The 56,275-nt window shown below is 62.9% G+C and carries 40 protein-coding genes and 1 rRNA gene; 24 read left to right on the top strand and 17 right to left on the bottom strand.

The window, feature by feature from the left end; translation table 11 throughout:
* Positions 1-151 precede the first annotated feature (151 nt).
* Positions 152-1,297 carry an acyl-CoA dehydrogenase family protein gene (locus tag QMK17_RS23825; protein WP_283511766.1) on the bottom strand — a complete coding sequence of 382 codons (1,146 nt, stop codon included), beginning with the start codon at positions 1,295-1,297 and terminating at the stop codon, positions 152-154.
* Between the two features lie 90 nt (positions 1,298-1,387).
* Here QMK17_RS23825 and QMK17_RS23820 point away from each other — a divergent pair, with 90 nt between their 5' ends.
* Both QMK17_RS23820 and QMK17_RS23815 read left to right on the top strand, forming a co-directional pair.
* Complete coding sequence (locus QMK17_RS23820) at positions 1,388-2,179, top strand: enoyl-CoA hydratase/isomerase family protein (protein WP_283511765.1); 792 nt, start codon at positions 1,388-1,390, stop codon at positions 2,177-2,179.
* A 10-nt stretch (positions 2,180-2,189) separates the two neighbouring features.
* Positions 2,190-3,122, top strand: coding sequence for an adenosine deaminase (locus tag QMK17_RS23815; protein WP_283511764.1), 933 nt, complete (start codon positions 2,190-2,192; stop codon positions 3,120-3,122).
* Here QMK17_RS23815 and QMK17_RS23810 read toward each other — a convergent pair.
* The gene (locus tag QMK17_RS23810) at positions 3,115-4,617 is read right to left on the bottom strand and encodes a molybdopterin-dependent oxidoreductase (protein ID WP_283511763.1); all 1,503 of its coding nucleotides are present in this window, start codon (positions 4,615-4,617) and stop codon (positions 3,115-3,117) included. The two genes, QMK17_RS23815 and QMK17_RS23810, sit on opposite strands and share 8 nt — an antisense overlap.
* Positions 4,618-4,677: 60 nt before the next feature.
* Positions 4,678-6,006: a D-arabinono-1,4-lactone oxidase gene (locus QMK17_RS23805; protein WP_283511762.1), complete on the bottom strand. Its 1,329-nt coding sequence runs from the start codon at positions 6,004-6,006 to the stop codon at positions 4,678-4,680.
* A gap of 78 nt (positions 6,007-6,084) precedes the next feature.
* On the opposite strand from QMK17_RS23805, the gene QMK17_RS23800 reads away from it, so the two are divergent.
* Positions 6,085-6,717, top strand: a complete 633-nt coding sequence (locus tag QMK17_RS23800; RefSeq protein WP_283511761.1) for a TetR/AcrR family transcriptional regulator — start codon at positions 6,085-6,087, stop codon at positions 6,715-6,717.
* Between the two features lie 93 nt (positions 6,718-6,810).
* Positions 6,811-8,034 carry an alanine racemase gene (locus QMK17_RS23795; protein WP_442972822.1) on the top strand — a complete coding sequence of 408 codons (1,224 nt, stop codon included), beginning with the start codon at positions 6,811-6,813 and terminating at the stop codon, positions 8,032-8,034.
* On the opposite strand, the gene QMK17_RS23790 is transcribed toward QMK17_RS23795, so the two are convergent.
* On the bottom strand, positions 8,004-11,450 hold the full coding sequence (locus QMK17_RS23790; protein WP_283511759.1) for a TM0106 family RecB-like putative nuclease: 3,447 nt from the start codon (positions 11,448-11,450) through the stop codon (positions 8,004-8,006). The genes QMK17_RS23795 and QMK17_RS23790 overlap by 31 nt on opposite strands.
* Before the next feature lie 55 nt (positions 11,451-11,505).
* On the opposite strand from QMK17_RS23790, the gene QMK17_RS23785 reads away from it, so the two are divergent.
* Positions 11,506-12,120 (top strand): alpha/beta hydrolase, encoded by a 615-nt coding sequence (locus QMK17_RS23785; RefSeq protein ID WP_283511758.1) that lies wholly within the window; start codon positions 11,506-11,508, stop codon positions 12,118-12,120.
* A 96-nt stretch (positions 12,121-12,216) separates the two neighbouring features.
* On the opposite strand, the gene QMK17_RS23780 is transcribed toward QMK17_RS23785, so the two are convergent.
* Positions 12,217-14,004: an AMP-dependent synthetase/ligase gene (locus QMK17_RS23780; protein ID WP_283511757.1), complete on the bottom strand. Its 1,788-nt coding sequence runs from the start codon at positions 14,002-14,004 to the stop codon at positions 12,217-12,219.
* Positions 14,005-14,331: 327 nt separating this feature from the next.
* Between QMK17_RS23780 and QMK17_RS23775 the strand changes: the two genes are divergently transcribed.
* The 5 genes from QMK17_RS23775 to QMK17_RS23755 all read left to right on the top strand — a co-directional run bounded on the left by QMK17_RS23775 (position 14,332) and on the right by QMK17_RS23755 (position 21,473).
* Complete coding sequence (locus QMK17_RS23775; protein ID WP_283511756.1) at positions 14,332-16,230, top strand: DEAD/DEAH box helicase; 1,899 nt, start codon at positions 14,332-14,334, stop codon at positions 16,228-16,230.
* A gap of 94 nt (positions 16,231-16,324) precedes the next feature.
* Entirely contained in the window at positions 16,325-17,803 is a 1,479-nt protein-coding gene (locus tag QMK17_RS23770; protein WP_283511755.1) for a carboxylesterase/lipase family protein, read from the top strand.
* 114 nt (positions 17,804-17,917) lie between these two features.
* On the top strand, positions 17,918-18,412 hold the full coding sequence (locus QMK17_RS23765; protein WP_283511754.1) for a 2Fe-2S iron-sulfur cluster-binding protein: 495 nt from the start codon (positions 17,918-17,920) through the stop codon (positions 18,410-18,412).
* The gene (locus QMK17_RS23760) at positions 18,409-19,404 is read left to right on the top strand and encodes an FAD binding domain-containing protein (RefSeq protein WP_283511753.1); all 996 of its coding nucleotides are present in this window, start codon (positions 18,409-18,411) and stop codon (positions 19,402-19,404) included. The genes QMK17_RS23765 and QMK17_RS23760 overlap by 4 nt, the downstream gene beginning before the upstream one ends.
* The gene (locus QMK17_RS23755) at positions 19,401-21,473 is read left to right on the top strand and encodes a xanthine dehydrogenase family protein molybdopterin-binding subunit (protein ID WP_283511752.1); all 2,073 of its coding nucleotides are present in this window, start codon (positions 19,401-19,403) and stop codon (positions 21,471-21,473) included. Before QMK17_RS23760 ends, QMK17_RS23755 begins: the two co-directional genes overlap by 4 nt.
* A 43-nt stretch (positions 21,474-21,516) precedes the next feature.
* On the opposite strand, the gene QMK17_RS23750 is transcribed toward QMK17_RS23755, so the two are convergent.
* Genes QMK17_RS23750 through QMK17_RS23735 form a run of 4 tightly spaced genes read right to left on the bottom strand, consistent with a single transcriptional unit; the run spans position 21,517 to position 24,825 of the window.
* Complete coding sequence (locus QMK17_RS23750; RefSeq protein WP_283511751.1) at positions 21,517-22,263, bottom strand: amino acid ABC transporter ATP-binding protein; 747 nt, start codon at positions 22,261-22,263, stop codon at positions 21,517-21,519.
* Complete coding sequence (locus QMK17_RS23745) at positions 22,260-23,747, bottom strand: ABC transporter permease subunit (protein WP_283511750.1); 1,488 nt, start codon at positions 23,745-23,747, stop codon at positions 22,260-22,262. Before QMK17_RS23745 ends, QMK17_RS23750 begins: the two co-directional genes overlap by 4 nt.
* 27 nt (positions 23,748-23,774) lie before the next feature.
* The gene (locus QMK17_RS23740) at positions 23,775-24,257 is read right to left on the bottom strand and encodes a RidA family protein (protein WP_283511749.1); all 483 of its coding nucleotides are present in this window, start codon (positions 24,255-24,257) and stop codon (positions 23,775-23,777) included.
* Position 24,258: 1 nt separating this feature from the next.
* On the bottom strand, positions 24,259-24,825 hold the full coding sequence (locus QMK17_RS23735) for a histidine phosphatase family protein (protein WP_283511748.1): 567 nt from the start codon (positions 24,823-24,825) through the stop codon (positions 24,259-24,261).
* 76 nt (positions 24,826-24,901) lie between these two features.
* Between QMK17_RS23735 and QMK17_RS23730 the strand changes: the two genes are divergently transcribed.
* The 3 genes from QMK17_RS23730 (at position 24,902) to QMK17_RS23720 (ending at position 28,327) form a co-directional block, all read left to right on the top strand.
* The gene (locus tag QMK17_RS23730) at positions 24,902-26,077 is read left to right on the top strand and encodes an acyl-CoA dehydrogenase family protein (RefSeq protein WP_283511747.1); all 1,176 of its coding nucleotides are present in this window, start codon (positions 24,902-24,904) and stop codon (positions 26,075-26,077) included.
* 10 nt (positions 26,078-26,087) lie between these two features.
* Positions 26,088-27,185 (top strand): acyl-CoA dehydrogenase family protein, encoded by a 1,098-nt coding sequence (locus QMK17_RS23725; RefSeq protein ID WP_283511746.1) that lies wholly within the window; start codon positions 26,088-26,090, stop codon positions 27,183-27,185.
* A 236-nt stretch (positions 27,186-27,421) separates the two neighbouring features.
* Complete coding sequence (locus QMK17_RS23720; RefSeq protein ID WP_283511745.1) at positions 27,422-28,327, top strand: phosphodiesterase; 906 nt, start codon at positions 27,422-27,424, stop codon at positions 28,325-28,327.
* 42 nt (positions 28,328-28,369) lie between these two features.
* Here QMK17_RS23720 and QMK17_RS23715 read toward each other — a convergent pair whose 3' ends face one another.
* From QMK17_RS23715 to QMK17_RS23700, 4 genes are all read right to left on the bottom strand, one after another.
* A complete protein-coding gene (locus QMK17_RS23715; protein ID WP_283511768.1) occupies positions 28,370-29,842 on the bottom strand; it encodes a stealth family protein in 1,473 nt (490 codons plus the stop codon).
* A 169-nt stretch (positions 29,843-30,011) separates the two neighbouring features.
* On the bottom strand, positions 30,012-30,362 hold the full coding sequence (locus tag QMK17_RS23710) for a VanZ family protein (protein ID WP_283511744.1): 351 nt from the start codon (positions 30,360-30,362) through the stop codon (positions 30,012-30,014).
* A gap of 35 nt (positions 30,363-30,397) precedes the next feature.
* Entirely contained in the window at positions 30,398-31,018 is a 621-nt protein-coding gene (locus QMK17_RS23705; RefSeq protein ID WP_283511743.1) for a class I SAM-dependent methyltransferase, read from the bottom strand.
* A gap of 132 nt (positions 31,019-31,150) precedes the next feature.
* Entirely contained in the window at positions 31,151-32,167 is a 1,017-nt protein-coding gene (locus QMK17_RS23700; RefSeq protein WP_283511742.1) for an NADPH:quinone reductase, read from the bottom strand.
* A 73-nt stretch (positions 32,168-32,240) separates the two neighbouring features.
* On the opposite strand from QMK17_RS23700, the gene QMK17_RS23695 reads away from it, so the two are divergent.
* Complete coding sequence (locus tag QMK17_RS23695; RefSeq protein WP_283511741.1) at positions 32,241-32,747, top strand: mycothiol transferase; 507 nt, start codon at positions 32,241-32,243, stop codon at positions 32,745-32,747.
* 24 nt (positions 32,748-32,771) lie between these two features.
* Here the strand turns inward: QMK17_RS23695 and QMK17_RS23690 are convergent, their stop codons facing one another.
* Together QMK17_RS23690 and QMK17_RS23685 are read right to left on the bottom strand one after the other, a co-directional pair.
* On the bottom strand, positions 32,772-33,266 hold the full coding sequence (locus tag QMK17_RS23690; RefSeq protein ID WP_283511740.1) for an SRPBCC family protein: 495 nt from the start codon (positions 33,264-33,266) through the stop codon (positions 32,772-32,774).
* 16 nt (positions 33,267-33,282) lie between these two features.
* Positions 33,283-34,095, bottom strand: coding sequence for an SDR family NAD(P)-dependent oxidoreductase (locus QMK17_RS23685; RefSeq protein WP_283511739.1), 813 nt, complete (start codon positions 34,093-34,095; stop codon positions 33,283-33,285).
* A gap of 95 nt (positions 34,096-34,190) precedes the next feature.
* Here QMK17_RS23685 and QMK17_RS23680 point away from each other — a divergent pair, with 95 nt between their 5' ends.
* The gene (locus QMK17_RS23680) at positions 34,191-35,213 is read left to right on the top strand and encodes an iron-siderophore ABC transporter substrate-binding protein (RefSeq protein ID WP_283511738.1); all 1,023 of its coding nucleotides are present in this window, start codon (positions 34,191-34,193) and stop codon (positions 35,211-35,213) included.
* A gap of 129 nt (positions 35,214-35,342) precedes the next feature.
* Here the strand turns inward: QMK17_RS23680 and QMK17_RS23675 are convergent, their stop codons facing one another.
* Positions 35,343-36,821: a cryptochrome/photolyase family protein gene (locus QMK17_RS23675; RefSeq protein ID WP_283511737.1), complete on the bottom strand. Its 1,479-nt coding sequence runs from the start codon at positions 36,819-36,821 to the stop codon at positions 35,343-35,345.
* 216 nt (positions 36,822-37,037) lie between these two features.
* Here QMK17_RS23675 and QMK17_RS23670 point away from each other — a divergent pair, with 216 nt between their 5' ends.
* From QMK17_RS23670 to QMK17_RS23660, 3 genes are read left to right on the top strand one after another with little or no spacing between them, the layout of a single operon-like run.
* Complete coding sequence (locus QMK17_RS23670; RefSeq protein ID WP_283511736.1) at positions 37,038-38,708, top strand: alkaline phosphatase D family protein; 1,671 nt, start codon at positions 37,038-37,040, stop codon at positions 38,706-38,708.
* A 53-nt stretch (positions 38,709-38,761) separates the two neighbouring features.
* On the top strand, positions 38,762-39,604 hold the full coding sequence (gene trhO / locus QMK17_RS23665; protein ID WP_283511735.1) for an oxygen-dependent tRNA uridine(34) hydroxylase TrhO: 843 nt from the start codon (positions 38,762-38,764) through the stop codon (positions 39,602-39,604).
* Positions 39,597-40,481, top strand: a complete 885-nt coding sequence (locus tag QMK17_RS23660) for a pseudouridine synthase (RefSeq protein ID WP_283511734.1) — start codon at positions 39,597-39,599, stop codon at positions 40,479-40,481. Before trhO ends, QMK17_RS23660 begins: the two co-directional genes overlap by 8 nt.
* 70 nt (positions 40,482-40,551) lie before the next feature.
* Here the strand turns inward: QMK17_RS23660 and QMK17_RS23655 are convergent, their stop codons facing one another.
* Positions 40,552-46,038, bottom strand: a complete 5,487-nt coding sequence (locus QMK17_RS23655; RefSeq protein WP_283511733.1) for an ATP-binding protein — start codon at positions 46,036-46,038, stop codon at positions 40,552-40,554.
* A gap of 738 nt (positions 46,039-46,776) precedes the next feature.
* Between QMK17_RS23655 and QMK17_RS23650 the strand changes: the two genes are divergently transcribed.
* The 6 genes from QMK17_RS23650 to QMK17_RS23625 all read left to right on the top strand — a co-directional run.
* Positions 46,777-51,462 (top strand): AAA domain-containing protein, encoded by a 4,686-nt coding sequence (locus tag QMK17_RS23650; protein ID WP_442972821.1) that lies wholly within the window; start codon positions 46,777-46,779, stop codon positions 51,460-51,462.
* A gap of 158 nt (positions 51,463-51,620) precedes the next feature.
* Complete coding sequence (locus tag QMK17_RS23645; RefSeq protein ID WP_283511732.1) at positions 51,621-52,811, top strand: metallophosphoesterase; 1,191 nt, start codon at positions 51,621-51,623, stop codon at positions 52,809-52,811.
* 124 nt (positions 52,812-52,935) lie between these two features.
* A complete protein-coding gene (locus QMK17_RS23640; RefSeq protein ID WP_283511731.1) occupies positions 52,936-53,778 on the top strand; it encodes a Cof-type HAD-IIB family hydrolase in 843 nt (280 codons plus the stop codon).
* A 39-nt stretch (positions 53,779-53,817) separates the two neighbouring features.
* Positions 53,818-54,363 carry an LpqN/LpqT family lipoprotein gene (locus QMK17_RS23635; RefSeq protein ID WP_283511730.1) on the top strand — a complete coding sequence of 182 codons (546 nt, stop codon included), beginning with the start codon at positions 53,818-53,820 and terminating at the stop codon, positions 54,361-54,363.
* 39 nt (positions 54,364-54,402) lie between these two features.
* On the top strand, positions 54,403-55,755 hold the full coding sequence (locus QMK17_RS23630; protein ID WP_283511729.1) for an IS1096 element passenger TnpR family protein: 1,353 nt from the start codon (positions 54,403-54,405) through the stop codon (positions 55,753-55,755).
* Between the two features lie 449 nt (positions 55,756-56,204).
* Positions 56,205-56,275: ribosomal RNA gene (locus tag QMK17_RS23625) — 16S ribosomal RNA — on the top strand; the annotation flags it as partial.

Raw genomic sequence — 56,275 nt, 5'->3', positions numbered from 1 at the left:
GATCAAAAACCCTTGATCCAGATTCGAAGGTCGGTAATCGCGCGCCACCACACGATTATCTCAAACCCGCACCCACCAGCACTCGAGCGAAACACCCTCAATTAAGCAACAGGCTCCAGGGGACGTATTTCCACTCACATGCGCGGAGCGCCTACAAACCCAAATCCCGGCCGATGAGTTCCTTCATGATCTCGTTCGAACCGGCCCAGATCTTGGTGACGCGTGCGTCTTTCCAGGCGCGGGCGGCGCGATATTCGTTCATGAATCCATAGCCGCCGTGCAGCTGCACGCAGTGGTCGAGGATTTCGTTCTGGACCTGTGAGCTCCACCATTTCGCCTTGGCCGCATCGATGGCGGTGAGCTCGCCCTTGCCGTGGGCGACGATGCAGCTGTCGATGTATGCCTGCGCGACATCGAGTTTCGTGACCTGTTCGGCGAGAAGGAATTTGTTCCACTGCAGCGATCCGATCTGCTGACCGAATGCCTTGCGGTCCTTCGCATACTGAATCGTGTCCTCGAGAATTGGCCGTACGTGTCCAAGGTTCGCGACCGAGCAGCTGATGCGTTCCTGCGGGAGGAGCTGCATCATATGGATGAAACCGCCGTCGAACTCGCCGATCATGTTGGCTGCGGGTACGCGCACGTTCTCGAAGAACAGTTCGGCCGTATCGGATTCGGGCTGCCCGACCTTGTCCAGCTTGCGTCCGCGAGAGAAACCTTCGGTTCCGTTCTCGACGGCGAAGAGCGTGATTCCCTTGGCCTTCTTCTCGGGCGTGGTGCGGGTGGCGACGATGATGAGATCGGCACTGTTGCCGTTGGTGATGAACGTCTTCGAGCCGTTGATGATGAAGTCGTCGCCGTCCTTCACTGCGGTGGTTTTCAGCGCCGCGAGGTCGGATCCACCGGACGGCTCCGTCATGGCGATCGCGGTGAGAAGTTCGCCGCTGCAGAAACCGGGGAGCCAGCGCTTCTTCTGCTCTTCGGTGGTGAGCTTGACGAGGTAGGGCGCGACGATGTCGTAGTGGATGCCGAAGCACGACGCCACAGCGGCGCTGGATCGGGACAGCTCCTCGCCCAGGACTGCGTTGAAGCGGTAGTCGTTGGCTCCGCTGCCGCCGTACTCCTCCGGCACCTCGAGGCCGAGGAACCCGTTACGGCCTGCTTCGAGCCAGATGTCCCGGTCGATGAAGCGCTGCTCGACGAGCTTTTCCTCGCGAGGGGTGATCGTGCGAGTGACGAACTCACGAACGGATTCGCGGAATGCGTCGTGGTCCGCGTCGAACAAGCTGCGCTTCATATACATGTTCCTTCAGGTAACGGGTAACTTTGCTGCGAACAATACTCGCCGGTAACCAGGCCTCGTGCAGCGTATGGCACGCTGGCACTCATGGCTGACCAACCCACATCCCTAGTCAGGTACAAGACGGAGGCCGGATCGGAGGTGGCCGTGCTCACCTTCGACCACGGACCGCTCAATTTGTTCGACCAGGCCATGTTCGATGCCGTGGTGGACAACGTCGCGGACCTGACTGCCAATCCTCCTCGCGCGGTCCTGCTGCGGTCCGAGGGGAAGGTGAACTCGGCCGGGGTCGACGTCCACGTGTTCGACGGGTTGAGCGCCCAGCAGGGTGCCGATCTGTGGCGACAGCTGTTCGAGGACATCGCCCATCCGATCGAAGCGTTGCCGTGCCCGGTGATCTATGCGGCGCATGGACTCACGCTGACGGCCGCGTTCGAGATCTCCCTCGCGTGCGACATCATCCTGGCGGGTCCGCGTGCGAAATTCGGCCTTGTCGAGATCGTCGTCGGCTTGACGCCGTCGATGGGCGGACCGCAGCGTCTCGCCGAGCGTGCGGGGTCGGGTCGGGCACGCGAGCTCGTCATGACCGGGGATCTCTACGACGCACTTACCCTGAAGGAATGGGGTGTGGTCAATGCAGTGCACGACGATGTCGACACCGCGGCGAAGGCGCTGACCGAGCGTCTCGCCGACGGCCCGACGGTTGCTCACGCAGCCACGAAAAAGATTGTCCAGGCGTGGCGCTCCGGCGGAATCGCGCATGCGGATGAAATCACCTCGGACGTCTCGGGCGCACTGTTCGAGACCGAGGATCTTCGCGGAGCGGTGCAGAGTTTCCTGACGAACGGGCCGGGAAAGGCGACGTACAGCGGCAAGTAGAATTCGTTCGATGAACTCCCCGCTCGCCGAATTGCACATGCACATCGAAGGTTCGCTCGAACCCCCGCAGATCTTCGAATTCGCCGAACGCAACGCAATTGTGTTGCCGTATGCCGATATCGACGAGTTGCGGGGGTTGTACGAGTTCACCGACCTGCAGTCGTTCCTGAACCTGTACTACGCCAATACCGACGTGTTGCGGACGGCGGAAGATTTCGCGGACCTGGCCCGTGCCTACTTCCGTCGGGCAGCGGCAGGCGGCGTCACGCACGCGGAGATCTTCTTCGATCCGCAGGCACATACGTCCAGGGGTGTGCCATTGGAGGCCGTTGTCGAAGGGTTGGCCGATGCAGCGGCGTCGAGCGAGCGCGAATTCGGAGTCACCAGCGGGTTGATCGCGTCGATCCTGCGCGACAAGCCCGTGCTGCATGCCAACAAACTGCTAGAAGATCTACTGGCGATGCAGGCGCCGATCATCGGTCTCGGCCTCGATTCCGCCGAGGCCGGCTTCCCGCCGTCGTTGTTCGTCGATGTCTTCGCGAAGGCCCGCGCCGAGGGGCTTCACGTCGTCGCGCATGCCGGTGAAGAAGGTCCGGCGGAGTACATCTGGGAAGCACTGGATCTGCTGGGGGCCGAGCGCATCGACCACGGAGTCCGCTGCCTCGAGGACGACGCTTTGGTGAATCGGCTTGTCGAGGAAGAGATTCCGTTGACGGTGTGCCCGTTCTCGAACGTCAGACTCAAGGTGATCGACGCTCTCACCGATCACCCCATTCGGCAGATGATCGAGCGAGGACTGGTCGTCACCGTCAACTCCGACGACCCGGCGTACTTCGGTGGTTACGTCGACGACAATTTCGCTGCATTGGAAGCGCAACTCGGCCTCACCGAGCGTGAACGAGAAATCCTGCACGACAATTCGATCAAAGCGTCCTTCAACTGACCGTCACGAAGGCTTTCGGATAGCCCGTAGCGCCGTCGGGGACGGTGTCCGCCGTCATTGACGTTTGGATATCGCCGTCGCCGTCGGCTGCGCGAGCTCGGATGGTGTGATCGCCGGGAGATGCGTCCCATTCCAGACTCCACTGCCGCCAGGTGTCCTTCGAGTACTCCTCCGACAGTGTCGCCGGAATCCACTTGCCCTCGTCGATCTGCACGTCGACGCCGGAGATCCCGGTGTGCTGCCTCCAGGCGACGCCGGCGATGACGACCTTTCCGGCTGCGATGTCGCCGCCCGATCGCGGTGTGTCGATGCGCGCGGCGGTCTTGATGGGTCCGAGTGCGCCCCAGCCGCGGTCGGTCCAATAGGCGGTGACTTTGTCGAACCGCGTGATTTCGATGTCGGTGATCCACTTGGTCGCCGAGACGTAGCCGTAGAGTCCCGGCACGACCAACCGCGCTGGATAGCCATGCTCCACCGGGAGTGGTTGGCCGTTCATCCCGACGGCAAGCAGGGCGTCGCGGCCGTCGAGCAGCACCTCGAGCGGGGTGCCCGCGGTGAAGGCGTCGTGACTCGACGACAACGCCATGTCTGCACCGTCTTGGATGCCTGCTTCTTCGAGAATGTCCTTGAGGGGGTAGCCGATCCACGTGGCGTTGCCGACGAGGTCGCCGCCGACAACGTTGGACACGCATGTCAGCGTCACCGTTTTTTCGACGGCTTCCCGCGATGCGAGGTCCTCGAAGGTGATCTCCAGTTCGCGGTCGACCATGCCGTGGATGCGCAGCGTCCAGTTCTCCGACGAGACCTGCGGCACTACCAGGGCGGTGTCGATGCGGTAGAACTCGTCGTTCGGTGTGATGTACGAAGACAACCCGTCGACCTGTAGATCGGCTCCTGTCGGAATCGGGGGCTGAGGCGTCGGGGTGGGGAGCATGAAGCCGAGACGATTGGCGGTGATGTCACGCGTCTGTGAGATCAGTCGACCGGCGGTCCCGGCGGCGACCGCTACGATTCCGGCCGTAGCGGCGAGACCGAGAAAGCTGCGCCTGCTCACGCCGGCGGCGTTGTCGGCCGGTTCGGTCGTGCGAATCAGTGCGTGCAGCACGACGATTCCGACCGCTACTGCGACGATCGTCGGGAGTGCGGCGAACGGTGTTGCGGTCGAGCGGGTGACGGCGGCGAGCACCCCGATCGCGCCGAGAATTCCGAACAATACGGCGCCGAGCGGTCGCCGTAGCATCCCGGCGCCAGCGGCGATCAGTGCGATGACGAGCGCCATTCCGACGAAGAGTGCGGTCTTGTCCGAGGTGCCGAAGGTGCCGATGGCCCATTCGCGGACGGTTTCCGGGGTGTTGTCGACCACCGCCGACCCGACGGCGTAGAACGGCGATGAATTCGCGCCGAATGGTACGGAGACGAGTTCACCGACTCCGAGGATCACTCCGGCAGCGATGATCCCGGCGAGTGCGCGTTTCCATCTAGTTCCAGCAAGCATCACTCCAAGATAGGCGGCTCCGCCGCCGGTGCGCGTTTCGTGACCCGGGGGTGTGCTTTTTCACGCACGGGCGGCGAAGCCCGCACCCCCGAGAACTGCGCCCAGATATTCGTTCCCGAACACCCTGCCGGGGTCGAGGGCGTCGCGCACCGCACAGAAATCGTCGAAGTGTTCGTAGACGTGGGCAAGGTCGTCCGAGGTCAGCGAGTGCAGCTTTCCCCAGTGCGGTCTGCCGCCCACGCTGCGTGCAATGGCCTCCACTGCGTCGAAGTACTCCCGATGATCACGACGGTGGTATTGGTGCACTGCGATGTAGGCACTCGCGCGACCGTAGGCCGTGGACAGCCAGATGTCGTCGGCCGCGGCGAATCTGACTTCGACGGGAAAGGCCACCGCGAAGCCGGACGACTCGAGCCATCGATCGATCTCGCGCAGCACATGGGTGATCGACTCCGCGGGCACCGCGTACTCCATCTCGCGGAACTTGACGGTGCGCGAGGACGCGAAGACACGGTAGCTTCGGTCGGTGAATTCGCGTGCGGACAGCGCTCTCGCCGAGAACGCGTTGACGCGAGGAATGGCCTTCGGATAGCGAGTGACGACGCGGTTCACAGCTTCGAAAGCGGTGTTCGAGAGCAGTTCGTCGTCGATGTACCCCCTGATGCGGCCGAGGGGTGCCAACGGGGTGTCGGCCGCGAGCCTGGTATTGCTTTTCGTCAGCACCCGGTCTGTGTGCGGAAACCAGTAGAACTCGAAGTGGTCCACCGCGGACACTGTTTCTTCCAGCTCCGCGAGTGTTCCCGTCAGCGAAGCCGGTGCCTCGACGGCATGCAGCGCGAACGCCGGTACGCAGTGCAGCGTCACCGCGGTGATGATCCCGAGTGCACCCAGACCGACGCGGGCGGCGTCGAACACATCCGGCATCTTCTCTCGAGAGCAGGTGATCGTTGTACCGTCGGCCGTGAGAATGGTCAGGGCATGGACCTGGGTGGAGATTCCGCCGAAGCGTGCTCCTGTTCCGTGGGTACCTGTGGAAATGGCGCCCGCGATCGATTGTTCGTCGATGTCGCCGAGGTTGGTCATCGCCAGCCCGTGAGCCCACAGCACGGCCGTCAAATCCCGAAGCCTGGTCCCAGCCCTGACGGTTACCAACGCCGAGCCGTCGTCACCGGGAACCACCGATTCGATGCCACTCAGCCGGTCGAGACTCACCTGGATACCTTCGGTGACGGCAATCGAGGTGAACGAATGTCCGGCGCCCACACATTTGATCGTGGTGTCGGCGCGTATCACCAGAGCTCGCAGCTCGTCGACGGAACCTGGCTCGGCGTACTGCACCGGGTGTGCGATCTGATTGCCTGCCCAATTACGCCACTCGTGCCCCGTCATCGTTCAACTATGGATGCGCTCGTCCGGCACGGTCAATTCTCGTTCCAACGCAGCCGCACGCGCCTAGTATCTATGCCCATGCAGACCCGGCTGCCCGTAGATGTGCGTCGCGCGCATCTGGTTACCGCCGCGTTGAATCGTGCGGAGCGTCTGGGTATCGACGCGTTGACGGTGGGCGGCGTGGCAGAAGAGGCTGGGGTGCACCGTGGTGCGGTGTATTACTGCTTCGAGTCGAAGGAAGCACTGGTCATCGCCATGGGAGAAGGTCTCGTCGCCGACGTCACCGCTGCCCTGCAGGCATCTTTTCAGGACGACCGGGTAGTTTCTGGAATTCGAGGACTCCGCACGTTGATTCACAGTGGTCTCACCGCACTCTGGCTGCTCGTCGAACGGACGGCGGACCGACAGTTGCTGTCCTACGAGATCAAGACGTATCTGCTTCGCCATCGCGCACTCGGGTCCGAGCACGCCGCCGCCATTGCCAGTGGGCAGTACCGAATCCGCGACTCCGCGTCGCGGGAGTACTTCGAGATGTGTGCCAGGGCGACCGGAACGCAATGGCTGGAACCGATCGATTCCGTCGCCCGATTCGGGATGGCAACGGTCGACGGACTCATTCTGCGCTGGCTCGTCGACCACGACGACATTGCGGTTATCGCTGCTTTGGACGATCTGTCCGGGCTGATCGCATTGAAAGCGGTCGAGATCTGACGAAAGCGGGTCCAGGTGATTGACTGGTGGGACCGGATCGTCCACGCAACGAGCTAAGGAAGTACAGCTGAAGTGACGTCACTACTCGGTCGCATCTCGCATGGCACGGCTGTACTCGACACCGCCGCTGCACTCGACCGCATCGCCGAGCAGACCGCGCACCTCGAGCCCCCGTTCGCAGCGGTCGATGCACCAGCTCTCGCGGCCAATGCGACCGACCTGGTGCGGCGCGGAAACGGGACGCCGGTACGGGTGGCGAGCAAGTCGGTGCGCTCCCGCAGCGTCCTCGAACGAGTGCTCGGCTCGGAACTCACTGCAGCGCAGGGTTTTCAGGGTCTGATGACGTACTCTCCGGCCGAGGCGATCTGGCTTGCAGGCTTGGGCGCGCAGGACGTCTTGATGGGCTACCCGACGGTCGACAAGGCTGCTCTCGCGGCCATCACCTCCGACCGAGTCCTGTCCGGACGCATCACCTTGATGGTCGACGACGTGGCTCATCTCGAGTTGATCCGGGATGCTGCCGGGTCGGATCTGGTCAAACCGCGTGTGTGCATCGACGTCGATGCGTCGTTGCAGATCGGGCCGGTACATCTGGGTGTGCGACGGTCGCCGCTGCGTGAACCGGCGCAGGTCGCCGAGTTCGCGCGCGTCGCCAAAGATCGAGGATTTCGAGTTGTCGGAGTCATGTTCTACGAGGCACAGATCGCGGGCCTACCGGACTCGAACATTGCGGTCGAATTGATCAAGAAGGCGTCGGCCTCGGAATTGAGCACGAGGAGGACGGCGGTGGTCGACGCCGTCCGCGCTGTGGTCGGCCCGCTGGAAATCGTCAACAGCGGTGGAACCGGATCGTTGGAAATCAGCGCGGCAGACCCGTCGGTCACCGAGGTCACCGCGGGGTCAGGACTGTTCATGCCCACCCTGTTCGACAGGTACAAGGCCTTCACACCAAAGCCTGCGCTGTACTTCGCATTGCCGGTGGTTCGTAAGCCGACGCCCATGGTCGCAACGGCGTTCGGCGGCGGCTACATTGCATCGGGTCCTACATCGAAGTCCCGTGCCCCGTCGCCGGTTGCGTTCTCGAATGCACTGCGCGGGGTGGTGCGTGGTGGTCTGAAGCTCCTGCGCAACGAAGGTGCCGGGGAGGTTCAGACTCCGGTGGCAGGCACCGGAATCGAGATCGGCGACCGCATCTGGTTCCGGCACGCGAAGGCAGGCGAGCTGTGTGAGCGGTTCGAGACCCTGCACATCGTGGAGGCAGACGGCAGCGTCACGACAGCTCCCACCTACCGCGGCGAAGGTAAGGCGTTCGGCTGATCAGTGCTTTCCCGATGCCCGGCACTCTCCTCGGTGAGCGCCATGAATGCGCCGAGAGTCTCCAAACCATCGGGAGTGGCGGGTAGGTAGTGGGTCAGTGTGCGTGCCTGCACGAGCAGTGCCGCCCACTGACCACGCGAGATGGCTACGTTCAGCCGATTTCGTGACAACAGGAAGCTTGCGCCGCGTGGCGAGTCACCGAGGTTCGACGCCGTCATCGAAACGATCGCGACGGGTGCTTGACGGCCCTGAAACTTGTCGACGGTTCCGACGAGCACATCTTCCAGGCCTTTCCGCCTCAAAAGGTCCTTGATGAGGTCGACCTGAGCGTTGTACGGGGCGACGACGAGGAAGTCGCTCGGCTCGAGCGGTCGCACGCCGTCGTGGGTATCGGGATTGGTCCAGGGCAAGCCGACGAGCCCCAAGATTCGGTGAAGGATCTCGTCGGCTTCCTCGGGCGAGACGGTGGTGTTGTCGTGGTGGTCGACGACGATCGAGTGCAGTCCCGCGTCAAGCCCTTCCAGCGAGCGACTCAGTGTGGCAGCCTCGTTGGAGAACAGCTTGCCCTCATACGACAGCGCGGACACCGGCGCACACAGATCGGGGTGCATCCGCCAGGTGCGACTCAGGAAGTACCCGCGGTCCGCCGGCAGCGCCCCGTGCCCCGCCGCCAGCCAGCCCAGTGCTGACTCGTCGACAGGTTCGGGGTGCGTGCCCTGGCTGACCTGAGGGAGTTGCTGTGGGTCGCCGAGAAGGAGAAGGTTTCGGGCCGAGCTTGCGACCGCGATGGTGTTTGCCAGCGAGAACTGTCCGGCCTCGTCGATGACCAACAGATCGAGAGAGCCAGGAACGACGCGGGTGGAATGTGAGAAGTCCCAGGCTGTCCCGCCGATGACGCATCCCGCCGACGCGCCCGCGACGAAACCTGGATATTCGGTATCGCGGAGCTCGGTCAGTTCGGTTGGCTTCTTCTTGCCGATCAGTGCTGCATCGACACCGGCTTTCGCGATGCCCTGCAGGAGGTTGTCGACTACCGAATGCGATTGTGCTACAACGCCGATGCGCCAATGGTGGTCGTGAACCAAACCCGCGATGACTCGCGCGGCAGTGTATGTCTTTCCGGTGCCGGGCGGTCCCTGCACCGCGAGGTAAGAGCTGTCGAGGTCCAGCAACGCGGCAGTGATAGCCGCCGCGTAGTTGTCCTCGGCCACGGCGGGAAGTGGTCCGCCGGAAATGGTTCTCGGCGCCGAGAGTGACGTCAGATCGGCGACCGAGGTGCGGGGTAGCTCGGGCAGCGTCGACCCAACCTCCTGTGCGGCATGGCCGATCGCCTCTTCCAAGCTGGCGGTGCGGATCGGTGCATCGGGGGCAAGCGCAATCGGAAGTGTCACATACTGCTCGGCGTCTGCTGCAAGCTTTTCCTCGACGATCACATAGTCGTCGCCGACCTCGGCGACGTCCCCTCGGCTGGACGCTCGGTAGCTGGGGTGAGGCTGGTCGAGGCCGTCGGGCGCGGGCACGTCGTAGAGCAGCCGCACTGATTTTCCGACGCCTCCGGTTCCGGTCAGCCGAAGTCGCCGACGCAGGAGCTTTTGCCGTGGAGTGGTTTTGGCCCACTCGGTTTCGATCAGACCCGAGTCCACCTTCCAGACGTCGCTCGCCTCGGCCCATTCGTCGACGGGGCTCTGCAGGCGATCGAAATGGGCCCACCAGAACGGCTTTCGCTCACGGCGGTGATATCCGATCGATCCCGCGTACAGCGCGACCGACTGCTGCACGTCAGTTCGTTCGGAGACCGGACCGATCCCGACGAATTCTCGGAGCGAATCCTCTAGCGGGCTTGTCTCGTCCTCGATGTCCGCTGCGATATCGGCGGGTGGTCTGAGCTCGACCCCATGCTCGGACGCCATGGCGTGCAACCAGTCTCGTAGGCGGAGGGTCGAGACGCAGTCGTAGCGGTTGTAGTCGGCGATTGCACCGAGCAGTGCATCCGCCTCCTCGGTGCGGCCTTGGTCGCGGAGGTCGCACCAGTTGGCGTATTCGACGATCGACGCAGCAGCATTGGTGACCTCCCCATCGCGGCCGGTGGGCATATAAAGAGGTTCGAGCTTCTTGATGCTGTAGGAGCGAGCTCCTATTCGGAGCGATCCCTTGACCACGGGATACAGGTCGACCAGAACGTTGTCGCGAAGTAGATTATCGACGATTTCCTCGCCGACGCCGTAGCGACCGGCGAGCCGTAGCAGAGCGGTCTTCTCGTAGGCGGCGTAGTGGTAGACGTGCATGCCGGGGAACTGTTTCCTACGTTCGACGATGTAGTCGAGAAATGCAGCGAGCGCGGCTCTTTCCTGTGCGCGGTCGTGTGCCCAGAAAGGCTTGAACGTGTTGTCGGTCTCGAGTACGCCGAACAGATACTCGATTCCCCATTCGGAGGAGCCGGGCTCGGCCCATAGCGGATCTCCCTCGAAGTCGAAGAAGATGTCGCCCGGATCGGGCACCGGAAGTGCGCCGAGGGCGTCGGCGTCGAAGATCTCGTATTCGGTTCGGCCGCTTGCCTTCTGCGCGATCTGCAGTGTGGCCTGCGATTGCAGATTTCCGAGAATCCGCGCAGAGATGTTCTCGACCGGGCCGCCTCCGGCTGCCAGTGCCGTGGTGGTGGTGATGCCTGCCTCGATCAGGTGACTACGGTGACCTCTGCTCAGACCGGCGACGAGGAGTAGATCGTCGTGGGCGAGAACCTGTTGCTCACAGTGCTCGCACCGACCGCAGGCGGTGAACCTGGAGTCGCCCCATCGCGCGGGTTCGACGTCCGTCATGTGTTCGTCGAGTAGATTTTCGAGGTGTGCTCGCCGCCTGCGATAGACCGGCAGCAGGTTCTTGGTTGCGTGGTCGGTGGTGCTGCCGTCGCCGAGCATGAGGTGGAGATGGTCGGCTACCTCGATGCCGCTTCGCTCGAGCGCGTCGGCATAGGCGGCGAGTTGAAGCAGCGCGGGCACTCGTGCGTGCCTCGACAGCTTTGTGTCGTACACCGAATAACCGTGGCCTTCTTTCACCAGAAAATCGCAGTATCCGAGGAACCGGCCGTCGAAGAACGTTGCTTGGTAGAGAACGTCGTAGCCCCAGAGCGCAGTCTCGATTGTGGCCGCGTTGGCATCGGTGAGTCCCTGAAGCGTCCGCTCCGGACGCTCCATGACCGACACTCCTTGACCGAACGTCGATTGGAACGCCTCCAGCTGGCGCCGCTCGTGAGCCAAACCCAGCGCGGACGTCCGCTCGAGCATTGGATCCGGTTCCTCGCGAACCCTCTCGATTCTGCCGAGTTTCGCGTCGAGTGTGCGCAGCAGCGCGTACTCGCAGGACGCGGCGGCCGACAGATCGCTGGCGCTGTAGACGACTCGCTCGTTCGACAAGAACACGCGCCAACTGTAGGTGAATGCAGCGACATCTCCGCGGAGCAGGCAAAATAATCCAATGCCGTTTTTCGAGGGAGTCACGGGTGCCGTCCACTACCGGTCATGGACGACGCCACATCCATCACTTGTACTGCTGTTTCTGCACGGATTGGGGCAGAACAGCGGTCACTACCATCGGTTCGCGCGGATGATGAACAACGAGAACATCGATGTCTGGGCAGTCGATCACGTAGGTCACGGACTGACCGAGGGCGACCTGTCGGATGCGTCGCAGATCAGCGGACTGGCCGACAACGCGCTGCAACTCGCGGAGATCGCCGGGTCCGAGCGCGCTGGCGTCCCGATGGCTCTGATGGGGCATTCCCTCGGAGCGGCGACGGCCATCGCGGCGCTCGTCAAGGACCCGAGCAGCTTCACCTCGGCTGTCCTGTGCGGGACACCGAAATCGACGACGGGTAAGCCGACGGATCTCAGCGATTCGGCTTTGCCATTGCTTGCACTTCACGGCGTCGACGACCGTTTGGCTCCGATCGACGCCGTTCGCTCATGGATTCCGAACGTGCCAGGAGCCGTGCTGCACGAGTTCGAGAATGCGGGTCACGACCTGCTGCACGAAAAGGTGCACCGCACCGTCTCTCTCGAAGCCGCAGAGTTCATGCTCTCGCACGTGTGACGTGCTGTGTTCATGCTCTCGCACGTGTGACGTGCTGTGTCATGCTCTCGCACGTGTGACGTGCAGGGGCGAGGCCCCGCACGTCACACGAGAGGATCAGCCGTAGATGGAGGCGATCTCGGCGCCGCGCTCCTGATGGATGATGTTGCGCTTGAGCTTCATCGTTGGAGTGAGTTCGCCGGTCTCGACGGTGAAGTCGTGCTCGAGGATCTTGTACTTCTTGATCTGCTCGGCGTTGGACACCTTCTTGTTGGCGTCTGCCACTGCGTGGTCGATCTCGGCGATGAGATCGGCGTTCTTCTTCAGGTCCCCGAAAGCGATGTTCTCGGCGATACCGTGACGCTCTTTCCATCCGGGGAGTGATTCGGGGTCGAGCGTGATGAGTGCACCGATGAACGGCTTGGCATCGCCGACAACGAGGCACTGGCTGATCAGTGCATTCGCACGTAGGGCATCCTCGAGGACCGCCGGAGCGACGTTCTTCCCGCCTGCGGTGACGATGATCTCCTTCTTGCGGCCGGTGATCGAGACGTAGCCGTCCTGGTCGATGGCACCGAGGTCGCCGGTGTGGAACCAGCCGTCGATGATCGATTCGGCTGTCGCCTTCTCGTTGTGCCAGTAGCCGCTGAAGACGACCGGGCCTTTGAGGAGAAGCTCGCCGTCCTCGGCGATCTTCGCCGCGTGGCCGTTGATCGGCTTGCCCACGGACCCCACGCGCTGTTCTGCAGTGGTGTTCACGGTGACCGCTGCACTGGTTTCGGTGAGTCCGTAACCCTCGTAGACAGGGATACCGACACCACGGAAGAAGTGGCCGAGACGCGCTCCGAGCGGCGCTCCACCGGACACGGCGCGATCGCAGTTGCCGCCGAGTGCGGCACGCAGCTTGGAGTAGACGAGTTTGTCGAACACTGCGTGCTTTGCGTTCAGCACCAGTCCGACGCTGCCCTTGTCCTTGGCCTCGCTCCACGCGATCGCGGTGGCTGCGGCCTTGTCGAAGATGCCGCCCTTGCCGCCGTCGTGCGCTTTCTGCTTGGCCGAGTTGTAGACCTTCTCGAACACGCGTGGGACCGAGAGGATGAAGTCCGGCTTGAATGACGCAAACTGGTCCAGCAAGGTCGAGACGTCGGATGTGTGGCCGACGGTTGCCTTGGACTCGAATGCTCCGAAAGAGATGGCGCGCGCGAACACGTGTGCCATCGGCAGGAACATCAGCGTGCGGTTGCCTTCCTTCATCGAGTCGTGCAGGGCGATCTGAGTCGCCTGGACCTCGGCGTAGAAGTTGGAGTGTGTGAGTTGGACACCCTTGGGGCGCCCCGTGGTCCCCGAGGTGTAGATCAAGGTGGCGGGGGAGCTCGCCGTCACCTGGTGGCGGCGAGCGTGTAGCTCCTCGTCGCTGATGCCAGCGCCCCGCGTGGTCAGCTCGTCCACGGCGCCTGCATCGATCTGCAGGACCTCACGCAGTTCGGCAGCGCCTTCGGTGACCTCTTTCATGGCTTCGGCGTGGGCGGGGGTCTCCAGGACCAGCAATGTGGTCGCGGAGTCCTCGAGGATCCACTGCGCCTGATGAGCCGAGGACGTCTCGTAGATTGCGACGGTGCACCCGCCGGCGGTCCAGATGGCGTAGTCGAGTACGACCCATTCGTACCTGGTCGAGGACAGGATTGCGACACGATCGCTGAGTTCCACACCGGAGGCGATCAGGCCCTTGGCGACGGCAGTGACCTCCTTGGCGAACTGGGAAGCCTTGACGTCTGTCCAGGTTCCACCGATCAGTCGTTGAAACGGAACGAGGTTGGGGAACTCTTTCTCGTACCGAAAAACGGTGTCGGCCATCGACGCGTCGTCGGGAATGGTGAATGACGCCGGTACAGAATATTCGCGCACTGTAAGACCCCTCCGGGAAAATGACGTATCAGGTGTGCATTTCATCACATTCCGGGCCGCGTTGCATTACCGAGGGTGTCCGGTTTGCGAATTTTCGACCTGTCCTGCGGAGTTATGTGTGACTCGGAGTGCACCTTAACTGTCGCCATGGCCGCTCTCCGGGTCAGGTGTCGTAACCATCACACTGCGTGTCCTTGGTCGCGCGCACTCTGCAGTGCCCGCGACAGCTGGACGATGCGCCGTTGTCATGTCGTCGTGGGCAGCGGAAAACGGATTCTCGGCACTTCGGTCGGCCGGATCGGCCACAGGTACTAAACTCTGCTGTATATGAGCACTACAGAGCCGAATCAGGATGCCGCCGTGAGCACTGACGAGTCCATTTCGAACGGGTCGGCATCGGCGACCCCCACCCCCGACGCTGCTGCCCTCGACGGTGCTGCCCCCGCAGCGTCCGCATCCGAAGGGTCTGCACCCGCAGCTTCTGCGCCCGAAGAGCGCGCAGAAGTGACATTCGCGGACCTGGGCATCGACGAGAGGGTTCTGAAGGCTCTGCACGACGTCGGCTACGAGACCCCGTCGCCGATCCAGGCCGCCACAATTCCGCCGCTGATGCGCGGAAGTGACGTCGTCGGGCTTGCCCAGACCGGAACCGGAAAGACGGCAGCGTTCGCGGTGCCGATCCTGTCCCGCCTCGACGTTTCGCGACGAGTGCCGCAGGCGCTCGTGCTGGCGCCGACGCGTGAGTTGGCGCTTCAGGTCGCCGAGGCGTTCGGTAAGTACGCGGCCAACATCCCCGGCCTGCACATTCTTCCCATCTACGGCGGCCAGGCCTATGGCATCCAGCTCTCTGGGCTGCGCAAGGGTGCGCAGATCATCGTCGGCACCCCCGGTCGTGTGATCGACCACCTGGAGAAGGGCACGCTCGACCTGTCCGGTCTTGAGTACCTCGTCCTCGACGAGGCCGACGAGATGCTCAAGATGGGGTTTCAGGAGGACGTCGAACGCATTCTGTCCGACACTCCTGAGTACAAGCAGGTCGCGCTGTTCTCGGCGACGATGCCCGCTGCCATCCGTAAAATCTCCAAGCAGTACCTGCACGACCCGGTGGAGATCACCGTCAAGACCAAGACCTCGACGGCTCCGAACATCACGCAGCGCTACGTGCAGGTTGCTCACCAGCGAAAGCTGGAGGCGCTCACGCGGATCTTCGAGGTCGAAGAGTTCGAGGCCATGATCATGTTCGTCCGCACCAAGCAGGCGACCGAGGAACTGGCCGAGAAGCTGCGCGCGCGGGGCTTCTCCGCTGCGGCGATCAACGGCGACATCGTTCAGGCACAGCGCGAGCGCACGATCGGTCAGCTCAAGAGCGGCGCAATCGACGTTCTCGTCGCCACCGACGTTGCCGCTCGTGGTCTCGACGTCGACCGCATCTCGCACGTCATCAACTACGACATCCCGCACGACACCGAGTCCTACGTTCACCGCATCGGTCGTACCGGCCGCGCCGGGCGAGCGGGCGAGGCGTTGCTGTTCGTGGCGCCGCGGGAGCGCCATCTGCTCAAGGCGATCGAGCGGGCGACGCGTCAGCCGATCACCGAGATGCAGTTGCCGAGCGTCGACGACGTCAACGCTCAGCGCGTCACCAAGTTCGGTGACTCGATCACCGAGAGCCTCGGCAACGAGAACCTCGCGCTGTTCCGTCGTCTCATCGAAGACTACGAGCGTGCGCACGACGTCCCGCTCGCCGATATTGCTGCAGCCCTGGCGGTCCAGTCCCGCGACGGCGAAGCGTTCCTGCTCAAGCCTGAGCCGCCGGCCCCGCCGCGTGCACCCCGGGAGCCACGGGCGCCGCGCCCCGAGCGGTCGTTCGATCAGGATGCGGCCGATTCGCACCATCGCAAGACCGGCCAGGACATGGCAACGTACCGCATCGCCGTGGGCAAGCGTCACAACGTTGCGCCCGGCGCGATCGTCGGTGCCATCGCCAACGAGGGTGGTCTGCGTCGTAGCGACTTCGGGCATATCAGCATCCGCCCCGATCACTCGCTCGTGGAGCTGCCCGCAGATCTCGCGGACGAGACGGTGGAAGCGTTGCGCCGCACCAGGATCAGCGGAGTATTGATCCAGTTGACGCCCGATTCCGGCCCTCCCGGAGGCCGCGGCGGCCCGTCCCGCGGTGGCGGCAAATTCGGTGGCGACAAGAGGGGCAAGCGCCCACGCAGCTGACACGGAGATAAAGCCCTGCTCTGAGGAGCGGGGCTTTTTCGTGCCCTGACGAATTCCTCTGCGGCGGCGTGACTCGGCGCGGCATGATCGACCCGTGATCGCGCAAACTAGATACGGACAGGTCGAGGGAAGTGTTTCCGGTGGTGTAGCGGTGTGGAAGGGCGTGCCGTACGCGGCCCCTCCTGTGGGAGACCTGCGATTGCGAGCGCCTGTGGAGCCGTCGCCGTGGCCGGAGGTACGAGGGGCGAGAGAGTTCGGCCATATCGCGCCGCAGACCGAGCATGGACCGTTACCGATCGATCCCGGGCTGACGATCGACGAGGACTGCCTGACGTTGAATGTTTGGTCTCCTGAAGGCGCACGAGATCTGCCGGTCATGGTGTGGATTCACGGCGGCGCGTACTACCTCGGGTCTTCGGCGCAGAGGATGTACGACGGCCGCAAGCTCGTGACCGAAGGTCAGGTGGTGCTGGTGACGGTGAACTACCGGCTAGGGGCGCTCGGCTTTCTGGACTTCTCCTCGTTCGGAGACTTCGACAGCAATCTCGGTTTACGTGATCAGATCGCTGCGCTCGAATGGGTGCGAGAGAACATCGGCGGCTTCGGGGGTGACCCGGGGCAGGTGACGTTGTTCGGTGAGTCTGCAGGCGGAGGTTCGGTCACGACCCTGATGATCTCGCCGGCCGCCGCAGGATTGTTCCACCGCGTCATTGCTGAAAGTTCTCCTGCCACTTCGGTGTACGGCGCAGCAAGGGCGGAGAGTATCGCGGAACGGTTCCTCGAACTCGCGGGCGTCGACGCCTTGGGTTTGCGGCAGCTTCCGGTGTCGGAGTTCGTCCGGGTCTGCGGAGAGCTGGTGCAGGAAATTCCGGCAAAGGTGCCGGGAACGTTGGCCCTCGCGCCGACCGTCGACGGCGATATCGTGCCGCACTATCCGGTTGCTTCGTTCCAGAGGGGTCTGTCTCTTCCTGTTCCGCTGCTGATCGGTACCAACCATGACGAGTCGTCGATGTTCAAGCTGATGAAATCTCCGCTGATGCCGATCACGCCGGACAAGGTGCACGAGATGTTTCAGGCGATCGCCGCGGAACATCCCGAGATGAATCCGAACGAGGAAGCCGAGGTCGCCGCCGCCTATTCCGACTACCCGAAGAAGCGCTCGGCGATGGAGATCTCGCGCGACGCCGCGTTCCGGATGCCGACGCTGTGGATTGCCGAGGCGCACAGCAGGCTGGCTCCGACATATCTGTACCGCTTCGATCAGGCGACGCCATTCCTGCGCCTCACCAGGCTGGGAGCCATGCACGGAACGGAGGTGCCGTATGTCTTCGGCAACTTCGGCGTCGTTCCCAATGATCCGACCTTCAAGCTGGGTGGACGTAAAACTGCCGATGCCGTCCGCGCCCGCGTGCAGGGGCGATGGGTCGACTTCGCGTATGGCCGCGACCCGTGGACTCCGTACGACGAGGAGAACCGGACCACGTTGCTGATCGACAAACACGACCGAGAGGTCGACGACCCGGACCGTGAGCTTCGTCGGGCCTGGGGCGAGGAGATCGTGGGCTTCACCTGAGCCCATCGTGCACATGCACGTACCTGCGCCCAGATGCCGAGGGTAGCCTCACCTTCACTGCCCGCCAGGGGGTTTGAGAGTTTGATCGATTCCGCGGCGGGTACCCGCATCCGCATGACCCGAGTGACCCTTCGCGTGAACGACGTCGACCATGAACTCGACTGCGATGTCCGCACCACCCTGCTCGACGCCCTGCGAGAGCATCTCGACCTCATCGGCGCGAAAAAGGGTTGTGACCACGGTCAGTGCGGTGCGTGCACCGTGCTGGTCGACGGCAGGCGAATCAACAGTTGTCTCGCTTTCGCCGTCGGATATCAAGGTCGCGATATCACCACGATCGAAGGGCTGGCCGACGGCGACACTCTCCATCCCGTGCAGCAGGCATTCGTCGACAACGATGCCTTTCAATGTGGCTACTGCACCTCCGGTCAGATCTGCTCGGCAGTCGCCGTCATCGAAGAGGTCAAGCAGGGTTGGCCCAGCGCGGTGACCGAAGACGACCAGCCGAGTCTTACCCGCGAGGAGGTTCGAGAACGCATGAGCGGAAATCTCTGTCGATGTGGCGCCTACGCGAACATCATCCCTGCAGTTCTGGAGGCCGGAGAATGAAAACCTTCACCTACGAGGTCGCGACGGATGTCGACGATGCAGTCGGCAGGCTGGCTTCGGATCCGGATTCTGCATTGCTCGGCGGCGGGACCAACTTGGTGGATTTGATGAAACTCGGTGCTGCGCAGCCATCGTCGCTCATCGATATTTCCAGGCTGCCCCTTCGCGACGTCGAAGTGCGGGGCGATGGATCGCTGCGGGTCGGTGCCGCTGTGACCAACAGTGATCTCGCGGCGCATCCCGTCGTCCGAGCCAGGTACCCGGTGCTGTCCAAGGCGGTGTTGTCCGGCGCGTCCGGACAACTGCGGAACATGGCAACAACCGGTGGAAACCTTTTCCAGCGCACTCGGTGCGTGTACTTCATGGACGCGTCCAAGCCGTGCAACAAACGCGATCCGGGGTCCGGCTGTCCCGCGATCGAGGGGGAAAATCGTAACCTCGCAATTCTGGGCGCCTCGGATCGGTGCGTCGCAACCCATCCCTCGGACATGGCAGTGGCGTTGACGGCGCTCGACACTGTCCTGGACATTGCGGGTCCCCATGGCGGTCACCGTATGCCGATCCTCGACCTCTACCGCCTGCCCGGTCAGGATCCTGATTTGGACACGAACATCGGTCACGACGAAATCGTGACGGGTCTCGAGATCCCCGCTCTGCCGAGCGGCGCGGTATCGACGTACCGGAAAGTTCGCGACCGGGCGTCGTATGCCTTTGCGCTCGCGTCGGTGGCCGCAGTGCTTCGAGTGGAGGACGGACAGGTGACGGAGGCGCGTATCGCACTCGGCGGTGTTGCCCACAAACCATGGCGAGCGATCACCGCCGAGGGGGAGTTGCTTGGGAGGTCGGCTACGCACGGAGCGTTCCGGGAAGCGATCGATTTGGAGCTGCAGGCTGCTCAGCCGTTGCGTGACAATGCATTCAAGATCCCGCTGGTGCGCAATCTGGTGACCGAGACGTTGACGGAACTGGCACAGCGGGAGATGTTGGCATGAGCACTGCATCGGTCGGATCTCCGATTCAACGTACCGAGAGCATCGAGAAGGTCACCGGTCGGGCGCGCTATGCCGTCGAGCAACAGTCCGATAGCGCACCGGCGTACTGCTGGTACGTGCCCGCATCCGTTGCGAAGGGGCGCGTCGTCGACGTGACATCCAACGACGACGCACTCACCCTGCTGTGGCACGGAAACGCCGAGAAACTGAGCGAGATCGAGGACACCGAGCTTGCTGTCCTGCAGTCGGATCGCATCGCATATCGCGGACAGATCGTCGCGGCTGTCGTTGCGGATTCGCTCGAGGAGGCCAGAGAAGCAGCCTCTCGGGTTCGGGTGACCTACGCAGACGGCGGCAAGCCCGACAATGGGCTAACGAGCGATCACTCGACGCTCTTCGCGCCCGAGTCCGTCAACGCCGGGTTTCCCACCGACGTGACCATCGGAGATCCAGAGGCAGCGCTGGCCTCGGCTGTCCACACCGTCGACCACTGGTATTCGACGTCTCCCATGCACAACAGTCCGATGGAACCTCATGCGACGACGGCAGTGTGGTCGGAAGGTGTTCTGACGGTATGGGATTCGACCCAGGCGCCGTCCGGTGTACAGGGGGATCTCGCGACGGTATTCGATCTCGATCCGAAGAACGTCCGCGTGGTTGCCGAGAACGTAGGCGGGGGTTTCGGCGCCAAGGGAAGCACCAGGCCCAATGCTGTTCTTGCCGCGATGGCAGCGCGAGCGACGGGGCGGACGATCAAGCTCGCACTACCGCGTCAGGCGTTGTTCGATCTCGTCGGTTATCGAACTCCGACCATCAATCACGTGCAACTCGGCGCCGACGAGCAGGGCATTTTGACGGCGTTGGCGCACGACACCTTCCAGCAGACTTCACAGATTTTCGAGTTCTGTGAGCAGACGGCGGAGCCGTCCCGTCATATCTACGCCTCGCCGAATCGCCGTACGACGCACCGACTCGCCGTCCTCGATGTCCCGACGCCTCGCTGGATGCGAGCTCCGGGGGAGGCGCCGGGGATGTTCGCGGTGGAAACGGCAATCGACGAGTTGTCCTATGCGGTGGGGATCGATCCGATCGAGCTCCGGGTCCGCAACGAGCCCGATGTGGATCCGGCGAGCGGGAATGCGTTCTCGAGCCGGAGCGTCGTCGAATGCCTTCGCGAGGGTGCCGAGAAGTTCGGCTGGGCCGAGCGCGACCCGCGGCCCGGTCATCGCCGTGAGGGACGAAAACTGATCGGTTCCGGGGTGGCCACCGCCAGCTATCCGGTGTTGATCAGTCCCTCGTCCGCGTCGGCGAAGATAGCCGCGGACGGATCGATCACGGTGTCCGTCGCAGCGTCGGACATCGGGACCGGAGCCCGAACGGTGTTGCGGCAGATCGCCGCTGATGCGCTCGCGGTCTCGGCGGATCGCGTCGAGTTGAAGCTGGGCGACAGTGCTCTACCCACAGCGCCTGGTGCAGGGGGTTCGTCCGGTACGTCGTCGTGGGGATGGGCGGTGACGAAGGCATGCCGTGCACTGGTCGACAAGGTTGGGAGCATCGACGATGCCACCGGGCCGGCGGAGGTCACCGTCGAGACGTCCGAGGAACTCGAGAACCAGAAGGATCTTGCGCGTATGGCGTTCGGCGCACAGTTCGCCGAGGTGGAAGTAGATATCGACACCGGTGAAGTGCGGGTGCGCCGAATGCTCGGAGTGTTCGGCATCGGTCGGGTGATGAATCCGAGATTGGCTCGCTCACAGCTGATCGGCGGTATGACGTTCGGCCTGGGCATGGCGTTGATGGAGGCGGGTAACACTGATCGCGAGTTCGGCGGCTTCTCCAATCACGACCTCGCCGAATATCACGTTCCGGTGTGCGCGGACACTCCTGATATCGAGGCGGTGTGGGTCGAAGAGATCGACGACGAGCTCAGTCCGATGGGCGGCAAGGGTATCGGCGAGATCGGCGCGGTCGGGTCGTCCGCTGCTATCGGCAACGCGGTCTACCACGCGACGGGTGTGCGGGTGCGCGGTTTACCGATCACGCTGGACAAGGTGCTCCCGCACATGTGAGTGCGAATACGTCCCCTGCGACGTATTTCCACTCACGAGGCACTCAGGCCAAAATACGCTGCAGGAACTGCCTCGTGCGCGGCTCGGACGGATTCTTCAGCACATCCGCCGGCAGTCCGCGTTCGACGACGACGCCGCCCTCGATGAACAGGACCTCGTCGGCTACCTGTTCGGCGAAGCGGATTTCGTGCGTGACGATCACCATGGTCCAGCCTTCTGCGGCAAGACTTTTGATGACGGCGAGAACCTCGCCGACCAGTTCGGGGTCCAGTGCGGACGTAGGCTCGTCGAACAGCATCAGCTTGGGCCGAAGCGCCAACGCCCGCGCTATTCCGACGCGTTGCTGCTGGCCACCGGACAGCTGGAACGGATACTGATCGGATTTGACGTCGAGTCCGACCTGATCGAGCAGCCGATGCGCGTCGGCGATGGCCTCGTCCTTGCCTCGCTTCTGCACAATCACCGGACCCTCGATGACGTTCTGCAGAACAGTCTTGTGTGGGAACAGGTTGTGCTGCTGGAACACCATGCCGCTCTGCGCGCGGAACGCACGAAGCTGGGCGGGCGAGACCTTCTCGGAGAAGTCGACCGTGACGTCTCCGATCCGGATGACTCCGGCGTCGGCCGGGTCGAGGGCGTTCAGTGCCCTGAGCACCGTCGTCTTGCCGGATCCCGACGGTCCGATGATGACGGTGACCTTGCCCGACGGGACGGAGAAGGAGATATCGGTGAGGACATCGATCGGGCCGAACGACTTCTTCAGCGACTTCACTTCGAGGAGATCGGTCATTTCGCCACATACCTGTCGAGTCGGACTTCGAGTTTGCCTTGGAAGAACGAGAGAATCATGCAGATCACCCAGTAGTAGAGCGCCGCAACGCTGTAGAGCGCGAAGAAGTCGAACGTGGGTGCAGCAGCGAGTTGGGCGACGCGAAGCAGTTCGGTCACCAGAATGGTCGAGGCGAGCGAGGTGTCCTTCACCAGCGAGATCAGGGTGTTGGACAGCGGCGGAACAGCGGTGCGCAGTGCCTGCGGTAGGACGATGCGCTGCAAGGTTGTTCGATAGCCCATACCAATGGTCGCCGACGCCTCCCATTGGCCCTTCGGCACACTCAGAATCGCGGCGCGAATGACTTCGGCGGCATAACCACCGACATTCAACGAAAATGCGATCACTGCCGCGGGGAAGGGATCGATCACCACTCCGAATTGCGGCAGCGCGTAGAACACGATGAACAGCTGCAGCAGCAGGGGGGTGCCACGGACGATCGAGACGTAGAACCGGGCGACCGAGGACAGTGCCTTCTTCGACGAGATACGTGCTAGTGCAACGGCAAGCGCGATGACGAGACCGACGACGAAACTGATGGCGGTCAGTGGAATCGTCATCGTGAGAGTCGCTTTGAGCATCGGCCACAGGTTGTCGAGAATCAGATCGAGCTTCGACGGGGCCACCGAGGCTTCGGCGTCCGATGTCGGAGCCTGAGTGTCGGCGGTGGGGGCAGCGACGTCGGAACCGAAATACTTGGACGAGATCTGCGCCAGCGTCCCGTTCGCTTGGAGCGTGTCGATGGCAGCGTCGACCTCGTCCATCAATCCGCTGTCCTTGCGGGCGGCGAATGCCTGGTAGCTGGTATCGCCGGTTTCGGCTGCCACCTTGACCCCGGTATCGCCGGTCTGCTTCAGGTACTCCGCGATGGCCAGGCTGTCGTTGACGGTGGCGTCGACGCGCCCGTCCTTGACGAGGGTGACGGCTTGAACGAAGCCTTCGACGGCTTCGACTTTGGCGCCCGCATCGGATGCGACCTCGGCCCAGTTGCTCGTCGACGACTGTGCGGTGGTCTTGCCGGTCAAGTCTGCGACGGACGTGATGGAGGTGTTGTTCGCCGCGGTGAGGATCTCGCCGTCGGACACGGTGTACGGCTTGGAGAGGTCGTAGGCGCTCTGCCGCGCCGGATTGATGGTCACCTGGTTGGCGATGAGGTCGAAGCGTCGCGATTCGAGCCCGGCGAAGATGGAGTCGAACGGCGTCTGGACATATTCGACGCGCACGCCGAGCTCGCCTGCCACAGCGTTGGTGACATCGATGTCGTAACCGGTGAGCTGGCCGTTCTCGCCCTGATAGCTGAACGGGCTGTAGGTTCCCTCGGTGCCGACGACGAGGACGCCGTCGTCGTTGATCTGATCGATCAACGGGCCCGAGGACGATCCACAACCGGCCACTGCCAGCAGCGCGACAATCGCGGCCAGCAGGGCAAGGATTTTGCGGTGCATGTGGGGCCTTCCTCAGCCTTTAAGAGATCAGCCGTCGATTTCGATCTCTGCAGATACAACCACGGCGTTGTTCATCGGGAGAGCTGCCGCCCCGATTGCGCTCCGGGCGTGCGCCCCGATCTCGGGGCCGAAGACCTGAAGAACGAGGTCGGAGAAGCCGTTGATGACGGTGGTGGTCTGCGTGAATCCATGATCGGCGTTGACCATCCCCGAGGCGGTGACGAACGCGCTGATCCGGTCGAGATCTCCGATTGCGCGGCGCACACTGGCGAGAACTGCGAGTGCTGTGTCGCGGGCGGCATCCGTTGCGACGTCGAGCGGCACCTCCGACGGCACTGCACCGAACGGGCCTGCCAATGACCCGTCGGGTCGCTGGGGCGAGTGGCCGGAGACGTAGACGCGGCTTCCTCGCACCCGCACCCATTCGAAGGAGAACTCGAATCCGGGAGGGGCTTGAGGCTCCTGCGGCAGGATGAAGCCAAGTTCTTCTATCCGTCGTTCGATGTGCATCTCACCACAGCCTTCGTGTCGGAACCCCGTTGATCGTTTTCACAGTCCATGCGGTGCCGTCATGAACGAGCGTCGACACGCCCGCGTTGAGAATTCGCGGCGACGGCACCCCGCGGAGCGCATCGAAGATTCCACGGATGATCCCGCCGTGCGCCACTGCGATGACCGAGGAATCCGGATGCGCGACGGCGATGGCGTCGATGGCGCGTACTCCACGGATGATCATCTCGCGGCGAGCTTCCAGCCCTGGATACATGCCGTGAGGCCAGCGGGAGTACGCGTCGTAATCGGTGAAGCCCTCGGCGTCGCCGAAATGGCGTTCGGCGAGATCCGGGTAGGTGGCCGTACGTGTGATGCTCAGGTGCGAACCGATGATGTCCGCAGTTTCGGAGGCGCGGGACAACGGGGAACTGACGAGCAGATCCCACGGGTGGTCTTCGAGCTCATATACCGCCTCACGTGCCTGCGCGCGCCCCGTGGCGTTGAGTGGGATGTCCGAGCTGCCCTGAAGCCGCCCGTGCAGATTCCAATCTGTTTCGCCGTGCCGAACCAACGCCAGAAAAGTCATAGTCAGCGAAGATTATCGTAGTTACCAGGGGGTACGGTCGAGAAAGACATAGTGGTCGAAAGCGGAGGGACCTTCAATGAATCTTGCCCTGTCAGAAGAAGAAGAAGCATTTCGCGACAAGATGCGGACGTTCTTCACCACCGAGGTTCCCGCGGATATCCGCGAGAAGAACCGTGTGGGCATCGAATTGAGCCGTGAGGACATGGTGACGACGATGCGCATTCTCAATGAAAACGGTCTTGCTGTTCCGCACTGGCCTACCGAGTTCGGGGGTCAGGACTGGACACCGGTGCAACGTCACATCTGGCTCGACGAATTGCAGTTGGCGTCGGTACCCGAGCCGCTTGCCTTCAATGCGTCCATGGTCGGTCCAGTCATCGCGACGTTCGGTTCGCAGGAACAGAAGGAGAAGTTCCTGCCGAAAACGGCGAACCTGGACATTTGGTGGTGTCAGGGATTCTCCGAGCCGGAAGCAGGTTCCGACCTCGCATCGCTGCGGACGACGGCTCTGCGAGACGGTGACGACTACCTGGTCAACGGTCAGAAGACGTGGACGACGCTCGGGCAGTACGCCGATTGGATCTTTGCGCTCGTGCGCACAAATCCGGATGCACCGAAGAAGCAGGCAGGTATCTCGTTCCTGCTGATCGACCTGTCGACTCCCGGAATCACGGTGCGCCCGATCAAGCTGATCGACGGCAGCGTCGAGGTCAACGAGGTGTTCTTCGAGAACGTGCGCGTTCCGGCGGAAAACTTGGTGGGAGAGGAAAACCAGGGTTGGAGTTACGCGAAGTTCCTGCTCGGGAACGAGCGCACCGGAGTTGCACGCGTCGGGCACACCAAGGTGCGCCTCGATCGGGCAAAGGAATACGCGGCCGCGACGGCCGTCGGCGACGGCACGCTGCTGGAGGACCCGCTGTTCGCGGCCCGTTTCGCCGAACTCGAAAACGAAGTTCTCGCACTCGAACTCACCCAGCTGCGACTGGTGTCCAGTTCGGCCGACGGCAAGCCGAACCCGGCGTCCTCGATTCTGAAGTTGCGTGGTTCGGAACTGCAGCAGTCCGCAACCGAGTTGCTCATGGACATCGCCGGACCCGATTCGCTCCCGTACGAGGCAGGCGAGGACATCGACAGTCCCGGCTGGGCGCAGCGGTCCGTCCCGACGTACCTCAACTACCGCAAGGTGTCGATCTACGGCGGATCCAACGAAGTGCAACGGCAGATCATCTCGTCGACGATTCTTGGATTGTGAGGTTTCAGACATGGATTTCGAACTGAACGAAGAACAGAAGCTGCTCCGCGACACCACTCGTGAGGTGCTTTCCCGCGCGTACGACACCGAGAAGCGCAACAAGATCGTCGCCGAGGAGCCGGGTTGGTCCGCGGACGTGTGGAAGCAACTCGCCGAGGTAGGTCTCCTCGGGCTCAGTTTTGCCGAGGACGACGGCGGTATGGACGCCGGCCCGGTGGAGATCATGGCCGTCATGACCGAGGTTGGTCGCCGCCTCGCACCGGAACCCATTCTCGATGCCGTGTTGGTCCCCGGTGGACTGATTTCCGCCGTCGGCTCGGTCGATCAGCGTAAGCGTGTACTGCCGGGCGTTGCCGAAGGAAGCACGCTGCTTGCGTTCGCGCACAACGAAACCGGCAGTCGCTGGCCGAACATTGCAGTCGGGGTGACTGCAGTCGAGGATGGTGGTTCTTGGTCTATGAACGGCACCAAGAACCCGGTCCCGCACGGCGGAAGCGCCGATCTCCTCGTCGTCAGCGCGGCGTTGCCGGGCGGTGGTGTCGGATTGTTCCTGGTCGACGGTGACGCGAACGGGCTGGAGCGGAAGTCCTACCAGACCCACGACGGCCAGCGCGCGGCTCAGATCACGTTCGCCGATGTCGCAGCCGAACCGCTCGGCGAGGGTGCCGACGCAACGGCCGCGATCGTGGCATCCGAGGTCAAGGCTCAGGCAGCCCTGAGCGCCGAGGCTGTCGGGGCGATGGAAGAAGCCCTGCGGCTGACGACGGACTACCTCAAGCAGCGCAAGCAGTTCGGGGTTCCGCTCGCGAAGTTCCAGGCGCTGACGTTCCGTGCAGCAGACATGTACGTGTTGCTCGAACTGGCACGAAGCATGGCCCTCTACGCGACGATGAACCTTGCGGACGGCGTCGTCGATCCGAAGGTGGCCTCGCGGGCGAAGCTGCAGATATCCCGGTCGTCGCGCAAGATCGGCCAGGAAGCGATTCAGTTGCACGGCGGCATCGGCGTCACCGCCGAATATCCCGTCGGGCACTACGTCAGCAGGCTCATTGCCATCGAGCACACCCTCGGCGGTGTGGACGAGCATCTGCGAGTGCTGTCCAAGTAACCCCCTCTTCAGACCACGGCCGGGCGCCCGCTACAGCGGGTGCCCGGCCGTACCTACAGGGTCAGGACGCGGCTGCACCTTGCGTGAACGGACGTGCTTTTGCACAAGGTCATGGAGTTCTCGCGGTGTTTGCTCGCCGTACCCGAACAGTTCCTCTCAGGAGGCTTGGCTACTGTGAACGGCGAGGAACACGCGATCAGCGTGACCATTGATAGCCGATCGGAAGCGAGATACCGATGAAGGCTCGGACGGCGGAGTACCCACGCCCGAATCACTGTCTTCTTCATGTCAGCGATACACACCTCGTGGCACAGGGTGATCTCTACGGCGCAGTGGACAGCACTGAGCGGCTCAGTCGCGTTCTGTCCGACGTGATGGCTTCAGGCGTCCGTCCCGATGCTCTGGTGTTCACCGGAGATCTGACGGACCGCGGGGAGGCCAGGGCGTACGACGCGCTGCGAAGCCTTGTCGAACCGGTTGCGGATGCATTGGGTGCTCGGATCATCTGGGCGATGGGAAATCACGATGACCGGGCCACGTTCCGCGTGCGCCTACTGGACCAAGAGCCGTCGACGGGGTCGGTGGATCGAGTGCACGACATCGACGGTCTCCGTGTGATCACCCTGGATTCGACTGTGCCCGGCCAACACCACGGTGCGCTGTCGAGTGACCAATTGGATTGGCTGACGGAGGTTCTGGTAACGCCAGCCGAATTCGGCACCATTCTTGCCATGCACCATCCGCCGGTTCCGGCGGTGCTCGATCTTGCCGTGCTCGTCGAGCTACGCGACCAGAAGGATCTTGCCGACGTGCTCCGCGGCACCGACGTCCGTTCGATCCTGGCCGGTCACCTGCATTACTCGACGACGGCGACGTTCGCCGGAATTCCGGTGTCCGTGGCGTCGGCGACCTGCTACACCCAAGACCTGAATGTGCCGTCCGGTGCTATCCGTGGCCGCGATGGTGCACAAGGATTCAACCTCGTACACGTCTACGACGACACGGTTGTCCACTCGGTGGTTCCCATCGGTACTTACGACACCGTGGGCGAGTACGTTCCGGGTGACGAGGTCGCGCGTCGTCTCGAGCAGTCGGGCGTCCGAATCGCCGACAGCACACGGCGTTCTCGCGTCAGCTTTTAGCTCTCGCGAGCCTTAACTCTCCCAGCCTTAACTTTCCCAGCCTTAACTTTCCCAGGGCGCGACGATCGGAAAGTACCGATCCAGGAAGTCCGTGACACGCCTGGTGCGGACTTCGAGGTCCACCTCGGGGAAGCTTCCGTCGTTGAGGCAGAAGAAGTCGACTGCACGCTTGGGGAGCAGGTTTTCCATGGCATGCAGCCCTGCGTGCGCGGTGGTGTCGATGTAGGTGACCCTCGCATCCCGCTGTACGACGGCGCGGCCGCTCATCAACGCGTAGTAGTGGTACAGCGAGTTGGTCACCGAGATGTTGGTACTCGCGCGGAACACACTTGCTGCGGTGGCGGCGAATTCGTCGGGGAATTCGTTTTCCATTTCCTGCATGACACTCTTGCGCAACGGTGTCGCCGCGTGTTCGAGATGGCGGGTGGTCATGAGGCCGAATCGATCTTGCAGGAGTCGACGATTGACTCGCGCAGCATTTTCGAAGCCACTTCGATCGGCGTCGTTGTATCCCAGTCCGATTCGCGTCGTCGCTTCGATGAACATGCTGATTCCGCCGGGGGAGAAGAACATCTGTGGTCCGACTGGTCGGCCGAAGAACATGTCGTCGTTGGAGTAGAGGAAGTGTTCGGACAGCCCGGGAATGTGGTGGAGCTGGCTTTCCACTGCCTGCGAATTGTGCGTCGGAAGAACCGATTTGTCGACGAAGAACGTCTCGCTCGGAACAAAAGTCACGCGCGGATCGTCGGCGAGCCACGATGGTCGATCCGAGTCTGTGGCGACGAAGATGCGCCGGATCCACGGTGCGTACATGTGAATCGACCGCAGTGCGTATTTGAGTTCGTCGATCTGGCGGAAGCGCGCGGACGAGGCGTCACCATCACCGACCACATAGTTCTGCATCCGCCGTGCCCGTTGTGCCTGGAACTCGGCGGAGGAGCCATCGACCCAGGAGAAGACGATGTCGATATCGAAATTGATGTCCGAGGCGTGGTCGGCGAACATGTTCTCGATCGTCGGCCACGTCTTACCGAATCGCTCGACAGTGCCCCGTACCGCCTCTTCGGGCCTGATGCTTCTCCGTGTGAGCGAATTCTCCACCGGCAGCTGAATTTCTGTCGGTGAGATCGACCACAGTTCGATCTGGACGGCGGTCGAAGCGGCGTAGTGCAACCCGCTCGCAGGTTCGACGCGCGGACGGAAGAGTCGGAAGATGCGGGCATTGGGTGCATCGGTCAGGAGGCCGTCCGCAACGAGAACAGCTTTCCCGCGTTTGACGTCAACGGTCTTGCAATAGAAAGGTTCTCGGGTGCACGCCTGGACGAGGGCGGCTCTCAACGCTTCGCGAGAGAGATCGTCGACGGCCACGACCGGGCGTTCGTCGTTGCCGCGCACCAGCAGGTAATTGATCTCGGCCTCGTCGAGAACTGCTCGGATGAAAAGAAGGTCTTCGACCATCGCCTGGTGCGGAGTGGTGGAGGTGATCTTCAGTGCAAAACGGCCGGCGAAGGGCATGACGTCGGATCGGTCGGTGAGTCTGGCTATCGACCCTGCCGATTCGCCCAGCACAGGGTCGTCGGAATCCTGCTCCGGTGGAACAAGGTAGATCTCGTGGGGCGGCGACGAGGTGATGATGATCCTTCCGGAGGGGGCCAGCGAGCCGAGAACCCCCGGAGCGTTCCAATCAGTGTATAGCCGTCCGGTCCGGTGCAAAGCGCACGGCGACGAGCAGGCCCGCAGCGACTCCCGCGGCGTCGAACAGTGCGTCGAGTGCGGAGCCGCTGCGGCCCAGCGGGAGAACTGCCTGCAGCATTTCGGACACGATGGCGAATCCGACGGTCCACAGCGCCGTGGTTCTTGTGCTGATCGCCGCGATCCGCGAGCTGTACGCGAGTGCGGCGAACAGTCCGAAGTGGATGATCTTGTCGCTGTGCTCGAATCCACTCGGTACTCCCGACGCCGGGGTGAACAGGATGATCAGCGCGGCGACCATCGAGACGGCGAGCGGGAGGTAGGACTTGCGCGGTGGTGACACCGTTACGAGTTTATCGGTTCACCTCCGACGCAAACCTACTGTCGACGAAGTAGAACAACAGTGTCGATGCGCTCGCCGTGGCTCCCGTCGGGGTTGTTGCCTGCTCGCACGCGGTCCTCGGCCACGACCGTCGTCCACTGGTCACCGTCGAACAGGGATGTGATCGAGTCGACGCCGAACAGCATTTCGGCATGCTGGTGTTGTGAGGCCATCGCATCGTTGGGGCTGTGGCCGACAATCAGGAGGTGCCCGCCGGCGGCCACAGCGTTGCCGAAACGAGTGAAGGCTGGACCGACCTGCAGTGGAGGTAGCTGGAAGAAATGGGCGGTCACGAGGTCGTAACTGCTCTCGGGAGCCCATTCGAGCAGGTCGCGGTGCAGCCACTCGATCGTGCGTTCGCCCTGTGCTTGCCGCGCACGATCGAGGGCGACCACCGAGATGTCGGATCCCGTCGTTGTCCAGCCGTTGTCAGCCAGCCAGAAGGCGTCGCCGCCCTCGCCGCTGCCGATGTCGAGGGCGGTGCCTGGCTCGAGCTTGGATGCCTCGGTGACGAGAACCGGATTGGCGTTGCCACTCCAGCGCATCGCGCGCTCGGTGTAGAGGTTGTCCCAGAACGGTTGGTCGAACACGGTGGGGGCGTCATCGTGAGTGGTCATGAAACTCAGGGTGCCGGGAAACTTCCGATTCCGCAATACTGCTTGCCGTTTTAGCAATACGGCCAGGCGCCCGTGAGCGGGTCTGTGACCTTCCGGCCGTCACACGAAGTGCTTGGAGCACGTTGCCGGTGGTCACCGAACGTCGATGAGAACCTTTCCGACAGTGTTGTTCTCGACAGCGGCATGAGCTGCGGCAGTGTCGGCAAGCGGGAATCGATGCAGCGGCAGTCCCGCGTCCTCGCCGACACCCAGAACTCCGGCGCCCGCCGCGGTGTTGACGTCCTCGGCTGCGGCATCGAGCGCCGCGACCCCGACGGTGTAGAGCAACACGAACTGGTATCGAATGTTCGACACCATATTTGGGCGGACGTCCAATGTGATGCTGTCGCCGCCGTTGTTGGCATAGATCGCGATCGAGGCTCGTGTCGAGGCGACCGCTATGTTCAGTTCCGCATTCTGGGCCGGTGCGACCTCCACGATCAGGTCGACGCCGTCCGGTGCGACGGCGCGAATCTCCGCTACAGCATCACCGGCGGTGTAGTTCACAACGTGGTGGGCTCCGGCGGCCGAGGCGAGAGCACCTTTCTCGGGGCCGCTGACGGTAGTCACGACGGTTGCTCCGGCCCATCGGGCCAGCTGGATCGCCGCGTGCCCGACGGCTCCAGCGCCACCGGCCACGAGCACTGTCTTGCCGCGGAGAGCACCGGGAGCGAGTCGCGAAGGTCCATCCTCGGATACCGTCAGGGCGCGGTGTGCAGTCATTGCGGGCACACCGAGGCTGGCGCCGACGTCGAAGCTGACGTTTTCGGGTAGCCGGACGACGTGTTCGGCGAGGACGACCGTGTACTCCTGCGCTGTTCCGGTCGGCCGCTGGTACTGGGAGAGGTAGAGCCACACTCTGTCGCCGACTGCGAGACCCTCGACTCCCGGACCCGCGGCGTCGATGATGCCTGCACCATCCTGGTTGGGAACCACTTCGTCGAACGCGATATCACCGCTTCCCCCGGATCGGTTCTTCCAGTCGGTGGGGTTGACGCCGGAAACGACTACCTTCACTCGCACTTCACCTGGGCCTGGTTCCGCTACGTCCCGATCCACGAAGTCGAGTACGGAAGTATCGCCGGTCCTGGAATAGGTAATTGCTTTCATGGTTGGTTCAACGGGATCGAATACGCTGGAAATTCCATGGTGCGGCGCCAGTCGCAGAAAGGATCACCCACCCATGAATCACGTTGCAGTCCTCGTCGAAGCATTCGAGCGAATCAAGGGCGTCGTTCACGACACCCTCGACGACATCCCGGCCGACGCGTTGACCTACCGACTCGATGCCGAAGCGAACACCATCGCGTGGCTGATCTGGCATTTGACGCGGGTACAGGACGACCATGTCGCGGGAGTGGCGGGTGCCGAACAGGTCTGGACCTCCGATGGTTGGGAGGCCCGGTTCGATCTGCCGTTCGACGGCGCGGCCATCGGTTACGGACAGTCCGCCGCCGACGTCGCTGCGGTCACCACCGGAGCCGACCTTTTACGGGAGTACCACGACGCCGTCCACGCCAGGACCGTCGCGTACATCGAGTCGCTGACAGCCGAGGATTTGGACCGCGTCGTGGACGAGAACTGGAATCCGCCGGTCACCCTGGGAGTGCGGCTGGTGTCCGTCGTCTCGGACGATCTCCAACACGCGGGGCAGGCTGCGTACGTCCGCGGTGTTTTCGAGAGAGCGTGAAACTTTCTGATGTCTCCGTGACTGTCAGGCGTAATGCTTCTGTAGGTTTTCCAGTGTCCGACGGATGTTTCGGCGCTGAAACTGCGGGAATGTCTTGCCGCTGGTGACGATTTTGTCGAAGACCAATGCCAGTGCGTCCGGCCACTTTCGACGGTCGTCCGTCCAGGTCTCGGTCACTGTCGTGCCGCCTGGGGCGGATTTGAAATCGTATCGCCAGGTGGCGTTCGCGCCTTTCAGGCTCGGCGACTTCACGCCGATGGCGTGGACCCGGAACTCGAATGCTGTACCCGGATCCGCGACGGTCACCGTGCATCGGGTTACCCAACGTGCTCGTCCTCGTTTGTTGCGCCCGTCGAACACCATTCCCACGTAAGCTTTGTCGCGAGGTTCATGCACCACCGCGCCGAGGTTTTCCGGACTCCACGAACCCATCTGCGTCGGGTCGCTGATGGCGTCGTACAGCGTTGTCGGGTCGGTGTTCACGACAAGACTGTCGGACACGGTCAGTTCACGATTCATGGCATTCCTTTTTCGGTCATTTCTTCAGTCCGGGATGAGTGCGAGCAAGAATGGGCACCAACAGTTTTCGAGGTGTCACCGAAGCAAACACCGACGCGATGCGATTGACCGTACCGGGAATTGCGACCATCTGGCCCTTGGCCATGCCGTCGACGGCAGTTTTCGCGACGGCCTTCGCGGTGACCCACATGATCGGCGGAAGCGCGGCTTCGGCGTCCTTTTTCGAGAACCCAGCCGCTTCGCCGAACCCGGTGTCGACGGGGCCGGGGCACAGTGCCGTCGCGGTGACGCCTGTGCCCTTCAATTCCCCGGTGAGGCTCTGGGTGTAGGACAGCACGAACGCCTTGCATGCCCCGTATCCGGCTTGTCCAGGCAGTGGCTGGAACGCAGCGGTGGACGCGACATTGAGCACCGCTCCCCGTCTGCGAGAGGTCATCCCCGGCAGGAATCGAGTGCACAGGTCGGCAACGGAAGCGACGTCGACCTCGATCATGTTCAGTTCGGCCTCGGGATCTGAAGACGCGACGGGTCCGAGCGTCGACAAGCCCGCGTTGTTGACCAGGATGTCCGGAACCAATCCGAGTGCCACGATGCGGGGGAGCAATTCGGCTCTGGCAGAGCGGTCGGACAAGTCGGTCGCCAGCACTTCGGCGCGGACACCGAGGGCAGTCAACTCCTCGGCCAGCGCAGTCAACTTGTCCCCACGCCGTGCGACGAGGGTGACTCCATGCCCCCTGCCCGCCAGCTCGCGCGCTATCGCTTCCCCGATTCCCGAGGAGGCGCCGGTGACGACGGCGGTGCGGTCGGGGGCCGGGCGGGGAAGAGGCACGCGTTCCACCGTAGCGGTAGCCAAGTGTCACCGCGTTTGAACTTCAATACAAGGTTAGCCTACTCTTACTTTAATTCGGCTAGGAAAGGTTTTCGATGAAACTCGCTTGTGTCCGTCGCACCGTGGCGTTGTCCGGGGTCATGGCAGCGGTTCTGGTCGTCGCCGGCTGCAGTACCTCGTCCGAGGAAGCCGATATATCCAGCAGCGACTTCGAGACCGTGACGATCGATTCCGCACTGGGGCAAGCCGTGATCGACAGCAAGCCCGAACGCATCGTCACGCTCGGCATGGGATCGGCAGAAACGGCGATTGCTCTCGGGACGGTTCCCGTCGGCATCGAGGAGTATCAATGGGGCAGCGACGAATCCGGCTACCTTCCGTGGATCGACGATGCGATCACAGCGTCGGGAGTACAAGCCCCCGAACAGTTCTCCGGCGGTACCGAACTCAACATCGAAGCGATTCTTGCGCTCGATCCCGACCTGATCCTTGCGCCGTGGTCCGGCATCACGCAGCAGCAGTTCGATTCACTGAACGCTTTCGCGCCCGTGGTGGCCTACGAGGAACAGCCATGGACCATTACGTGGGAAGACCAAATTTCGGTCATCGGCACAGCGATGGGGGAAGAGCAGAAGGCGGCCGACGAGATCGACAAGATCAAGACGCAGTTCTCTGACGCCACCGCCTCGCACCCGGAGTACAAGGACGTCACGTTCTCGTACATCTACAACACAGGGCCCGGCACTCTCGGCGTCTTCCTCGCGGACGAGCAGCGTGTTGCGATGGTCCGCGCGCTGGGGCTACAGGTCGACCCGGTCGTCTACAGCCTCGACGAGACCGAAGGCACCGACTCCGCGGTGATCGGGCTGGAGAATGCGAACCTGCTGAACGACTCGGATCTGATCTTCACCTTCTACTCCGATCCCGAGAACCGCACCGATACCGAAGCGCAGCCCGCGTACAAGTCGATTCCGGCGATTGCGCGCGATTCCGTTGTAGCCCCGACGGATCAGCCCTTCGTCACCGGATCCTCGATCATCAATCCGCTGACGGTTCCGTGGGCACTCGAGCGCTATGTGCCCATGATCGACGACGCCGTCGCGAAGCTGCCCCGCTGACCGGCATGAATGCGCCATGGCAAAGGCTGGACCGTTGCCATGGTCCATTGATGCCAAACTACTGGGCCCTCGTGCTCAGTCCCGCGAAGGCGCCGCACGCCGAAGGTTCCGCCTAGGCAATCGAGACTGTCAGAACACTTCGCGATGCGCCTCTTGCTCCAGTACCTGATCCAGATCAGGCAAGCGGTTCATCGATGACACCTGCCGCGCCGTTCGGTGGTTCTGCGCCAGCCGATCACGATGACGGTGCACGAAAGCCCAGTATCCCGCAGTGAACGGGCACGCGTCGGCGCCGAGCCGCTTCTTCGGGTTGTATTCGCATCCGCCGCAGTAGTCGGTCATTCGGTTCAGGTACGCACCGCCCGAGGCGTACGGCTTGGTAGCGATCAGCCCGCCGTCCGCGTGTTGGCTCATCCCGATCACGTTGACCGGCATGACCCACGCGAAACCGTCGACGAAGGCCGTCGCGAACCATTCGGTCAACGCCTTCGGGTCGTAACCGCGCTGCAGTGCGAAGTTCCCGAGAATCATCAGGCGCGGAATGTGGTGGACCCAGCCTCGATCACGCACCCCGTTGACGGTCTCCGACAGGCATTTCGCGATCGGTGTGTCGCCGTCCAGTTCAGTCAGCCACGTGGGAAGTGGCTCATGGGCATCGAGCTTGTTGTTGTCGACGTATTCGGGCCCGAAGTGCCAATACAGATGCCACACGTATTCGCGCCAGCCCAGTATCTGCCGGATGAAACCTTCGACCGATGCCAACGATGCGTCGCCGGATCGCCACGCGTCCTCGGCGGCCACTGCAGCGTCCAGTGGATGCAGGAGCCCGAGATTGAGCGGTACCGACAACAGCGAATGTGCCATGGTCCAGTCCTCGGTCATGACGGCGTCCTCGTACTTGCCGAAATCCTGCAGTCGGTAGGACACGAAGTGATCCAAAGCTTTGTGCGCCTCGTCGGCCGTGACAGCGAACAACCGCTGACCGTCGGATCCGACGGTGTCCAGTTCCATCGCATCGATGTCCTCGCGCACCTGCTCGTCGATCGAATCCTCCGACGGCCACCACGGCGGATCCACACCTAGAGTCAACTGCTTCTTGGGCGGTGGTTCGCGATTCTCCTCGTCGAGATTCCACTTTCCTTCGACCGGTTCGTCGCCCGACATCAGAATCTCGAACCGTCGGCGTTGATCTCGGTAGAACGTTTCCATCCTGAACTGGTGCCTGTTGCCTGCCCACTCGGCGAAATCCGCCCGGCTGAGCGCGAACATCGGCGTCGGTAGGACGTCTTCGACGAGTCCCTCCTGGACGAGCGTTTCGGTGAACTTTTCCGCAGCGTGCGACGTCGGTTCGAACACCACCACCGGCCTGCCGAACTGCTCGAGCCCCTCACGATAGGTCTCGGTCCGTAGATAGGTCGCACGATCACCGAGTTCTTCGGCGAGGTGACGCATACCCGATACGACGAGATGGAGCTTCTGCCGGTGGAATCTGCGACGGCGAAACACCCGCGCGCTCTCGATCAGCAGTACGTCACGGTCGCGGTGCTCGTCGGTGCTGTGGAAATGAGGACCGAGCTGATCGCCGAACAGCCACAGTGGGGAGCTCATGTCAGCAGTCATAAACCAGGGGTGCTCAGATCGATACCTGGGCAAACCCACTGTGCACGCACCGTTCGGCGGTCGCGGGAAAGTCCCTGTCGAGGCCCCCGGATTTCACGCCACGTCAGCGAAGTCACGTCACCGCGGTCCGTACTCTCGGTGAACATTCACCCACGCTGGCCAGCCTGACTTGACCGCGGCACAAAGTTCGCATGGACTGGCACAGTGGTTGTGAAACAGGGTGTCTCCCGACGAGGGTTTCTGAAGTCTTCGTCCGTCGCGGTCGCAGTGGCAGGCGCGGCAACGACCCTGCCCGCTCTCGCGCAGGCACAGGCCGAAGGATTCGAGCCTTTCCAGCACGGCGTCGCATCGGGTGATCCGACGCCGGAGGCAGTGATTCTGTGGACCCGTGTCACTCCTGCACCCGGTGCGCTTCCCGGTTCCGGTCTCGGCCCTGACACCTCGGTACGGTGGCGGGTCGCCACCGACCCAGAACTCACAGCACTGGTCCGCAGCGGCACCGTCTCGACGAGTACCGACGTCGACCACACAGTGAAGATCGACGTCGACGGTCTGCTGCCGTCGACCACGTACTACTACAGCTTCGAGGTCCTGGACGGGGAGGGATCCGGCGGTCAATCGGTGGTCGGCACCACTCGGACGGCCCCCGCGAACGACGCTGACATCGACCGCGTCAGGTTTGGAGTGGTGTCCTGCTCCAACTGGGAGTCGGGCTATTTCGGCGCGTACCGGCATCTGTCGACCCGCACCGACCTCGACGCGATCATCCACCTCGGTGACTACATCTACGAGTACCGGACCGGTGAATTCGCCGGCAAGAACGGCGTGGTCCGCCAGCACGATCCAGTGCACGAGATCGTGACGCTCGCGGACTATCGGACGCGCCACGGCCAGTACAAGTCCGACCCGGACCTCGCGTCCGCACATCTCCGAGTTCCGTGGATTTGCACGTGGGACGACCATGAGAGCGCTAACGACGCGTACGACGGCGGTGCGCAGAATCATCAACCGGAGACCGAGGGTCCCTGGAACGTGCGCAAGGCGAATTCCGTGCAGGCCTACTACGAGTGGATGCCTGTACGCGCGGCAGGAACGCCGCAGAACAGACATCTGTACCGGCGACTTCGTTTCGGGAATCTGCTGGAGCTGTCGATGCTCGATCTGCGTACCTACCGCACGAAACAGGTGTCGCCGACCCAGGGCGCCGAGGTCGACTCCCCGAACCGCACCATCACCGGCACCGATCAGATGCAGTGGCTCACCGACGGCATCGTGTCATCGCCGACCCGGTGGAAGATCGTCGGGAATCCGGTAATGATCACTCCTGTTCTGCTGCCGCCGCTCGAAAGCGAAGCCTCACGGGCACTGACCGGTCTGCTCGGAATCCCCGAAGCAGGCGTCCCGTACATGGCCGACCCGTGGGACGGGTACACCGCGGATCGGAAGAAACTCCTCGGTGCGATCGCGGACAACGGTGTGAGCAACACCGTCTTCATCACCGGCGACATCCACTCGACGTGGGCGTGCGATATTCCGCTCGACGCGGCTCGCTACTTCGAAACCGGGGGAGTCGCGACAGAGCTGGTGGTCACGTCGGTCTCATCGGCCAACGTCGACGACCTGACGCGGACGCCGCCACACACCCTCGGCAGGGTTGCCGAAGCAGCTTTGATGACGCTGAACAGGCATATCAAGTTCGTGGACCTCGACAGTCACGGCTTCGGGGTGTTCGACGTGACCCCGGCAGGCGTGCAGATGGACCACTGGTTCCTCGACGCCAAGGAAGACCCGCTGACCGGGGTGTCCTGGGGCGCGGGCTTCACTGTCGCCGACGGGGCACCGAGGGTCGAAACAGCTCCGCTGCCCGTCCGCTGACTTTTCGCCCCCTGGTCGTCGTCGAACAGAAGGTCAGACGGCATAATCACGGTATGGCAGTACCGAAAATTGTCTTGTTCTACGTCTTCACCCCGCTGCCGGACCCGGAGGCCATCCGGCTCTGGCAGCTCACCCTCGCTGCGTCGAACAATCTGAACGGGCGCATCTTGATCTCGGAACACGGGATCAACGCGACGGTCGGCGGCGAGTTGAACGACGTCAAGAAGTATGTTCGAGGCACCCGAAGCTACGCGCCGTTCTCCGGCGCCGACATCAAATGGTCGGAAGGTCTCGGCGAAGACTTCCCGCGGCTCAGCGTCAAGGTTCGATCGGAGATCGTCACGTTCGGCGCACCGCAGGAACTGAAGGTCGATGACGCAGGCGTCGTGGGCGGCGGCGTGCATCTCAGTCCGCAACAGGTACACGAACTCGTCGACGAGCGCGGCGACGAGGTGGTGTTCTTCGACGGACGCAACTCGTTCGAGGCTCAGATCGGCAGGTTCAAGAACGCGGTCGTACCCGACGTCGACACCACCCGTGATTTCGTGACGCAGCTCGATTCGGGGGAGTTCGACCACCTGAAGAAGACCCCGGTCGTCACCTATTGCACGGGGGGCGTTCGCTGCGAAGTGCTGTCCGCACTGATGAAGTCCCGAGGGTTCGAAGAGGTCTATCAGCTCGACGGCGGCATCGTTCGCTATGGCGAGACGTACGGCGACGACGCGCTGTGGGAAGGCTCGCTGTACGTCTTCGACAAGCGGATGAAAATAGACTTCTCGGACAAGGCATCGGTGATCGGACGATGCACCGCGTGCGCGAATCCGACGTCGCGTTATCAGGATTTCGACGACGACGAAGGCCGTGGTCTTCGCCTGGTGTGCGTGGACTGTGCTTGATCCTCTGCCCTTCAGGAATGGACTTGCACCGCTGCGTCTGAGGCTTCCGCACGGAGATGCGGCCGTAACGCTGCTGGACTTTTTGGAGCGCGAGTACCCCGAAGACACGTGGGCGGTCTCGATGGCCGCAGGCGAAGTCGTCGACGAGAAGGGTCGACGGTGGGATCGCGAATCGCTCTATTCACCAGGGCGTTTCGTGTATTTCTACCGAGAGCCTGCGCCCGAGGTTCCGGTTCCGTTCGAGCTCGACATCTTGTACGACGCGGACGGCATAGTCGTTGTCGACAAGCCGCACTTCCTCGCGACAATCCCGCGTGGCATGCACGTCACCGAGAGTGCAACGGTGCGGCTGCGACGCCTTCTCGACTGCCAGGATGTCACTCCGGCGCACCGCCTCGATCGCGCCACGGCGGGGGTGCTGATCTTCACCCGCACCAAGGAACTGCGGCGGCCGTACCAGGAGCTGTTCTCGGCGCGTTCGGTGCTCAAGGAATACGAGGCCGTCGCAGGCTTCGATGCGTCGTTGGAGTTTCCGATCGTGGTGCACAGCCGGATTCTGAAGGATCACGGTGTGATGGTTGCCCGCGAGGAGCCGGGTGAATCGAACAGCGAGACTCGGGTCGAGCTGATCGAGCAGCTCGGATCCTCTGCGCGGTACCGGTTGTTCCCCAAGACCGGAAGGACGCATCAGTTGCGAATCCACTTGTCGTCGTTGGGGATTCCGATCAAGGGCGATCCGTACTATCCGGTGTACACCGGGACACCTGCGGACGACTTCGCCAATCCGCTCCAGTTGCTCGCGCGGGCAGTCGAGTTCGACGACCCCATCACGGGCAAGCTCCGACGGTTCGAGAGTCGCCGCACTCTCGCCGGTTGATCCCCGCCGTGGTGAGAAACGACCGCACCCCCCGACCGCAGTGGCCAGGGGGTGCGGGTCGATCACGCGATCACGCTTGGGCGCGCGCCATTCCTCGCTCGACTGCGGCGATGAGCTGCGGTCGTAGTTCGGCTGCCGGGACGATCTTGTGCACCGATCCGACTTCCTGCGCACGCTGGATGTTGTGGATGGCCTCGAACTCCTGCGCCACCTCGCCGAGCTTTGCGTTGCGCACGTCGGCCTTCGCCGATGCCAGCTCGACGCGCAGGTGAGCGCGGTCGGCGTCGGTCTCGGCTGCGGTCAGCTTGGCTTCGAGATCCTTGACGATCGGGTCCGCAGCGGTGCGGGCGTTGACGTCGCGGGTGAAGACGACGGCAGCAGCGGGAGCGCCGCCGAGTACCGAGGCGAAGGATCCTTCGACCGCGAGGACTTCCATGTTGTCGTTGAGCGCACCGGAGAACACGACGAATGCTCCACCGTGGTAGCGGGAGACGACACAGAACACGACCGGGCCGTCGAAGTTGACGATCGCGCGGCCGATCTCGGCGCCGTACTCGAGCTGGATGTTACGCAACGACTCCGGCGAACCGTCGAACCCGGACAGGTTCGCAAGAACGACGATCGGACGAGAACCGCTGGCCGCGTTGATAGCTCGGGCGGTCTTCTTCGACGAGCTCGGGAACAGTGTGCCCGACGTCCACTGATCGGGTCCATCCGCCGGGAACCAGCCCTTGCGCGGAATGGCTCGCGACTCGATGCCGATCACACTGACCGGAATGCCGGCGAGGTGGGCGTCGAACACCACCGAGGTATCGGCGTCGGCCATGTCGGCCCAACGCTCGAGTACCGAGTGATCCTGATCGACGACGGCGCGCATCACGGTGCGAATGTCGAACGGCTTCTTGCGATCCGGGTTCGTCACCTTGGAGAAGATGTCGCCGACGGTGGTGAAGTCGCTGGACGGGTGCACGTGCGGGTAGCTCTGCACATCGCGGTCGGCCGGGTCGGCAGTGACCGCGCGACGCGGGAACCGCTCACCGGGTGCGGTGTAGGCATGGTCGTAGTGACCGAACAGCACATCGACTGCGGCACGAAGGTTCGGCGCCCAGTACTGGGCCTGACCGTTCGGTCCCATGACGCGGTCGTAGCCACCGATTCCGAAGTTGTCCTCGGCGGAGACGCCACCGGAGTAGTCGAGAGACTGCTTTCCGGTCAACACCATTGCGCTGTCCGGGGTCATCACGAGGATGCCCTTGGTGTGCGTGAGCATGGTTGCTTCGGCGTTCCAGTACGGCTGTGCGCCGACGTTGATGCCTGCGACGATGATGTTGATCTCGCCGCCGCCCTGAGTGAAGGTGATGATGCGGCGCAGTCCGCGTGAGACCCAGTCCATGTTCTCGGTGCCGGTACTCATCGAGATGGTCGCACCGGAGGACAGTGCAAACCATTCGACGGGTGCACCGAGACTTTCGGCCAGATCGATTGCCGCTACGATGCGCGAGCATTCCGCTTCGGCGACGGTGCCCAGCGCCTTGGTGGGGTCACCGAAGAGCGCGACGCGGGTGACTCCCTCCGGGTACCGCTCGGTCGGGGTCGTCACCTTGCCCACGATGATGCCCGCCTTGTTGCGGCCATAGGGACGGTCGACAGGCGCCAGCACGCCGGACTCGTCGAAGTCGTACTCGGTGAACGATCCTCGTGGGCCGGTGAGCATCGGAATCAGCTCGTACGGGTACATGGTTCCGCGGGCTTGCGAACGCTGGACCTTCTGGGTGTACTCGTCGATCGGACGCATCGGTTCGGTCGGTCTGACCGTGACCTTGGCAACGACGCCGGTGCCGGATCGGTACGAGAAACGAATCGCAACGTCGCGAGGAGCAGACCCGACGCCGTCCTTGACCCTGGCGATCATCGTGATCTCTTCGAGGCCTGCACCGATGGTCGATGGTGCGATGTGCCGCGCGATGGCCGCGAGGCGATCCTCCGGCACGTCCAGCACCGGCCAGACATAGAGCGTGACGCGGTTGGCGTCGAGGCGTTTCTTTCCGCGCTGGGCCTGAGTGCGACGGATACCGTCGAGGCAGGCAGCGACGGTGCGTTCGATCTCGGGGACCGCGACGACGTTGCCGTTGTCGTCGAGCTGCGTTGTGACGCCGCGGATCTCGGCGAGTGCCATGAGGCGCTCGTCGGAGGGATTGTCCTTGGCCTCGAGGTGAAACAGGTAGGTTCCGGCAGTCGCGGGCAAACGCTTGCCGTTGAAGTTCTTCAGTCGCCACAGATCGAGACGTTGACCGGTGAGCGGGTGCATGTCGCGGATGATCAGATCCTCGACCAGCGGCCCTTGTCCCTCGGCGGTGCTGTTGCCTTCGGTTGCGGTACGGCGGAACGTTACTTTCCGAACTTCGGTCCCGCAGACGGTTATGGTCACGCGGCGCCAACCGCGGGTGCGTGGGTGTTCCGACAGGACCGAGTGAATGGTCGACGAGATTTCGTCGCCGTCGGCCGGAGCATCGGGCCAGGCAAGGTAGAGATCGACCGCGAGGTGCTCGGGAGCCGGACCGGCGATGTCGTCGATCGCATCGAGTGCAGCGGAAAGCTCGGCGAATGTGGTTGCTGTGGAAACCAACTGCAGACGCTCACCGGCGAGGTCGAAGTTGCCGGTCACGAAGTGCTTGCCTTCGCGGTCGAACGCTTTGACGTCCTCGAGGGTACGGATTTCGTAGTACTGCCGAGTGATCACTTCGAGCAGTGCGCCTGGGTCGGAGATGCGCGAGGCAAGCAGATCGATCAGCGGCTCGGGGGTGGAGACGAGCGCGTCGATTCGCGCCGAGTAGTCGGACGCATCCGGGTTCTCGGCGAGGTATTGCAGACTGCCGCGTACGCCGTCGTAGACCTGGTCACGGGCGCGAGCGATCTGGGGCGCGTCGAACAACCGGAAGCGCAGGTTGCGCGCAACGTCGCCGATGACGGGGTACCGAGCCTGGGTGGCCACGATCAGACGCTCGAGCACCTCGCCGACAGCGGATGCCGATTCGGGCTGTGATGCCTCGTCGGTGAGCCACTGATCGAGCAGGGACGCGATGACCGGAACTTGATTCTCGATGCGCTGGAGCGCGAGGAAGACGCGGTACACGGCCTCCTCCAACTCGGGTCCACGTTCGAGGTCATCGGCGTCGTAGTGCGCAAGAGCGCGAGAGAGTTTGCCGCGGAACGATTCCGGAAGTCCCTGAATGTCGACGTCGAGCGAGTGCAGGAACGAATGGAAATGCTCACGCGGGGAGTGGACAGCCTCGTCGGTGTGCTCTTCGTCCATGGTCGGACGATTACGCGACAGTTCGCAGATGTCGGCGAAGGTGTTGAGCAGTGCCAACTCTGCGGCGAGGACGTCGCGGTCGTCGCGCGGAACCGCGCTGCGGAGCGTCTCGTATCCGGACAGCAGTGCGCGTGCTCGTGTGGCGCCGACATCGAATCCGGTGATGAGAGCGGACAATTCGCTCAAACGTGCGAGGGCTTTGCAGCCGGCCGATTCGCCTTCTGGGCTCGGCGCGGTGCGGAACTCGACCCGTGCGGTCTGCGAGGACGCCTTCTGCTCTCCGGCCTGATCGACGCGCAGCAGAGCTGCACCGGAATCGACCTGGCCGTTGACCGACGCCAACACCTCCCGCACCGTGCCGGCGTAGGGGGAGCGGACCGCGGTTTCCATCTTCATCGATTCGAGGACGACGAGCGTCTGTCCGGCTTCGACGTCGTCACCGACCGCAACGGGGACGGCGACGACGACGGCGGGTGCCGGGGCGCGGACCAGGCCGGCTTCGTCCTGGCTGATCTGGTGACTGATTCCGTCGACCTCGACGAGGAAGTGGGCGGCCCCAGCGACGGTGACGACCTGGTAGCGGCGGCCGCCGAGGACGAGGCGGCTTTCGTACTGCCCCAGCCGTTCGAGATCGACCTGCAGGTCTCCGCTGTCTCCGTCGACCTGGTAGCGGTGGGGTCCGATCTGACCGACCCCCAGCTTGTAGGCCTGGCCCTGGTAGCTCAGTTCGACGGTACGACCGATGGTGTGGCTGGCACGCGGCCGTCCTCCGCGAGCGGAGGACAGGAACGCTGCACGTTCACGGGCTTCTTCGGCGTCGTAGGCGTCGATCGCGGCGGCGATGATCGCGATGTCGGCGAATGCCGTCGGACCGGTCGCAGTGCCTGCGTCGGTACGGTCGAGCCAACCGGTATCTGCCGATGCCGTGATGACTTCCTCTTTGTCGAGCAGGCTGAGCAGGAATGACTTGGTGGTGGTACCGCCGTCGATGACGACGGTGGTCTCGCGCAGAGCGTTGCGCAATCGGGCGAATGCCTCGCTGCGATCGCGTCCCCACGCGATGACCTTGGCGACCATGGAGTCGTAATCGGGGGGGATGACGTCACCTTGTGCGATGCCGGTGTCGACCCTGATGCCGGAGCCGAGCGGGAACTTGAGCAGGGCGACGCTTCCCGGCGCCGGCGCGAAGCCGTTGTCGGCATCCTCGGCGTTCAGACGAGCTTCGACGGCGTGGCCGAACTCGGTGGGGCATTCGCCCTCGAGGCGTTCGCCGTCGGCGACGAGGATCTGCAGCTTCACCAGGTCGATACCGGTGGTGAACTCGGTGATCGGGTGCTCGACCTGCAGGCGAGTGTTGACCTCGAGGAATGTGAAGATCTTCTGCTCGGGCTGGTACAGGTACTCGACAGTGCCCGCGCCCACATACTCCGCAGCACGGACCAGTTCCGCCGACACGCTGCGAAGGTGATCTGCCTGCTCCTTCGTCAGAAGCGGCGAACTCGACTCCTCGATGACCTTCTGGTTGCGGCGCTGGATCGAGCAATCACGAACCCCGGGGGCCCAGACATTGCCGTAATTGTCGGCGATGACCTGAACCTCGACGTGGCGTGCGTCGGTGACGAGGCGTTCGATGAACACCACCGGATCGCCGAAGGACCGCTCGGCCTCGCCCTGGGTTCGTTCGAGAGCGAGCTCGAGTTCGTCCTCTTGAAAGACCTTGCGGATTCCGCGGCCGCCGCCGCCACTACGGGCCTTGATGATGAGGGGGTAGCCGATGGCCTGAGCGTGGCGACGGGCGTCGGCCCGAGTCTCCACTGGTCCACCGCTCCACGGCGCCACGGGAACTCCGACCCTCTCCGCCAGCAGCTTTGCTTCCACCTTGTCGCCGAGCAGGCGCATCGCGCTTGCCGACGGACCGATGAATGTGATGCCGAGCTTCGCAACGATGTCGGCGAAGGCGGGGTCCTCGGCTACGAAGCCCCAGCCGACCCACACCGCATCGGCACCGGATGAGATCAGCGCGCGTTCGAGCTCGGCGTAATCGAGGTACGCGGAGCCGACTGCGGGCTTACCGAGTGTGACGGCCTCGTCGGCTTGACGCACGAACATCGCGCGGCGCTCCGCGTCGGTGTGGAGTGCGACCGTCCGGATGCCGTAGTCGTACTCGGCGTTGAGTTCCTTCACAGCCCTGATCAGCCGTACGGCCGCCTCGCCTCTGTTGACTACTGCAATCCGCTTGAACAACGTGTCTCTCTTCGTCTCGTCTGAACATGAACTTGGTCGCCCCGTCGGGTTCTAACAGATCTTCGTCTACCTGGAGGGTGAATTCGGGTTATGACTTTCGCCGAAACAACTGGTCTCGGCGTTGCCTCGTGTTCTGCCGGCACTCACTGTGCCTGTGGCCACGCCCGAATCTCCGATCTCGATTGCATTTTCCCCGGTTGCCCCGTCGGTGCCGGAGGGGCAAGTCGATGCGTCGCCTTATCGTAGCCGCTCACAAACGAATTGCCATGTCAACGACCATATCTTCAAGTGTGACAGAAATCGCTTCCATCAAACATCAAGTAACGCAGGGTGTTTCACCGATGTTCAAGGAAACGGTTGTGAAATGTCACGGAAGGCTTGACGGCATACTGGTGAGTAGCGTTGCTGGAATTGACAATTGGTTGCTCTGGAGTCCAGTTTCTTACTGGCCGGTACATTACCGGCTGGTACTGCTCGATGGTTGACGCTGACGGGTTGGGCGTCGGTGACGCGCGCCTGTGCCGACGCTGTGAACAGCGGTGCGAGGACGCTGTCAGGGGCGCACATTGGCGACGGCGGTCATAGGCCGGCGGACACTGTGTTGTGATTTCACACCACTGGTGAGTCCAGAGGTTCGGACACGGTGACCGTATCGGTCTCTAGGACTAGTCTGACGGCTGTGTGCAATCGCACGCCCTGTTCTGTAGATGGTCGTTCGAGGATTTCAGAGGTTCAACAGTGTCGACTTCATCGGTTTCAGGTCGCGGACACGACCGCGATCTCGCGTCGCAGGCTGTCGAGGGGCGGGTTCTTCGCCTCCTGCAGTTTCTCCGAGAGATCGTGACTGTTCGCACCACGCCGGTACTGCAGTACGACGATCACCTGCGAGTCCAGTGGATCGACGGCGAGTCGGGCGCCGATCGTGTTCATCGTCGGGCAGCAGCGGGCGACATACTTTTCCGAGCGGGCAGGGTGGCAGTGGACGATCCGCCTGCGCTGCCGCAGGTGCTCGCGGGTCGCGTCGATGCCGCTGTGTTAGCGGACAGTCGGTACCAGGGCCCCGAGCTGATCGAGTCCGATCGCACCTCGTCACCGCTCGACGCAGAGGACGCGGACGTCGACTTCGATGTCCGCAAGGCATACGAGATTCGTCAAACCTTTGCGGCATACTCGGCCACGTGGCGTCGTTGGGCCGATGCGGATCGAAAGCGCAGGCCGCAGGCCTCGCTCTATCAGAGCTTGCAGTTGATGATGCAGGAACTTGCCTCCCGTCCCGAGTCGATCGAGGTCGTCGCCGCATCCGGACTCCTGATGGTGCCCGCAACCGACGTCACCGCCGAGGTCCGCACTCATCTACTTACTCAGTCCGTCACGATCGAGCGAGATGTGCGGACCGGCGACCTAGTGGTGAAACTGGCAGCGAGCGCCCAGCCTCGTATCGAGGACACTCAGCTGCTGGCTGGGATGGCCGGATTCGATGCATCGAGCTCGGTCGCGCTCCAACAGGCAATTTCGACCACCATCAGCTCGCCACTCGACCCCGCAGCGCCACCATTCCTTGCTCGGTGGGCTCACCAGGCATTGGGCACTGATTTCGACGTCCCCGACGTCACGGATCGGCCGTCCACGTTCGGCGCCTCAGCCGGTCCGACCATCCTGTTCGCCCCTGCGCTTGTCATGCGCAAACGAGATTCGTTCGCCCTGCTTGAGTACTACGAAAAGATGATCGCGGATCTGGAAGCGCCGGGCTCGCCGATCCCGCTCGGGCTCGCTCAGCTGGTGGAGGCGATCGAGCCGGAGGACCGACTGGCCTGGCTCGCACGCACCGGGGCCGCGGACGCGAGGGACCTCGCCGAGGATCCACTGTTCCCGCTCCCCGCGAATGCCGAGCAATCCCAAATCGTTCACCGACTCGGGCGTGACAGTGGAGTTGTGGTGGAGGGCCCTCCCGGGACAGGCAAGACGCACACCATCGCCAACCTGGTGTCCTCGTTGCTGGCGCGCGGGCAGCGTGTATTGGTCACCAGCGAGAAATCGCAAGCTCTGCGTGTGCTTCGAGAAAAACTTCCTCCGGAGTTGCAGGAACTCTGTGTGTCCATCACTGATCTTTCGCGTGGCGGTTCGGAGGAACTCAGCCGCAGCGTTGCTCGGATAGCAGATCGCAAAGCGGCGTACAACGACGTCGACGAGCTGGAGAAGATCGAGTCGCTACGGACTCGGCGCGACGAGGCGGTGGCCAAGCGCGCCGGGTTACTCGATTCGATCGCAGAGCTCAGGGCCTCGGAAACTGTTGTGCATCAGTACATTTCCGACGGATTTGATGGAACCGCCGCGGCGGTGGTGCGCCGGGTCGTGATGGCCGAGGAAGCTCACGAGTGGCTCCCCGGCCCACTGTTCGCCGACCGTCCAACGCTGCGCGGCACCGATGTGGACCGGCTTCGCAAGCTGATCGCCACGGCTCCCGAAGGACGCGCAGAGCGTTCGCGGCAAGCGCTGCCTGCGCTCGATACCATGTTGCCGAACTCGGCCGAACTGAAGTTGCTGTGCACGCGGGCCAGTGTCGAGTCATCGGAGACGACCGAACAGACTTCGCAACTCGTCGAATCTCTCGGCGGAGTCGATCCCTTCGAGGCATATGGCATTCGACGACTGTGCGAGGCGCTCGATGCCCGCGTGCGAGAAGTTCAGGAGTTGGACCCGGTCTATCGAAAGCTGACCGACTCGGTGCTGTCGGGCGAGGCAGCTCACCTGTGGTCGCGAGTGAGCGGCATCGTGTCGACGGTCGACGTTGCGGCCCAGTCGGACCGGTTCGTCGGAGCACACGATGTCCACAGCACCATGTCCACCAACGCTGCGCTGCACGCCATGCAATCGTTGGCGATGGCGATGGAGTCCGGACTGGAATGGAAGGTGCGATTCCGCAAGAGCGATCAGCAGCGGGCTGTCGAGGATCTGGGAATCGTCACCATGGTTGACGGTAGTCCGGCTGTCTCGGCCATGGCTGTCAGGCTCGCCACCGAGCACATTCGTGCATTGGACATCGTCAACACGGCGGCTGTTCTGCTCGGCGATCTGGACATTGCGGTGTCGACGGACGGATCTCGGTCGAGGCAGGTGAATGATCTGCAGCTGGTAGCGAACAAGCTGGTACGCGTGGCGGCCGTGTTGCATGCCCGAGATGCTTTGGTGCAGAGACTGTATGCAGTTTCTCCATCCGCTCCCTGGATTCGAAGTCTCGACGATGCTACCCAGTTCGCCGGAGCCGCCGGAGCGATCGCCACGCGTATCGACGCCAACGTCGCTCGTGCCGAATTGGATCGTGTGCTCTATTCTGTTGCAACAGAACTCGATTCGGGTCCGTCCCCGGAAGGCAATGCTCTCGTTGCCGCGTTGAGCAACGCGGATGCGGATGCTGTCGCGACGGCATCCGGCCACTACGTCCTTGCCTGCCGGGAGCAGCAGGAGCAGCGAGACCAGGACGAGCTGTCCGCGAAGCTGTCGGAAGCGGCACCCGCACTCTACGAGTTGGTGCGCGAGACGGCAGGCGACTCCGAGTGGGACGAGTTGAGCTGGCAGATGTCGAAGGCCTGGGCGTGGCGCCGCGCGCGCGAGTGGGTCAGCGAGCAGCATCAGGAGGGGCTCGAGCACCGGTTGGACGCGGAAATCGATGCCGTGGACGCCGATCTTGCCTATCTCACCGCCACACTCGGTGCGGCCATGGCGTGGCGCGACTGCCTCGAACGCATGACGGCAGTCGAGGTCCGCGCGCTGCAGACCTATCGTGAGCACATCTCTGCCATCGGCGCTGGCGCAGGCAGATACGCGGAAACTTTTCGCAGTGCGGCGCGTTCGGCAATGCGTGACGCGCAGAGCGCGGTTCCCGCCTGGGTTATGCCACTGCAGCAGGTACTCGCCTCGATTCCACCCGTGGCAGACAGTTTCGATGTGGTGATCGTCGACGAAGCCAGCCAAGCCGATATCAGCAGTCTGTTCCTGCTCTACTTGGCGCCGCGCGTCATTGTCGTCGGCGACGATCGGCAATGTGCGCCTGCGGACGTGCCTCAGACGGGCACCCTGGAAGACGTCTTCACCAGGCTCGACATGTATCTACCCGACCTTCCCGAGCACGTTCGGGCGACGCTCACCCCGCGGTCGAGTCTGTTCTCGATGTTGAGGACGCGGTTCGGACAAGTGGTCAGGCTGCGTGAGCACTTCCGATCGATGCCCGAGATCATCAACTGGTCGAGCCAGCAGTTCTACGGGGATTCACCGCTGGTGCCCGTCCGTCAGTTCGGCGCGGACCGTCTTCCGCCGCTGCGTCATACTTTCGTGCCGGACGCGACTGTCGCAGGCAAAGGATCCTCGTTGGTCAACCATGCCGAGGCACTTGCCATCGTGGGGCAGGTCGTCAAGTGCCTGGCCGATCCCCAGTACGACGGAAAGACATTGGGTGTCGTCGTGCTGCAGGGCACGTCGCAGGTGGATGAGATCCGCAACGAATTGATCAAGCGAATCGGTATCGACCAGTGGGAGGACCGGCGCCTGCGGGTGGGAACACCGCCGGACTTCCAAGGTGACGAACGCAGCGTTGTGTTTCTGTCGATGGTCGTCGCCCCGAATCAGATCTTCGTTGCGCTGACCGCCAATCAGTACAAGCGACGGTTCAACGTGGCCGCGTCCCGTGCCCAGGATCAGCTGTGGCTCTTTCACTCGGTCACCGTCGATCGGCTCAAGCGTGCGGATCTGCGCAATTCGCTTCTCGGATACATGACGTCGGTGTCTCCCCTGACCGCAACCCCGATGCCGACCGACGTGTCGAGGGATGCCCGTCACCAGGATTTTGCGTCCCTTTTCGAGCAGCAGATATTTTTCGAGCTGCGGGAGCGTGGATACCACGTCAACCCGGGCGCCCTGATCAACAACCGTCGCATCGATCTGGTAGTGACGGGAAGCTCTGCACGGCTGGCAGTCGAGTGCGACGGCGACACGTTCCCGTCCTCTCCTGAGCGTAGACTGGCCGACCTCCAGCGAGAGCAGGAACTCAAGCGCTGTGGGTGGACGTTCTGGCGGGTCCGTGAATCGGTGTACTACCTGGACCCCGTAGCTGCCATGTCGACGTTGTGGCCGGCGCTCACGGCGGCCGGAATCAATCCTGATTCGGTTCCGAGCGAGAGCAGTAAAGCGTCGCCCGTGGATTGGGCACCTGTCGATCTTGGGCCGGGACAGGAGGATCTGTTCACCGAGGTCGCGCTGCCGAGTGCTCCACGGGGAAACAACGGCGGCACTGGCGATTCAGGCGCTACCGACGCGAATGCGGAGGTCTGGACGATGCCAACCGACAGGCCCGAGCAAGAGCTTCCCATCGTGTCGAAGGAGTTGCCGGTCAATGGCTTTCACGACGGCGGCTCGCGGCGGAGGCGGTAGGCACCTCGCGACCGATCAGACGTGTGATGGATACCGCGGGAAGTTCGGGGATCTCCCGCTACGAATTGATGGCGTGCCCCAGGTCATCGGTTGTCGGTCGGCGTATCTTGGTGTGACCGTCCGTTCGGCGATCGAGGGTCACCAGTGAGGAATGCAGCATGGCGGAAACACGCCCGATAGACGAAGACAACGCCCGGGCCGCACGTGCTCGGCCCGCACGCCGGATCGTGATGTCCGCCGTTGTCTTGTTCGTTGTCGTCCTCCTGTTCGGGGTGCCGCTCTGGACGGTGTTCTTCGCAGGCTCGGACTGGCCGCGCGCGGTGCAGTTGGTCGGGTGCATCCTGGTTCTCGCAGCTGCACTGACGCTCCCCGCGGCGATGGTCGCCGGTCACTCACGTGGGGATGATCGGGCGGCGAGAATCGGCGACACACTGCTCGGCGTGGTGTGGGTTTCGTTCGTGTGGAGCGCGATCGGCGCACTCCTCGGGCTGGTCCTCGGTGCTGTCGGATTCGATGATCCGGCGTTGTCGCGAGTTCTTGCGGTAGCAGTGGTGATCGTCGTGGCAGTGCTTCTCGGATGGGGACACTACGAGGCGATGCGCGTGCCGCGTGTCATCGAGCGCGATGTCGTGCTGCCTCGTCTTGGGTCTGATCTCGACGGATTACGGGTCGTCATGATCACCGACACCCACTACGGTCCCATCGACCGTGCTGGGTGGTCGGCGAAGGTCGTGGAGGTCGTCAACCGCCTCGATGCCGACATCGCCTGCCACATCGGTGATCTGGCCGACGGGTCGGTCGAACGCAGGCGGCATCAGGTCGAGCCGTTGCGGGATGTGAAGGCTCGGCTCGCGAAGGTCTACGTGACCGGCAATCACGAGTACTTCGGCGAAGCTCAGGAATGGCTCGACCACATGGAGTCCATTGGGTGGACTGCGCTGCACAACAAGCACATTACCGTCGAGCGGGAGAGCGACTCCCTGGTTCTCGCTGGTGTCGACGACCGAACGGCGGCAGGTTCGCACGTCGCGGGCCACGGCGCAGATCTCGATCGGGCTCTTGCCGGCTCCGATCCGGAGTTGCCGATCTTCCTGCTCGCTCATCAGCCGAAGCAGATCGACGACGCTGTCCGGCGAGGCGTCGACGTGCAGGTGTCGGGGCATACACACGGCGGGCAGATCTGGCCGTTCGAGTACCTCGTTCGGCTCGACCAGCCGACCGTGCACGGCTTGAGTGCACACGGTGAACGCACTCAGCTCTACACCTCGCGCGGCACCGGCTACTGGGGCCCACCATTCCGGGTGTTCGCGCCCAGCGAGATCACGGTGTTGACCCTTCGTTGCGCGTAGTCCGAGGCGCCGATGTTCATGTCGTTCGGGTGCACGCCAACGCGGACGCCGACGTCGTCCAGCCCGACCGGGTCGAGGCTGCTCGTGTGACCGGCACGGTGTGGACAGCGTCAACGCTGGCATCATGTACGGGGTGACTGTCCGCCTAGTGGCCACCGACCTCGACGGAACACTCCTACGTTCCGACCGCACCATCTCACCGCGTACGGCAGCCGCGATGGCGTCGGCGCACAGCGCAGGTATCGAGGTCGTCTGGGCGACTGCACGTGCCAGGCATTCCATCGACGAGCTTGCGGTATCGTGCGGATTCACCGGTAAAGCGATCGGTGCCAACGGTGCCGTGGTTCTCGACCTTGCCGATGGCACGCCGGTGATCGCGGGTACCACCGCCATCGATGCGAAGTCGGTTGCCCACGCTATCGACCGACTTCGCGACATCGTTCCCGGCATCGTGTTCGCGACGGTTGGACCGACTCGCTTCGTCGCCGAAGTCGAGTACGCCGCATTGTGCACGTTCGCCGACCATCACCGGCATCCACACGAAATGGAAGTCTCCGCGAATGTTCTGACGGCTGAGCCGACGGTCAAGATCGTCGCGCGTCACCCCCTCGTGCCGAGCGTCGAGCTCTATCGAACAGTGCTTCGAGCGCAGGTCGGCGGCGTCGAGCTGACTCATTCAGGTGCCCCGTATATCGAGATGTCGGCAGCAGGGGTGTCGAAGGCGAGTGCGTTGGCTCGGCTGTGTAGCGAGTACGGCATCGGAGCTGAATCGGTAGCTGCCGTCGGTGATGCGTTCAACGATCTGCCGATGCTCGAATGGGCAGGGACAGCGCTGACGACGGAAAATGCGATGGACGAGATCAAGTCCGTCGCCGACCGGGTGTTGGCGTCCAACGACGACGACGGCGTTGCTGCTTATCTCGAAGAACTCGTACGCGCGCAATTTCGGACAACCTCGGAACTTTAGGATCGTCTCGAAACCTATTTCCGACGAGGAGACACTTGCATGGTCGAGGCAGAGGCGAACGCCACCGGCGACATGACCGTCGCGCAGTACCTTTCGGTGAACGAGATCGAAGTGATTCCCTCCGACCATGACCGCGCGTCGGCACTGGGTGTTCATGCGCCGATCCCTGCAGGCTGGCAAGCCGCACCGATAGAACAATTTCCTGGTGCGACGGACGTTCTCGTCGAACCTGGTCTGGTCCAGAACGGGTTCGCGCCCAATGCGGTGCTCTTGGTGGGAAGGCTTTCCTCCACTGTCGATCCTCGAAGCCTGCTGAACTGTTGCTTCACCGATGCGCGTCTACTACCCGGGTGGAGCGAGGGCGACGCCGACGTCGAGAACTTCGGTGGTTGGCCGTCACGCTTCATTCGCGGAACCTTCGAAGCCGAGCAACTGGCGCTGGCGGTAACCACTCGTTATGTAGTCATCGGCACCGACGAGCAGCACCTGGTGCAGTTGACGGTGACGATTCTGGCCGATCAGATGGACAGGCTCGCATTCGATGTGGCCGCGATCAACGACGGACTGTTGGGCGGAATTTTCTGACTCGTTGCAGTGTCGGCGTTCAGCGCTAGGGTCGAGAGCATGCCGAATCGCACGGAACGAGCGCGGCACCTGACGCTGGTGCCGGACATCGAGACCGAGTCCGATCCGGTTGCCGGGCGCTTTCAGGACGCACCCGGCGACATTCCCGTTGTGCAGCTGATTCTGTATGTCGACGTGATCGGCATGAATCCACCCGTATGGCGCAAGATCAAAGTTCGCTCCGATCTACTGTTGCCGGAGTTCCACGCTGTGCTCCAAGCGGCGATCGGATGGGGCGGCGGCACCGAGTACAAGATGTCGGGTTCGGCAGGCACCGGCTCTCAGGACTACTGCACGCCATTGCTGCTCGAGGAGACCGAGCATTGCCCTTCCGGGGACTACGTCAGAATCGACTCGATACTCCTCGGCCCCAGGGATCACGTGCGTTACCAGTACGGAAAGCGGTGGATTCACTCGATCGACGTGATGTCCGTCGACTTCGATATCGACGACCTCCGTCCAGTCTGCCTCGCGGGCTCCGGGATGTGCCCCCCTGATGAGGGTTACTCGGTGACCGACGCTCGCCTCGCGCAAGACGCGGAACCGACCGCGATGACAGTCGAGGCCGCCAATCGTCGACTGCGTGACTCGTGGTGCCTCCGCAGCCCCGAAACGGAAAGCTCGGCAGCGTCCCCGCTCGTTGCACGGATATTCCGGCGGGCGCGTTCGGCTCCGGTTCCGCGGTTGCTCGATCTGTTGCCGCGGTGCGAACTCACGATCGAAAGCTCAGTGGATCTTCCCGTCGCGCAGATCGCAATGGAAAAGATTTCGTGGTTCCTCCGGTGTGTGGGCGATCGAGGGATCCCGTTGACATACGACGGCCGACTTCCCGAGGCCGTAGTGGAGATGGTGCGCGAGCAACTGGATTGGGGTATCGGATGGGTGGGGGACAGCGCCCGCGAATTCGACCATCACCAGGCAACCGACCTTCGTGAAGCCGCAAAAGCACTGGGGTTGGTCCGCGTACTCAAGGGCACGTTGGTCCGGACGAAAGCCGGCGCACTTCTTGTCGACGATCACATCGGTCTGTGGCATCACTGCGCGGCGCGCCTCCCTCTCGGTCGACAGGATCACGAGCAGGACGCTGGGATTCTCTTTCTGGTTGCACTCGCTGCCTCGGCATCTGCGGTGCAGCGCGATGACATGGTCGTCGAGACGATGCATGCCCTCGAGTGGGGAGTGAATGCTCTCGATGCATTCGAAGCGCAGAAGGCAGCACACCCGACCGTCGCCTTCTTGGATCTGATCGGCGCGCACGGGCCACTTTTCTACCTCGGAAGCGGCGGTACGGACTCGCCGAGTTGGGCCCGACGGTTCGCTCGGGACGCGTTACGAACGGGCCGACGCCTCTGAGCAGGCGATTTGGAGTTCAGCGGCTCGTCGCGTAACTTTCTTCAAGTCAGAGCGAGACGGACACCGACCAAGTCTTCACGGGTTTGGACACGAGGTTGTACGTGCTTCTGGCCGAAGGTAGTATCTGCTGTGTCCCCCAAGAGTCGGGCCTTGTGTCCGAGACCAAGCTGGGATAGACTGGAACGGTTGCCCCGGATGCTGTCAAGTGTTGTGCTTGGTGGTTGATGGTGTGTGCGTGTTCTTTGAGAACTCAACAGTGTGTCGATGAATGTCAGTGCCGAATAGTTTTGGCGTTCATGCCTTTTGGTGTGAGCGTGTCGGCTGCGGTCCTTCTTCCCGTCGGATCGTGGTTGATAAATTTTTAGTGCTAGTTGAGTTTTTTTGCTAGTGATGTGGACTTGATGTCATTTGACTGATTAGCAATCTTCGGATTGTGATATCTAGAGTCTTTTACGGAGAGTTTGATCCTGGCTCAGGACGAACGCTGGCGGCGTGCTTAACACATGCAAGTCGAGCGGTA

The sequence above is a fragment of the Rhodococcus sp. G-MC3 genome (genome assembly GCF_030063335.1).
Classification (GTDB): Bacteria; Actinomycetota; Actinomycetes; order Mycobacteriales; family Mycobacteriaceae; genus Rhodococcoides.
The sequence above is the reverse complement of the archived record's forward strand: the minus strand, read 5'-3'. Positions and strand labels throughout refer to the sequence as shown.

Bases quoted from the DNA above. Each gene is read 5' to 3' on its own strand.
- QMK17_RS23705 (WP_283511743.1), bottom strand. From the start codon at position 31,018: ATGACCACTCACGATGACGCCCCCACCGTGTTCGACCAACCGTTCTGG.
- QMK17_RS23730 (WP_283511747.1), top strand. From the start codon at position 24,902: ATGAATCTTGCCCTGTCAGAAGAAGAAGAAGCATTTCGCGACAAGATG.
- QMK17_RS23720 (WP_283511745.1), top strand. From the start codon at position 27,422: ATGAAGGCTCGGACGGCGGAGTACCCACGCCCGAATCACTGTCTTCTT.
- QMK17_RS23740 (WP_283511749.1), bottom strand. From the start codon at position 24,257: ATGCACATCGAACGACGGATAGAAGAACTTGGCTTCATCCTGCCGCAG.
- QMK17_RS23700 (WP_283511742.1), bottom strand. From the start codon at position 32,167: ATGAAAGCAATTACCTATTCCAGGACCGGCGATACTTCCGTACTCGAC.
- QMK17_RS23745 (WP_283511750.1), bottom strand. From the start codon at position 23,747: ATGCACCGCAAAATCCTTGCCCTGCTGGCCGCGATTGTCGCGCTGCTG.
- QMK17_RS23695 (WP_283511741.1), top strand. From the start codon at position 32,241: ATGAATCACGTTGCAGTCCTCGTCGAAGCATTCGAGCGAATCAAGGGC.
- QMK17_RS23765 (WP_283511754.1), top strand. From the start codon at position 17,918: ATGACCCGAGTGACCCTTCGCGTGAACGACGTCGACCATGAACTCGAC.
- QMK17_RS23635 (WP_283511730.1), top strand. From the start codon at position 53,818: ATGGTCGAGGCAGAGGCGAACGCCACCGGCGACATGACCGTCGCGCAG.
- QMK17_RS23805 (WP_283511762.1), bottom strand. From the start codon at position 6,006: ATGACGGGGCACGAGTGGCGTAATTGGGCAGGCAATCAGATCGCACAC.
- QMK17_RS23725 (WP_283511746.1), top strand. From the start codon at position 26,088: ATGGATTTCGAACTGAACGAAGAACAGAAGCTGCTCCGCGACACCACT.
- QMK17_RS23750 (WP_283511751.1), bottom strand. From the start codon at position 22,263: ATGACCGATCTCCTCGAAGTGAAGTCGCTGAAGAAGTCGTTCGGCCCG.
- QMK17_RS23630 (WP_283511729.1), top strand. From the start codon at position 54,403: ATGCCGAATCGCACGGAACGAGCGCGGCACCTGACGCTGGTGCCGGAC.
- QMK17_RS23680 (WP_283511738.1), top strand. From the start codon at position 34,191: ATGAAACTCGCTTGTGTCCGTCGCACCGTGGCGTTGTCCGGGGTCATG.
- QMK17_RS23675 (WP_283511737.1), bottom strand. From the start codon at position 36,821: ATGAGCTCCCCACTGTGGCTGTTCGGCGATCAGCTCGGTCCTCATTTC.
- QMK17_RS23715 (WP_283511768.1), bottom strand. From the start codon at position 29,842: ATGCCCTTCGCCGGCCGTTTTGCACTGAAGATCACCTCCACCACTCCG.
- QMK17_RS23815 (WP_283511764.1), top strand. From the start codon at position 2,190: ATGAACTCCCCGCTCGCCGAATTGCACATGCACATCGAAGGTTCGCTC.
- QMK17_RS23640 (WP_283511731.1), top strand. From the start codon at position 52,936: ATGTACGGGGTGACTGTCCGCCTAGTGGCCACCGACCTCGACGGAACA.
- QMK17_RS23785 (WP_283511758.1), top strand. From the start codon at position 11,506: ATGCCGTTTTTCGAGGGAGTCACGGGTGCCGTCCACTACCGGTCATGG.
- QMK17_RS23645 (WP_283511732.1), top strand. From the start codon at position 51,621: ATGGCGGAAACACGCCCGATAGACGAAGACAACGCCCGGGCCGCACGT.
- QMK17_RS23690 (WP_283511740.1), bottom strand. From the start codon at position 33,266: ATGAATCGTGAACTGACCGTGTCCGACAGTCTTGTCGTGAACACCGAC.
- QMK17_RS23755 (WP_283511752.1), top strand. From the start codon at position 19,401: ATGAGCACTGCATCGGTCGGATCTCCGATTCAACGTACCGAGAGCATC.
- trhO (WP_283511735.1), top strand. From the start codon at position 38,762: ATGGCAGTACCGAAAATTGTCTTGTTCTACGTCTTCACCCCGCTGCCG.
- QMK17_RS23810 (WP_283511763.1), bottom strand. From the start codon at position 4,617: ATGCTTGCTGGAACTAGATGGAAACGCGCACTCGCCGGGATCATCGCT.
- QMK17_RS23825 (WP_283511766.1), bottom strand. From the start codon at position 1,297: ATGAAGCGCAGCTTGTTCGACGCGGACCACGACGCATTCCGCGAATCC.
- QMK17_RS23820 (WP_283511765.1), top strand. From the start codon at position 1,388: ATGGCTGACCAACCCACATCCCTAGTCAGGTACAAGACGGAGGCCGGA.
- QMK17_RS23775 (WP_283511756.1), top strand. From the start codon at position 14,332: ATGAGCACTACAGAGCCGAATCAGGATGCCGCCGTGAGCACTGACGAG.
- QMK17_RS23800 (WP_283511761.1), top strand. From the start codon at position 6,085: ATGCAGACCCGGCTGCCCGTAGATGTGCGTCGCGCGCATCTGGTTACC.
- QMK17_RS23760 (WP_283511753.1), top strand. From the start codon at position 18,409: ATGAAAACCTTCACCTACGAGGTCGCGACGGATGTCGACGATGCAGTC.
- QMK17_RS23735 (WP_283511748.1), bottom strand. From the start codon at position 24,825: ATGACTTTTCTGGCGTTGGTTCGGCACGGCGAAACAGATTGGAATCTG.